The following is a 56,653-nucleotide window of genomic DNA, read 5'->3' on the forward strand; positions in this document are numbered from 1 at the left end:
CGATTGTCCTGCCCCCATCTCTGGCGCAACCGGCCACGGTCCGGCGCAGCGCCGTAACTGCGCGCTTGACGGCGGCCGCCCGGCTCGCCTCAATCGCGCTCAATAAACACGCGCCTGAAGCGCGGAGACTGAACACCCTGTTGGAGGAGACCCCACATGAAACGCCTATTGCTGACAGCCGCTTCCCTGGCGGCCCTTGGAACCGCCGCCTACGCGCAGGACGCCGATAGCGCCGCGGAAACGCCGACCGCCGAGGACGCGCAAGCCTTCATCGCCGACGCCGAGGCGCGGATGGAAGAGCAGAGCGAATACGCCAGCCGGATTTTCTGGATCCAGAGCAATTTCATCAATTACGATTCCAACTGGCTGGCCGCCAAAGTCGGCGCGGAGCTGACCAAGATGGGTGTCGAGCTGGCCAACGGCACCAAACAATTCGAAGGCATGGACCTGCCCGCCGACACGCGCCGCAAGATGGACGCGTTGCGCACCGGCCTCACCCTCCCCGCCCCGTCCACCGACGGCGCCGCCGAGGAGCTGGCTCAGATCACGACCGGCATGGAGGCCCGCTACGGCGAGGGCAAGATCGAGCTGGACGGCGAAATGGTGCCGGGCAACGACCTTGAAGCCATGATGGGCGAGGTTCGCGACCCGGCCAAACTGCAGGAAATCTGGACCAAGTGGCGGGAAATTTCCTACCCGATGAAGGACCAGTATGCCCGCATGGTCGAAATCGCCAATGAGGGCGCGGTCGAGCTGGGCTTCGACAATGTCGGCGAGATGTGGCTCTCCAATTACGACATGGAGCCCGAAGAGATGCGCGCCGAGGTGGAGCGCCTCTACGGCCAGGTCGCCCCGTTCTATGAAAAGCTCCACTGCTATGTACGGTCGGAGCTGAACGCCGAATATGGCGACGACGTACAGTCCCTCACCGGCCCGATCCGCGCCGACCTGCTGGGCAATATGTGGGCGCAGGAATGGGGTCCGATCTACGACATCGTCGCCCCGGAAGGCGAAGCGGACATCAGCTATGACCTGACCGAGCGCCTGAAAGCCAACGACTACGACGCCATCAAGATGGTGGAAACGGGCGAGGCTTTCTTCACATCCCTGGGCTTCGAGCCGCTGCCGGAGACCTTCTGGGAACGGTCGCTGTTCACCAAGCCGGAGGACCGCGAGGTCGTCTGCCACGCTTCCGCCTGGGACCTGGACGATCAGGACGACATCCGCATCAAGATGTGCATCAAGATCAACGCCACGGACTTCCAGACCGTGCACCATGAACTGGGCCACAATTTTTATCAGCGCGCCTACAAGGCGCAGGACCCCATCTACCGCACCGGCGCGCATGACGGCTTCCACGAAGCCATTGGCGACATGGTGGCCCTGTCGATCACGCCGCAATATCTCGTCGATATCGGCCTGATCGAAGAGTCGGAAATTCCCCCCGCGGAAGCCGATATCGGCCTTCTCCTCAATCAGGCGATGGACAAGATCGCCTTCCTGCCGTTCGGCTATCTGATCGATCAGTGGCGCTGGGATGTCTTCGCCGGAGAAATCAAGCCGGAGCAATATAATGACGCCTGGTGGGATTTGCGGGAGCAGTATCAGGGCATCGTTCCGCCGGGCGACCGGCCGGCCGAAGCGTTCGACCCGGGCGCGAAATACCACATCCCGGCGAACACGCCTTATCTGCGCTATTTCCTCGCCCGCATCCTGCAGTTCCAGTTCCACAAGGCCGCGTGTGAGAAAGCCGGCTGGGACGGGCCGCTGCATCGCTGCTCGGTCTACGGATCGGAAGAGGTCGGGCAGGCCTTCAACGCCATGCTGGAAGAAGGCGCCTCCCAGCCCTGGCCCGACACGCTGGAGCTTTTCACCGGCACGCGCCAGATGGACGCCTCGGCCATGGTGGAATATTTCCAGCCGCTCGAGGGATGGCTCGACGAGCAGAATGAAGGTCAGCAATGCGGCTGGTAAGCCTTTAAGCTGATTGGTGAAACCGTGAGCGGGCGCGTCTTGCAGGGCGCGCCCGTTTGCTATCTAAGCTGCGCCTATGCACGTCAGCGTCTTTGACCTTTTCAAGATCGGAATTGGCCCCTCCTCGTCCCATACGGTCGGGCCGATGGCCGCCGCGCAGGCTTACGGCCAGCGCCTGATATCCCACGGGATTCTGGAAAAGACCCATCGCGTCCAGGTCGAGCTGTTCGGCTCTCTCGCCTATACCGGGACCGGCCACGGCACCACGCCCGCCCTGTTGGTCGGGCTGGAGGGACAAAAGGCCGACGCCTTCGATCCGGAAACCCTGCCCGCGCGGCTGGAAACGATCCGCAATAATCGCCGCCTCAATCTGGCCGGCGAACGGCAGGTCGATTTCAACGAAGACGACGACATTCTATCCCGCCGCGGACAGCGCATGGATTATCACTCCAACGCCATGCGGTTTGCCGCGTTCAACGAGCATAACGCCGAGATCGATGCGGAAATCTACTATTCCGTCGGCGGCGGCTTCATCGTCACCGATGAAGAGGTGGAAGCCGGCCAGGCGGACGCGCCGAACGAACTGCCCGTCCCCTACCCGTTCGAAACCGGCGAAGACCTTCTGGAGATCGGACAACGCGAGAACCTGACCATCGCGGCCATCGCCCGCGCCAATGAACGCGCGATCCATTCAGAGGAAGAGCTGGAAAGCGGGCTCGCCGCGATCTGGAACGCGATGTCGGAGTGTATCGACCGGGGCGTGCGCGATGACGGAATCCTGCCGGGCGGCCTGAAGGTCAAACGCCGCGCGCCGGAGATCCACCGCAAGCTGGAAAACGCCCCGCCTTCCAACGCCGACCCGCTCGCCGCGATGGACTGGGTCAATGTCTGGGCGATGGCGGTGAACGAGGAAAACGCTGCCGGCGGGCGCGTCGTCACCGCGCCGACAAACGGGGCGGCGGGCATCATCCCGGCCGTCATCAAGTTCTTTGTGCGCTACTACCGCGATCCGGGCGACAAAGCCTCGATAGAGACCTTTCTGCTGACCGCGTCCGCCATCGGCGCGCTTTACAAGAAGAACGCCTCGATCTCCGGCGCCGAAGCCGGGTGCCAGGGCGAAGTGGGGACGGCGTGTTCCATGGCTGCGGCTGGCCTGGCGGCTGTTCTGGGCGGATCGAACGAACAGATCGAAAACGCCGCGGAAATCGCCATGGAGCACAATCTCGGCCTCACCTGCGACCCGGTGAAAGGGCTCGTTCAGATACCGTGTATAGAGCGCAACGCCATGGGCGCCATCAAGGCCATTGACGCCGCGCGCCTGGCGCTTCACGGCGACGGCACGCACCGCGTCTCGCTCGATCAGGTCATCAAGACGATGTGGGATACGGGCCGCGACATGATGGAAAAATACAAGGAAACGTCCGAAGGCGGCCTCGCCGTCAACGTGCCGGACTGCTAGCGCCGATTATTCAGAGTCGGCGTAATCCAGCGGCACCGCCGTGGTGGATTTGATTTCTTCCATGACAAAGCTGGCGCTGACATCGGACAGGTCCACGGCGCTGATCAGCTGTTTATAGACGCGGTCATAGCCGGTGATATCCGGCACCACGACCTTCAGCAGGTAATCCAGATCGCCGGACAGGCGGTGAAACTCGATCACTTCGGGAATCGCGTCCACGGCCTTGGCGAAATTGTTCAGCCAGTCATCGGTGTGGCGCGCGGCGCGAATGGTGACGAATACGGTCACCCCGGCCCCGACCTTGGCGCGGTTCAGCAGCGCCACGCGTTTCTCGATCACGCCTTCTTTTTCCAGCTTCTTGATCCGCCGCCAGCAAGGGGTGGCGGACATGCCTACCCGCTCGGCGATATCTGCGACCGAGCGGGAGGCGTCGTCCTGCAATTCAGCAAGAATCTTCTTGTCGAGCTCATCCATTCCCTGAATCTAACATATTCTGGAACGAATGCGCGCGTATTTCACGCAGATGGATGTGCAGCCGCAATAATCTTACGCGGCGTGCCGTTTCAGCTGGTCGGCGACGCTGTATTCGGCCTCGGTGTTCGCCTCGACCTCTTCCGGCGTCACGTCCGGCGCCAGCTCGACCAGGACCAGGCCCTTGTCGGTGACGTCGAACACGCCCAGCGTGGTGATGATGCGGTCGACAACGCCCGTGCCGGTCAGCGGCAGCGTGCATTCTTTCAGCAGCTTCGGATCGCCGGACTTGGACGTGTGGTCCATGATCACCACGACCTTCTGCACTCCGGCGACCAGGTCCATGGCGCCGCCCATGCCTTTCACCATCTTGCCCGGAATCATCCAGTTGGCGATATCGCCGTTCCCGGCCACTTCCATCGCGCCCAGGATGGACAGATTGATGTGCCCGCCCCGGATCATCCCGAAGGAGTCGGAGGACGAGAAATAGCTCGTCTTGTCCAGCTCGGTGATGGTCTGTTTGCCGGCATTGATCAGGTCGGCATCGACCTCGTCCTCATAGGGAAACGGCCCCATGCCCAGCATGCCGTTCTCGGACTGCAGGGTCACTTCCATGCCGTCCGGAATATAGTTCGCGACCAGCGTCGGAATGCCGATGCCGAGATTCACATAGAAGCCGTCTTCCAGCTCCTGCGCGGCCCGCTTGGCCATGTCTTCGCGTGTCCAGGCCATGATCAAGACTCCTTCTGACGCGTGGTGCGTTGTTCGATGCGTTTCTCGTGCTCGCCCTTGATGACGCGCTGCACGAAAATGCCCGGCGTGTGGATCAGGTCGGGATCCAGCTCGCCCGGCTCGACGATCTCCTCGACCTCGGCGACCGTCACCTTGCCGGCCGTCGCCATCATCGGATTGAAGTTCCGCGCGGTCTTCCGGTAGACCAGATTGCCTTCCGTATCCGCCTTCCAGGCCTTCACGACCGAAAGATCGGCCACCAGCCCGGTCTCGAGGATATAGGTTTCCCCGTTGAATTCCTTGTGCTCCTTGCCCTCGGCGATCATCGTTCCGACGCCGGTCTTGGTATAGAAGCCCGGAATGCCCGCGCCGCCGGCGCGGCAGCGTTCGGCCAGCGTGCCCTGCGGATTGAATTCCAGCTCCAGCTCGCCGCTCAGATACTGTTTCTCGAAGGTCTTGTTCTCCCCGACATAGGAGGAGATCATCTTCTTGATCTGGCGCGTCTGCAGCAGCAGGCCCAGCCCGAAATCGTCCACGCCTGCATTATTGGAAATGAAGGTCAGGTCCTTCACGCCGGAATCGCGCAGGGCCGTGATCAGGTTTTCGGGAATGCCGCACAGGCCGAAACCGCCGGCCATGATGGTCATGCCGTCGAACAGCACGCCATCCAGCGCCGCGGCGGCGTCGGGATAAACCTTTTTCATCAATCGCCTCTTGGAGTTGAAGTCTCAATCCGTCTCGTTGCGGTGCTTGTAACGCATCCGCGCGGCGCAATTCCAGCCGTCACGCGCATTGTTTCTAGTCCGCCGCAGCCCGTTCTGCCTGCGCCTGCAGCCGCGCTTCGCGTTCATTGATCTCGATTTCGGCCTCGGTCGCCAGCGCCGCGCCGAAGAAAACCGCGTAGGCCGCGACATAAATCCACATCAGGAACACCACGACCGCGCCGATGGAGCCGTAGGTCGCCCGGAAATCGGCCAGATCCGCCACGTAATAAGTAAAGCCCCGCGCCGCCAGCGCCCAGATAAGCGTCGCCGTGCCGGCCCCGATGACCGAGGCGCGCCAGCGCACCCGCCCTTCCCCCATCGCAAAGCGGTACAGCATGGCCAGCGACAGTCCCATGCCCCCGGTCGCCCACAGCTTCACATCGCCCAGAATGCCGCGCACCAGCTCCAGATCGACCGGCAGCGCCCCCAGGATGACCGGCAGGATCACGATCAGCACGCTGGCCATGAAGGCTGCGAAGATCGCCGCGACGGTCAGGCCCGCTGCCAGCAGGTTGAAGGATAGTATGCCCCGCACGTCTTCCGCCGTGCAGACACGGTTTAGCCCGGCCAGCAGGGCCTTCACCCCGCGCATGGCGCCGTATCCGGCAATGCCGAACGCCACCGCGCCCTGCACGGAGAGAACCCGCCGCGGGGCTTCCGCCAGGGAATGAAGCTGGTCAAGGAATAGCTGTTCGGCCTGCGGCGGCAGAACGATGGCCAGCCGCTCCACGGCCGTCGCCGCCTCGTCGGGCGAGGCAAACAGGCCGTATAGCGACACCGCCACGGCGATTCCGGGAAACACGGCCAGCAATCCGAAGAAGGAAACACCGCCGGCGAACAGCATCACGTCGCGGCCATTGAATCGCCGCCACGTGCGGCGGGCCACCCGCCACAGCGTCGCAATCCAGCTCAGTACGGGATCATCTTGAATCAGATCGGCCATTTCGCAGCCGACATTGCCCGAGCTTTGCGTAAAATGCGAGACGCCGGCCCAAGGGTTAACTTCGGGCCGGCGCCGTTTTCGCCGTCAAGCGACGAAGTCTTGGCGGGTAGCGAGGGACAGATGACACCCGCCTCAACTTCGATGATGACCCTAACGGAGCCCCGCTGAATGGCGCATGAATGGCTGCAAGCCCTTTTCTAAAAGGGAAATCGGGCGTTTAATGTAGCCATTACGGGGGATTTCTGAACGGCATGTCGAAGCTTGCGCGCATTCTTCTGGCCGGTGCCGATCAAAAGCGGCTGCTGCCGATCGCCAGCCGTCTGGAGGAAACCGGCCTGCCAACCGTGACCGCCGGCTCCGCGGCCGCCGCTGTTGCGGCGTGCGAGGATCTGCACCCGGCCGCCCTCATCATCGACGGTCAGGACATCACGGCCGACGACGCCACGCGCCTGTCCGCCGCGGTCCGCCGCCGCGCCGCGATTCCCGTCATAGTCCTGTGGCCCGCTGACGCGCCGCCGGCGCCGGAAACCGCCTTCGACGCGGTTCTGCGCCATCCGGTTCACCCGGCGCAGGCCGTCTCCCGCGTCCAGAACGCCCTGCGCCATGGCGTGATGAAGCAGGAAGCCGCCCTGCGTCAGCAAACGCTTTCCACGCTCGGCATACAGACCCCGGATATCGACGCCTCGGGACAAGGCGCGCTGAATGTCCTGTTCGTGGGCGAGGCCGACCCCGCCTTCATGGGCCTGCGCAATGCGCTGGGGGCTGCGCGCGTCAATGTCGTCGCCGCCTTCACCTCCTTCACCGCGTTCGATTACCTGCACGACCGGAATTTCCACGCCATCGTGCTCAACGCCCTCAAGAATAACGAGCCGGCCTTCACCATCTGCAGCGCCCTGCGGCGGAATTCCCGCCTGTTTCACGTACCCGCCCTGATCCTTCACGACCCGTCCCGCTTCGACGCCGCCGATGAAATCTTTGCGCGCGGGGCCAGCGACCTGCTGTCTGTGCAGGCGCCCGAGACCGAATCGGCGGACCGCATCGTGACGCTGGCGCGGGAGCGCGCGGAGGGCCTCGCCGTCCGCAACGCGTTTGAATGTATCCGGGAAGGCCGCGTGCTGGACGCCGGCACGGGCCTTTTCAACCGCGATATGTGCGCCGCCCACCTCAAGGCGATGGGCGAGGCCGCGGGACGGGAAGACCGTCCCCTCTCCTTCATCGCCGTCCGCGCCAACAGTTCCGCCCTGGAACACGCCCGCCCCGCGCCGGATCAACTGGCCCGCGCGCGGAACGAATTTGGCTCTATGCTTCGCTATCTGGTCCGCCCCGAAGATTTCGCCGCGCGGCTGGACAGCGGCGTTTTCCTGATCGCCATGCCCGGCGCGGTCGAAGGCGAAGCGGAAGAGGCCGCCAAGCGCATCTCCATGGTCTCGGACTGCAGCGCCTTTGCCGAGGATTCGCGGGGCGACACGGTGCGCCTGCGTATGCGCTGCGCGGTGGCCGAGCGTCAGCCCGGCGAAACGGGCATCCAGCTCCTCAACCGCGCGATTGGCGGTCTCGGCATAGCCTCGGTTACGCCGCGGCCCGGTGAATCTGTTCCGACAGGGCTCGCGTAACGAAGTCCGCGCCCTTCAGGCGTTCTTCCTCGGTCTCCCAGTCGCCGCGCACCACCAGCTTCATGTCCGGCCGAATCTTCCATGTCGGGTGCCGCTCGACCGCCGCGATCATGATCTGCGGGTCCGGCGCCTCGCCCTCGCGGAACGTCAGCACGCCGCCTTTCGGCCCGGCGTCGATCTTCTCCACGCCCAGACGCTTGCAGCGGCTCTTCAGCGTCATCACCCGCATCAGCGACTGCACCTCGTCCGGCAGCGGCCCGAACCGGTCGATCATCTCGGCGGCGAACGCTTCGCGGTCGTCATCGTCCTCAATCCGGGACAGGCGGCGATAGAGCTGCAGGCGCACATCCAGATCCGGCACGTAATCCTCCGGGATCAGCACCGCCGCGCCCAGATTGATTTGCGGCGACCACTCGGAATCGCGCGGCGCGTCCTCGTCTTTCAGGCTGGCGACCGCCTCTTCCAGCATTTGCTGGTACAGCTCCACCCCGACATCGCGGATATGCCCCGACTGCTCCTCGCCCAGCAGATTGCCGCCGCCGCGCAAATCCAGATCGTGACTGGCTAGGGTGAAACCCGCGCCCAGCGAATCCAGCGACTGCAGCACTTTCAGCCGCTTTTCCGCCCCCGCCGTCAGTCCCTGATTGGCCGGCGTCGTCATATAGGCGTAGGCGCGTTGCTTGGCCCGGCCCACCCGGCCGCGAAGCTGATAAAGCTGCGCCAGACCGAACCGGTCGGCGCGGTGGATGATCAGCGTGTTGGCGGTGGGAATATCCAGCCCGCTTTCCACAATCGTTGTGGACAGAAGCACGTCGTACCGGCCCTCATAAAAGGCCGTCATCTTCTCTTCCAGTTCGCTCGCGCTCATCTGGCCGTGCGCCGTCACCACGTTCACTTCCGGCACGCTGTCGCGGAAAAAGGCCTGAATTTCCTCCAGGTCCTGAATGCGCGGCACCACGAAGAAGCTCTGCCCGCCGCGATATTTCTCTCGCAGCAACGCTTCGCGGATCGCCACCGGGTCGAACGGGGCGACAAAGGTCCGCACGGCCAGACGGTCGACCGGCGGCGTGGCGATGATGCTCAGCTCCCGTATGCCAGTCAGCGATTGCTGCAGCGTCCGCGGAATGGGCGTCGCGGACAGGGTCAGGACATGGGTGTCGCCGCGCAGCTCTTTCAGCCGCTCCTTGTGACGCACGCCGAAGCGTTGCTCCTCGTCCACCACCAGCAGACCCAGATCATTGAACGAAACATGCTTGGACAGCAGCGCATGCGTGCCGATGACGATGTCGCACGCTCCGCTCTTGATCTCCTGACGCGTCTCCGCCGCTTCTCTGGAGGTCACCAGCCGGGACAACTGACGCACCTTCACCGGCCAGCCGCGGAAGCGCTCGGCGAAATTCTGGTAATGCTGCCGCGCCAGCAGGGTCGTCGGCGCAATCACCGCCACCTGCCGCCCGGTCATCGCCACCACGAAGGCCGCGCGCAACGCCACTTCCGTCTTGCCGAAGCCCACATCGCCGCAGATCAGCCGGTCCATCGGGCGCCCGGCGCCCAGATCCTCGAACACGTCCTCGATGGCGGACAGTTGATCGTCCGTCTCCGCATAGGGGAAGCGCGCCGTGAATTCGTCATAGCTGCCCTCGGACGGATTGATGGCGTCCGCCTTCCGCAGGGCGCGCTTGGCGGCGATCTTGATCAGTTCGTCCGCCATGTCGCGCAGGCGCTGCTTGGCCTTGGCCTTCCGCGCCTGCCAGCTCGCCCCGCCCAGCTTGTCCAGCGCCGCGTCCCCGGCGTCGGAGCCATAGCGCGACAACAGCTCGATATTCTCGACAGGCAGGAACAGCTTGTCCTGACCGGAATATTCCAGCTCCAGACAGTCATGCGGCGCGTCCTGCACGTCCAGCGTTTTCAGTCCGACATAGCGCGCAATACCGTGATCGACATGGACAACCAGATCGCCGGGCGACAGCGATGACGCCTCGGCGATGAAATCCTTGGCGCGGCGTTTTTTCTGACGGCGGGACAGCCGGTCGCCCAGAACGTCCTGTTCGGCCAGAACCGCCAGCTCTCCGGTCTCGAAACCGTGTTCCAGCGGAAGGATGGCCCGCCAGACCGTCCCCTTGCCTCCGGTCAGGGCCGTGGCGTCCGGGGCCAGATCAATGCCCTTCACTCCATGCTGGGCCAACACGTCCGCCAGACGTTCCGACGCGCCTTCGGTCCAGCTGGCGATCACGATGCGCCGGCCGGATTTCTTCAGCCCGTCGATATGTTCGCGCACGGCGTCGAACACGTTCACGCCGTCCTGGGCGCGCTCGGCCGCGAAGGTCCGCCCCTGTTTCCCGCCGGCGCTGATCGAGCCCTTTTCGTCAGGATCTGCAAAGGGTGAGAAAGCGCGCACATCCCCTTGATCCAGCGCGGATTTCCAGTCCCGTTCACTTAAGTATAGCGTCTCGGGCTCCAGCGCCCGGTAAGTGGACGCGCGCAGACCTTCCGGCGCATTGGCCGGCGGCCCTTCCTGCCGCGCTTCGAAATAGTCCTGGATCAGCGCATCGCGGTCCTCGCGCGCATCCTCGGCCTGAAAATCCAGCCCGATCAGCGCCGCGCCGCCCGCATAGGTGAACGGCGTTTCCAGCGTCTCATAGAACAGCGGCAGCCAGTGCTCCATGCCCTGGTGGCGGGCCGATGCGCTGACCGCTTCATAGACCGGGTCGCCGGACCCGCGTCCGAACGTCTTCAGATAGGACCGCCGGAACCGGGAGACCGTATCCTCGCTCAGCAGCACTTCGCTGGCGGGGAACAGCTCAAATTTCTTCAACTGGCGGATCGTGCGCTGGGTCTGGGCGTCAAAGGCGCGCAGGGATTCCACCTGATCGCCGAACAGATCGATCCGCACCGGATCGTCCGCCCCCGGCGGGAACAGGTCGATCACGCCGCCGCGCACGGCAAAATCGCCGGCCTCGACCACCGTGCCGGCGCGGGCATAGCCGTTGGATTCCAGGAACCCCGTCAGCTCCGTCAGGTCGATCATGCCGCCCGGTTTCGCCGCGAAGCTGGCCTCGCGCATCACTTCGCGCGGCGGCACGCGCTGGGCCATCGCGTTCACGGTCGACACAACGATCAGCGCCCCGTCGCCGTCCTTGCGGCGCGCCAGCCGGGACAGGGTCGCGGCGCGCTCGGCCGCGATATGGGGTGATGGCGAAACCCGGTCATAGGGAAGGCAGTCCCAGGCGGGCAGGCGCAGCACCGGAATATCAGGCGCAAAGAAAGCGCAGGCGGAATCGAACGCCGCCGCGCGGGAATCGTCGCGCGCAACAAAAACCGAAAGCCCGCCGCGCCGTCGCGCCAGCTCACAGAAAACCTGCGCGTCCACGCCTTCCGGCGCGCCGCCAATCGTCAGGCGGCCAGACGCCGCCGCAGCCTTGCGGAGATTCGCTTCATTCATGTGCGGACGGGCCGGGCCTCAAGCGCATAAGCGTTCAGCTTTCTCATCAGCGCCGTATCGTGTTCGGCCGGAACTGGACGATTGCCCAGAACCCAGCCATAAATGTCGTGGTCGTTCTGGTCGAGCAGCGACTCGAACGCATCTAGCTCCGCTTCGTTCAGCGTATCGATGCGGTCCCTGGCAAAGCCGCCGATCAGGATATCGGCCTCCTTGAACCCGCGATGGATCGCCCGGTAGAGAATGCGCTTGTGGCGTTTTTCGGTCTCGTCGCTCATGGCGCGGGGATATAGGCGTCTTGCCGCCCCCTGTCAGCGCGATATCTGCGCTTTTGGTCAGACGTGGGGAAATCGCGCCGGGTTTGCGGAGGAAATTCGCGCCTTTTGGACCCCGCCTTCGAGACGCCCTGCCGGGCTCCTCAGGCTAAGGTTTGGGGGTGTGAGATTCTTGTTTTCCCTACCCATTCTATCACCCTCCCCCTGAGGAGCCGCGCCTTCAGGCACGGCGTCTCGAAGGGCCGGAAAGCAGGGACAAACACGGAAATATCAGACCGGGTCCCCGCTTAAGCCATACTCCCTCCTGTTCGCCGCCGCGAGGGACCATGAGCTCGGGTCGCATGGGGCGGGGAACGGCGCCGGAGGTGTCGCGGGAGGAGACCTTGCCCGATGATCGCTCCGGCCTGTCGGAAGGGACTGCGAAGGAAAAACGGTCGCAAGGCCAACTTCAGGCAGGTTCAAACGTCAGCGGCGCGCAGCTTCGGTTCGCAAAGCAATCAAATAATAAATACGGCCAGCGTCCGAAACGCGCGCCGCCTCCCTTACCTTACCCAACATCTCCGAGGTCACAGGACCTGCGGAGCTTTCGGCGCATCCGCCAGAGGATGACAAAACCACCCCTCCCGGCGCATCTTTCAGATCATGCGGCCCGAGATTCTTTTCCCCCTGTTTGCCGACGCCGAGACCCTGCCCAAAGTCGGCGCGAAGACGGCCCGTCTGATCGAGCGCGCTTGCGGGGGAAGGCTGGTGCGCGACCTTCTGTTTCATGCCCCCGCCAGCCTGATCGACCGCCGCAAGCAGAACGCCGTGGCCGATGCCCCGGACGGGGAGATCGCCACGCTGGAAGTGCATATCGATCAGCATCTGGGCCGCGAAGGGCCGCGCCGCCCGTATCGGGTGCGCGCCTCCGACGATTCCGCTTTCCTGACGCTGGCCTGGTTTCACGCCAAGCCGGACTGGCTGCGCCGCATCGCGCCGGAGGGGGCGACCCGCATCGTCTCCGGCAAGGTCGAGCGTTTCGGCTCAGAAATCCAGATGCTTCACCCGGATCATATCGTGGCCCCCGGCGAAGCGGACCAGATTCCGGAAATCGAGCCGGTCTATCCCCTGACCGCCGACCTGTCGGGCAAGATGCTCCGCGCCGCTATCGCCCTGTCGGTGGAGCGCGCGCCGGACCTGCCCGAATGGCTGGATCAGCCGATGCGGGACCGCGAAGGCTGGCCCGGCTGGCTGGAGGCCGTCACGGCGATGCACGCCCCGCACGCCGTGGAAGACCTGAAACCCACGACGCCCGGCCGCATGCGTCTGGCCTATGACGAGATTCTCGCCCACCAGCTTGCGCTCAGCCTCACCCGCGCCCGGCGCAAGGCCTTGCCCGGCCGCGCCATATCCGGCGACGGCAAGATTGTCTCGGCCGTCCTGAAAGCCGCCCCGTTCAAGCCAACAGGCGCGCAGGAACGCGCCACCAAAGAAGTCTTCGCCGACCTCGCCCTGCCGCAGCGCATGACCCGCCTGCTTCATGGCGATGTCGGCTCCGGCAAGACCTTCGTCGCGGCGCTGGCCGCGGCGCGGGCCGCCGAGGCCGGCATGCAGACCGCCGTCATGGCGCCGACCGAAATCCTCGCACGTCAGCACGCCGCCAGCCTGAAAGCCTTTCTGGAGCCTGCCGGCCTCACCGTCGCCGCGCTCACGGGCCGCGACAAGGGCAAGGCGCGCGGCGAAATTCTTGAGCGCATGGCCGGCGGCGAGATTGATGTCGTCTGCGGCACCCACGCCCTGTTTCAGGAAGGCGTCGACTTCGCCGATCTTGGCCTCGCCGTCGTCGATGAGCAGCACCGTTTCGGCGTCTCCGACCGCATGAAGCTGGGCGCCAAGGGCATGCGGCCCGATACGCTCGTCATGACGGCCACGCCCATCCCCCGCACTCTGGCGCTTTCCATCTATGGCGATCTGGACGTGTCCCGGCTGGATGAGAAGCCGCCCGGCCGCACCCCCGTCACCACCAGCGCCGTGCCGATGGAGCGCCTGCCCGAGATCGTCGAGCGCGTCACCGCGGCGGTGAAGCGCGGCGAACGCGTCTACTGGGTCTGCCCGCTGGTCGAGGAATCGGACCGCAGCGACCTGTCCGCCGCGACGGACCGCAAGGCGCATCTGGAAACTGTCACAGGGCTGCGCATCGGCCTGGTCCACGGCCAGATGAAAGCGGCGGAGAAGGAACAGGCCGCCCTCGCCTTCCGCAATGGCGAGACGGATATTCTGGTCGCCACCACGGTGATCGAGGTGGGCGTCGATTCCCCGGACGCGACGGTAATGATCATCGAACACGCCGAGCGTTTTGGCCTCGCCCAGCTGCACCAATTGCGCGGACGGGTCGGCCGCAGCGACAAGAAATCCAGCTGCGTCCTCCTGTACCAGCACCCGCTGGGCGAGACCGCCAAGGCTCGCCTGGACGCCCTGCGGCGAACCGAGGACGGCTTTGAGATTGCGGAGGAGGACTGGAAACTGCGCGGTTCGGGCGACCTTCTCGGCGTCCGTCAGAGCGGCCTGCCCGATTTCAAACTCGTTACGCTTGAAGCTCACGGCAATCTGATGCGCATGGCCGCGGACGACGCCCGCTATGTCGTGGAAACCGATCCGGAACTGAAAGGAAAGCGCGGCGAGGCGCTGCGCGTCCTGCTCTACCTCTTCGGCAGGGATGACGGCGTGCGCCTGTTGCGGTCCGGGTGAGCCGCTTCCTGTTCCGCTTCCGCAAGGTCTTCCGGCGTCACCAGCCCGGCCGAGATGATCAGCTTGGCGCCCTCCTCAACCGACATGTCCAGGATTTTCAGGTTGGAGCGTTTCTCATAGAGCAGATAGCCGGAGGTCGGGTTCGGCGTGGTCGGGATGAACACGCCGACATAGTCATCGCCCAGCTTCTCGGCGACTTCGCCCTTGGCGGTCGCGGTCACGAAACAAAGCGCCCAGCTTCCCTCCTTGGGATACTCGATCAGCGCCACGTCCTGAAACGACCGCTCGCGCTGGCTGATGATGGTGTCGATGATCTGTTTGACCGCGCCATAGATGTTCCGGATCAGCGGCAGCCGCCCCAGAATCCGCTCGCCCCAGCCAATCGCGGTCCGGCCCAGAATATTGGCCGCGATGGCGCCCAGCATGGTCAGGAAGATCAGCGCGAAAACCAGTCCAAGGCCCGGAATCGCAAAGGGGAGATAGGTTTCCGGGTTATAGACCGAAGGCACCAGCGGCTTGAAAATCCGGTCGAACAGCGAAATCACCGTGATCACCAGCCACGCCGTGATCGTCAGCGGCGTCGCCACGGCGATGCCGGCCAGCAGGTAATTGCGCAGCGTCAGCCAGATGCTGCCGCCCCGGCCGTCTTCCGGCAGATGAGGAAATGGATCCTTGGGCATGAATAATCCGTCGCTGTCTGCTCAACACTTAGTCCGCGCATGGCCCGCGGAAAAGCCTGCGTCCCCGCCCTTGATGCGCCACGATCCACACGGATAATCCGCGCCCATGCACCCCGGTTCCTTCCTCAAGCGCCGCTGGCGCCTCGTCATGCTGATCGCCGCGGCGGTCTTTCTCTGTCTGCTGGTCGCGGCCGCGATCGGACTGCGGGACAATATTTTCCGCGCCATGAAGGACCCGGGCCAGCCCTTCCAGACCTATGAGCCGCCGCCGCAGCCCGATTACGCCGACGCGGCGAACTGGGCGTTGCGCCCGGCCTCCCGCGAGGGCGGCGAGCCGGCCTATGTCTTCTTCATACATCCTACGACCTATTGGGGCGGCAATCAGTGGAATGCGGCGACCGACAAGCCCAAGGCGAAAGAACGGCTGGAGCAGGTCATGCTGCCCAACCACGCCGCCCCGTTCAGCGGCGCCGGTGAAATCTACGCCCCGCGCTATCGTCAGGCCTCGCTCTACAGCTTCCTGACCAATCGCGACGACGCCCGCCGCGCCCGTCAGCTTGCCTATGGCGACGTGCAGCGCGCCTTCGCGCAATTCCTGGAGGAAGCGGGCGACGATTCGGCCATTGTGATCGCCGGCGTTGAACAGGGCGGGCTTCACGCCGTGCGCCTGTTGCAGGATGAAATCGGTCCCGATCCCGATCTCCGCGAACGCATGGCGGCGGCCTATATCATCGACTCGCCGCTGCCGCTCGATCTGTTCGACCGGCAGCTTTCAATGTTCGATGTCTGTGATGCGCCGGGCGAATATCGCTGCGTGGCGGCGTGGTCCTCCGCGCGGCCCGATGATCTGCGCACGATCCGCCATCTGACGGTCCGGCCGATGATCTGGACAGGCAATGGCGACATGACAACGGTCGAGGACCGCCCCCTGCTCTGCGTCAATCCGCTGCTCTGGAGCACGAAAGAAGACTTCGCCCCGGCCCGTCTCAATCAGGGCGCGGCGGCGGCCGAGGGCATGGAGCCCACAGCCTCGCCTTCCCTGACGCCGGGCGTTACCAGCGCGCAATGCGAAGATGGCGTGCTGTTGGTCGAGCGCCCGGATCAGAGCGAGTATCGCCGCCCCTTGAGCCTTGGCGGCCGATATAAGCCGGCGCCCTTCAATCTGTTTTACGGGGATATCCGCGCCAATGCGCGGCAGCGGGTTCAGGCCTTCTTGCCCGTGCTGGCGGAGGACCTGCGCATGGCTGACCCGATCGAGGAAACCGTCGACCTTCAGCGCAGCCCGATCAAGAAAGTGCCGGACTAGGCCGCCTTCGACAACGCGTCGAATTCCAGAAGACGGGAAACCAGGCCCTCGAATTGGTCCATCGGGACCATGTTCGGGCCGTCGGACGGCGCGTTGTCCGGATCGGGATGGGTCTCCATGAACACCGCGGCCACGCCGACGGACACCGCCGCGCGCGCCAGAACCGGCACGAAGCGCCGGTCGCCGCCGGAGGTTGCGCCCTGCCCGCCCGGCTGCTGCACCGAATGGGTGGCGTCGAAAACCACCGGACAGCCAATTTCTGCAAGCTGCGGCAGGGAACGCATGTCCGAGACCAGCGTATTATAGCCAAAGCTCGCCCCGCGCTCGCACGCCATGACGTTCGGATTGCCGCCCTCCACAACCTTGGCGATGACATTCTTCATGTCCCACGGGGCCAGAAACTGGCCCTTCTTCACATTGACCGGCTTCCCGGTCTGGGCGGCCGCGAGCAGAAGATCTGTCTGACGGCAGAGAAAGGCCGGGATTTGCAGCATGTCGACCGCCTGGGCGGCCATCGCACACTGATCGGGCAGATGAACGTCGGTCACAACCGGCAGGCCGGATTCCTTCCGGATATCCTCGAAAATCGGCAACGCATCTTCCAGCCCGACGCCGCGCGGGCTGTTCACGCTGGTGCGGTTCGCCTTGTCGAAAGAGGTCTTGTAGACCAGCCCCACGTCCAGACGGTCCGCGATCTGCGCCAGCCGGTCCGCGCACATCAGCGCATGATCCCGGGATTCCAGCGCACAGGGACCGGCCAGAAAGGCCAGTTTCCGGTCATTGCCGAATTCAATGGCTCCACCGCCGGGACGGTCGATCCGGATAACGGAATTGGGCTGGGACATGGAAAAGGCTCCGCAAATACTGTGACAGGCGCGGATATGGCCTCTCCGCGCGCAGGTTTAAAGCGTCAGGCGCTGCGCGCCGCCAATCCGATTGGCTACGCCGCACGTAAGAAGTGGGCAAATCAATTTAATCAATTGGCCCCATAATGACGATTGTAGATTTTCCCGCGCGCCGCCAGCCGCGCGCCAAAAAGAAAATTGCCGTGATCGGTTCCGGCGTCGCCGGGCTGGGCGCGGCATGGGCGCTGCGGGACACCGCTGATGTCACGCTGTTTGAAAAGCGCGACCGGCTGGGCGGACACAGCTGTACGGTAAATATCGACTATGACGGCAAGACGATCCCGGTGGATGTCGGCTTCATCGTTTTTACCCCGCGCCAATACCCCAATTTGACGGCCCTGTTCGACCATCTGGATGTCGAAACGCAGCCCACCAAGATGAGCTTCGGCTATTCGGAAGCCGGGGGCATCGAATGGTGCTCCAATCTGCTGGGGTTCGCCGCGCAGAAACGCAACATGTTCCGTCCCTCCCATCTGGGCATGATCGCCGACATGGTCCGGTTCTGCCTGACCGCCAAGCGCGACCTGGCCAGGGGACGCGCCCGGGGCATCCGTCTGTGCGATTACCTGGACCAGCGCGGATACGGAAAAGCCTTTCAGGACCGGTTCCTGCTGCCCATGGCGGGCGCCATCTGGTCGGCCAGCGCCGATGAGATGAAGGAACAGGAAGCCGAGGCTTTTCTGGAATTTTTCGCCGCCCACGGCCTGACCGATTTTGAACGGCCGGAGTGGCGGACCGTGGCCGGCGGTTCGCGCAATTATGTAAACCGTATCGCCCGGGCGCTGGAGGGCCGCATTGTCACCAATGCCGGCGTCAAAAGCGTGCGCCGCACGCCCTGCGGCGTGACGATCAACTTCACGGACGGGCCGGCCAGGAATTTTGATGACGTCATACTGGCCTGCCACGCCGATCAGGCCCGCGCGCTGTTGGCGGACGCCGATCAGAACGAGCTGGACTTTCTGAACGCCATCCCCTTCCGCAAGAACCGCGTCGTCCTGCACCGGGATCCGTCACTGGCGCCCGACCGCGATCTGGCCCTCGCATCATGGAATTCCCGGCGGGAGCATGATTCCGACGCCGCCTATGTCACCTATGACATGAACCAGCTTCAGCATATCGATCCCGACAAGCCGGTGTTCGTAACGTTGAATCCCACGCGCGACCCTGATCCGGCCTTGACCTTCGCGGAGTTCGAGTTCGACCATCCGGGAATGTCCAGCGCCTCCATCGCCGCGCGGCGGCGGTTCAACCAGGTCCAGGGCGTCCGCAATACCTGGTTTGCCGGCGCATGGCTGGGCTATGGTTTCCATGAAGACGGCCTGACTTCGGGCCTGCGGGCAGCGCTGCGTCTGGGCGGATCCGTGCCCTGGGACTTTACCGGCAGCGCGCTTGATGGCGGTCCGATCCCGGCCGCCGCTCAGGACGCCGATGCGGCGCGCATCGCCGCGCAGTGACTCCGGCGGCCGGCATATCCTTCTATCCGGGCCGCACGGATCACGAACGCCTGACACCGTTCCGGCACGCGTTCTCCTACCGCATTTTCCCGTTTCTGCTGGACATGGACCGGCTGGACGAGACGGCGTCCGCCCTGCGCTTCTTCAGCCACAACAGCCTCAATCTTTTCAGTCTGCACGATACCGATCACGGCGCTCGCGACGGGTCAGATCCGTGTATCTGGGCCCGAAAAACCTTTGCCGATGCGGGCGTGAGTCTGGATGGCGGCTCTTTGAGCCTGCTGTGTTTCCCGCGCGTCCTGAACTATGCCTTCAATCCCCTGTCAGTGTGGTTTGGCCGCGGCCCGTCCGGGGAATTGCGCGGGCTGATTTACGAGGTGCACAACACATTCGGCCATGCCCATTCCTATGTTGCGCCGGCGCTGCGGGAAGGTCCTCAACATCACCGGACGGAAAAGGTCTTCCATGTCTCCCCCTTCTTTCCGGTGGCGGGCGATTACGACTTTGACCTCAAGGGGCCGGATGACCGTTTCACGCTGGCCATTCGCAAAACGCTGGAAACCGGCCACAGCCTGACCGCCACCATGTCGCTGCGGCACCAGCCGGTCACGGATTCGCTGTTGCTGAGCCGGTTCGCCAGAACGCCCTTCATGACGATCGGCGTCATCACCGCCATTCACTGGCAGGCCCTGAAGCTGAAACTGAAGGGCGCACGCTATCACTCACCCCCAGAGCCGCCTTCAAAGCCGACCCTCGCAAACCCGCGCGGCTGATCTTCTAATTCCTGAATTCGACGACTAAGGTTGCAAGCATGACTTATGCTTCCGTGATCCCCGCCACCCGCGAGACAATTCACAGTCTCGACGAAACCCCTTTCTTCGCGCGCCGCGCGCTGGAGCTGTGTCTGCGCCTGGCTTATGGCGAACTGACCATGACCCTGCCCTCCGGCCAGCGTCTGCATTTCGACGCGCCGCAGGAAGGCGTGGCGGCGGAGATGGAAATTCATGACTGGCGCTGCCTGCGCAAGGTTCTGACGGGCGGCGCGCTGGGCTTTGCTGAAGGCTATATCGACGGTGACTGGACCACGCGCGACCTGCCGCGCCTGCTGCAGATGTTCTCGGCCAATTTCGAGAAATGGGAAGCGGGCCTGAACACCAACTGGCTGTTCAACATGCTGACGCGCCTGCAGCACATGGCGCGCTCCAACAGCAAGCGTCAGGCGGAGAAAAACATCCACGCGCATTACGATCTGGGCAACGCGTTCTATTCGCGCTGGCTGGACCCTTCGATGACTTATTCCTCAGCTCTTTACGAGCACGAAGGCCAGGATCTGGAAGCGGCGCAGCGTAACAAATACCGCGCGCTGGCCGACAGCATCGCGCTGAAAGAAGGCGACCACGTTCTGGAAATTGGCTGCGGCTGGGGCGGCTTTGCCGAATACGCGGCCAAGGAACGCGGGGCAAAGGTCACGGGCATCACGATTTCCAAAGAACAGCTGGCCTTCGCGCAGGAACGCATGCAGCGCTGCCAGCTGAACGACAAGGTGAATATCGAATATACCGATTACCGCGACGTTCAGGGCCGTTTCGACGCCGTCGCGTCCATCGAAATGTTCGAAGCCGTGGGTCAGGAATACTGGAATTCCTATTTCGGCAAGATCGCCGAGGTCCTGAAGCCCGGCGGCCGGGCCGGCCTTCAGATCATTACCATCAAGGACGAGATTTTCGACGGCTACCAGAAGAGCGTCGATTTCATCCAGAAATATATTTTCCCCGGCGGCATGCTGCCGAGCGTGGAGAAGCTGAAGGATGAATTTTCAAAGGCCGAGCTGTTTCTGGATAACACGCTGGAATTTGGCCACGACTATGCCGACACGCTCGCCGAATGGCGGATCCGGTTTGAGCGGGTCTGGGACGAAATCGCCCATGACCTGGATTTCGACGAACGCTTCCGGCGGCTCTGGAATTATTATCTCGCCTATTGCGAGGCCGGGTTCCGAACCGAGCGCATCAATGTCGGCCAGTTCTCGCTGATCCGCGCTTAGCGAACGCCGATAGATTTCAGGAAGCGGTCGGCGTCTTCGCGGATTTCGTTTCGGCGCTCGGCGCTGAATTTGCCAAGCGTATTGTACGGCATATTGAGGCGACGCAGGCCCTTCAGCCTGTCTTCATTCCGGTCCAGAAAATCCCAGTATAAATAATTGAATGGACATGCCTTTTCCCCGGTTTTGTCTTTCACGCTATATGCGCACCCTTTGCAGTAGTCGCTCATCTTGTTGATGTAGTTTCCGCCCGCGGCATAGGGCTTGGTGGCCACCACGCCGCCATCGGCGAACAGGGCCATGCCGTGCGTGTTCGGCAATTGTACCCATTCAAAAGCATCGGAATAGACGATCAGGTACCACTCATTGACCTCGGCCGGCTCCACGCCTGCCAGCAGGGCGAAATTCCCGGTGATCATCAGGCGCTGAATATGGTGTGAATAGGCGTGATCCCGGGTGTGGCGCACCGCTTCCGACACACAGGCCATATCGGTCTTGTCCGGATCCCAGTAGAAGTCCGGCAGCTTGCCGGATGCGTTCAGGTGGTTGGTCTTGGCGTAATCCGGTCCTTTGAGCCAATAGACGCCGCGAATATATTCCCGCCAGCCGATGATCTGGCGGATGAAACCCTCGACAGCGTTCAAGGGCGCCTCGCCGGCGCGATAGGCGGCCTCGGCCTTCTCGCAGACCTCCACGGGGCCCAGCAGGCCCGCATTGATATAGGCCGACAAAAGGGAGTGGTTGAGATAGGCCTCGCCGCCCAGCATCGCGTCCTGATAGTCGCCGAATTCCGGCAGCGCGCGCTCTATAAAGGCGTTCAGGGCGCGCAGGGCCTCGGCGCGGATGACGGCCATGTGGAACGGCTGAAGCGCCCCGAAATGGTCGCCATAACGCTCCGCGACGGTGGTCAGGACGCGGCTGGTGATGTCGTTGGGCTGAAAGTCGATCCGTTTGGGCGGCTCATAGCCTCCGGGCGCGGGCTTCCGGTTTTCCTTGTCGTAGTTCCAGCGGCCGCCCTCGGGCTCGTCCCCGTTCATCAGCAGACCGGTCTTCCGCCGCATCATGCGGTAGAAGGATTCCATCAGCAGGCCGTCTCGCCCCTCCGCCCATTCCTCGAATGTCTCGTGATCGCAGATGAACCGGTCATCGGCCACGACGCGCACGGGAACGCCCAGATCGCCCTCCCAGCGGCGTAAGTCCTCGGCCAGACGCCACTCGCCCGGCTCGGTTATGACGATCTCGTCGAAGCGGCCCTCCTCCAAAGCCTTGCGGGCCGCGGCGCGCAGGGTGTGGGGACCGTCTTCATCATCCTCGATGTGGAAGTAGCGAACCTGCCGCCCCTTCTCACGCAGCTCGGCGGCGAAGTGGCGCATGGCGGAAAATATGAAGGCGATCTTCTTTTGGTGGTGGCGGACATAGGTGGCTTCGTCGCGCACCTCCGCCATGACGACCAGATCATCGTCCGCCGCCCCGTCCAGCGCTGCAACATCGTGGGAAAGCTGGTCTCCCAGTATGACGCGCAGCGCGGGAATGGCCGGCTAGCCTTCTTCGAGCACGTACTCGATCGGCTGGTCGCGGGCGGTGAATTTCAGCTTCACCCACTTCTCGCCCTCATAGAACATGTAGAGGTCCAGCTCGCTGGACAGCAGGTATTCCTGCGCCTCGACGCTGGCCCCTGCGGCTTCCACGCTTCCCGCGCCTTCCTCGGTCACGGTAATATCCATGATCTCGCCGGTTTCGGTGTTCAGCATCTGGTCCTGTTCGACCAGCGCCTTGTTCCAGTAGGTCGAGGGGATAAGATCGCCCGGCGCCTCGCCCTGATAGGCGGCGCCGTCAATCATCAGCTTGTCGCCTTCACGCGTGACCGAAAGCTCCAGATTCTCGCCATCCTTCAGCGTCGTGCTTTCCAGCGATTGCAACTGGCCATCGCGCCAGCGTTCCGTCACCTGATGATCGTATTTGAAGGGCGTGAACGGGCCGACATTCACTTCCAGATGCGCATCGACTTTCACGATCTTGTCGCCGCCCTCTTCGGAGAAGGTCAGCGTGTGATGGCCGAACGGCTTCCCCTTCCGCAGGACCGTGTAATCCAGCACTTCACCGTAAGGCGCGAACAGGTCCGCCGTTTCGCCGTTTTCAGTGGTCTGGTCCGCGGTTTCCTCCGCCGGCTGATTGGCGGCGCTCGGCTCGCCATTCTCGCCTTCGGGCTGATCATTCGCAGGTCCCTGGCCGCAAGCCACAAGGGAAAGAAGAATCGCCGACAACAGCATTTCCATACGCATATATCTCAGCCTCCGGGTCGTAACCGCGTTGCGTTTTGAACTAGCCCGGGCGCCAGGCGAGACAAGGCGCGTCTTGCACCGCTGCTAGAGCGTTCCTAACGTCACTATGGTTCCGCCCCTTTCTGCAGAGAGTAATCCGCACAAATGACCGTAAATCCGTCCGTTATCGACCTGATCGGCGACACCCCGCTATTGCGCCTCAAGCGCGCCTCCGAAGAGACGGGGTGTGAGATCCTGGGCAAGTGCGAGTTCCTCAATCCCGGCCAGTCGATCAAGGATCGCGCCGCGCTGGGCATCATCCGGGATGCGGAGGCGAAAGGGTTGCTCAAGCCCGGCGGGACGATTGTCGAGGGCACCGCGGGCAATACCGGGATCGGGCTGGCGATGGTCGGAAACGCGCTGGGCTATCGCGTGGTGATCGTTTTCCCCAGGACCCAGAGCCAGGAGAAGAAGGACGCCATCCGCCTGCTGGGCGCGGAACTGATCGAGGTGGACGCCGTCCCCTACTCCAACCCGAACCACTATGCCCGCTATTCCGGCCGGCTGGCCGCGGAGCTGAACGAGAGCGAGCCCAACGGCGCCATCTGGGCCAACCAGTTCGACAATGTCGCCAATCGCGAGGCGCACCGCACCACAACGGGACCGGAAATCTACAAGGAGCTTCTGGGCAAGCTGGACGGTTTTATCTGCGCGGTGGGGTCCGGCGGCACGCTGGCCGGCGTCTCCATGGCGATGAAATCCCACAACCGGCAAATCCGCATTGGCATCGCCGATCCGGGCGGGGCGTCGCTCTATAACTATTACAAGCACGGCGAACTGAAATCGGAGGGGACTTCCATCACGGAAGGAATCGGCCAGGCCCGCATTACCGCCAATCTTGAAGGGATCGAGGTCGATCACGCCTACCGCATCGAGGATTCGGAGGCTCTGAAAATCCTCTTCAATCTGGTTGAGGAGGAAGGTCTGTGTCTGGGCGGCTCCTCCGGCGTGAATATCGCCGGGGCGATGGCGCTGGCGCGGGAGCTGGGGCCCGGCCACCGCATCGTGACCATCCTCTGCGATTACGGGCAACGCTATCAGTCCAAGCTCTACAACCCAGCTTTCCTGAAGGAAAAGGGCCTTCCGGTCCCGCCCTGGATGAGCGCGGAATAGATGGCCCGCAAGCCTGAAACCGACCTGATCGGCGCGGGACGGAAACCGCGCGCGGCGGTGAAATTGCCCAACCCGCCCGTGGAGCGCGCCTCGACCGTGCTGATAGAACGCGCGGAAGACCTCTATGACGGCGACCGGAAAGTCTATGGGCGCTTCGGGCTGGGCAGTCAGGACGCGCTCTGTGACGCGCTCTGCGCGCTTTATGAGGGGGCGTCCTGGTGCGGTCTGACGCCTTCGGGCCTGTCCGCCTGCACGCTCTCCATACAGGCGCTTTGCAAAACGGGCGATCACGTCCTGATGACCGATAGCGCCTATGGGCCGACGCGCAGCTTTGCGCTGGAGGAGTTGTCGCGGCAGGGCGTGGAGGTGGAGTTCTATGACCCGCGCATTTCAGACGGCATCGCCGAATTGATCCGGGACAACACCGCGCTGATCTATCTGGAATCCCCCGGCTCCCTGACGCTGGACGTGCAAGATGTTCCCGCTATCTGCGCCGCTGCAAAGGCGCGCGGCGTCGCAACGCTGATCGACGACACCTGGAGCGCGGGCCTGCTGTACGACGCGTTCGCGCTGGGCTGCGACGTGGCGATTCAGGCCGCTACCAAATACCCATCCGGTCATTCGGATGTCCTGTTGGGCGCGATCCTGACCATGGAGGCGGACCTGGGCGCGCGGATCGGCAACACCCTGCGCCGCTATGGCGTCACGGCGGACTCCGATTCCTGTTATCTGGCGCTGCGCGGGCTGAGAACCCTTCCCGCCCGGATGCGGCAGCACGAAGCCAGCGGTCTCGCCGCCGCGGAATTTCTGCAGAGACAGCCCGGCGTAACGCGCGTCATCCATCCGGGGCTGGCGGGCAACCGGGACCACGAAATCTGGAAACGCGACTTCAACGGGGCCAGCGGCCTGTTCGCCTTCGAGCTGGCGGGCGGACGGGATACCGCCAATCGTTTTCTGAACGCGCTGAACCTGTTCGGGCTTGGTTTTTCCTGGGGCGGGTTCGAGAGCCTGGCTATCGTCTGCAATCCGCAAATTCGCCGCGCCGTAACCCCCTGGGACGGGGATGGCCAGCTGATCCGCCTGTCGATCGGGCTGGAAAACGCCGGCGACCTGATTGCCGATCTGGAACAGGCCCTCGCGGCCGCAAAGGACACATGATGAACGCCCCGGTGACAGACAAGCGCACCCTCGCCCAGGCCGCGGTTCAGGCGCTCCGCAACGGCGCGCCGGAACAGGCGCGGGATTTCCTGCAGCGGGTAATCGATATGGGGCAGGCCGACAGCTCGATCTGGTACGGGCTGGCCTGCGCTCACCGCGATCTCGGCGAAGCTGACCGCATGGCGGCCGCGCTGGACAAGGCGCTGGAGCTGGAGCCCCGGAATCTGCGGGCGCTGATCCTGAAAGGCGACATGATCGCGGGCGAAGGCGACAAGCGGCGCGCCGCTACTTTTTACATGACCGCCCTGCGCATCGCCGAGCAAGCGCCGCAACTGCCCCCTGACGTCCAGCAGGACGTGGCGCGCATGGAAGACGCCATAGACAAGCACACGGCCGAGTTCGGCGCCTTCCTGCGCGAACGCGTGGAGACGCTTTCCGGCGCGCCCCTGAAACCGCAATCGCGCTTCGCGCAATCGCTGGAGATCATGACCGGCGCGAAGCAGCGCTATTTCCAGCAACCGCGCCGCTATTATTTCCCCGAACTGCCCCAGGTGCAGTTTTATGATCCGGCGCAATTTGAGTGGCGCGAAACGGTCGAGGCCGCCACGGACGCCATCCGCGGCGAATTGCAGGGCGTGATGGGCGATGAAGCCGCCTTCAATCCCTATGTCGAGGGCCGGGACGACCTGCCCCAGCACGACACGCACGGCATGCGCGGCAATACGGATTGGAGCGCCTTCTATCTCTGGAAGGACGGCGCGCGGCAGAATGAAAACGCTGACCGCTGCCCGGAAACCGAAAAGGCGCTGGACGCCGCGCCCGTCACCGATGTGAAGGGCCGCCTGCCCTCCATCCTGTTTTCAAAGCTGGCTCCGCGCTCGCGCATTCCAGCGCATAACGGCCTGGTCAATACGCGGCTGATCTGTCACCTGCCGCTGATCGTGCCGGACGGGTGCGGTTTCCGCGTCGGCAACGAGACGCGCGAATGGAAGGAAGGTCAGCTGATGATCTTCGACGATTCCATCGAGCACGAGGCCTGGAACGACAGCGCCGAAACGCGGGTCATCCTGTTGTTCGAAATCTGGCGTCCGGAATTGACCGAAGAAGAACGCGCGCAGGTCACCGCCATGCTGCAGGCGATTGATCAATTTGGCGGCGATTGATCCTGGAAACTGGCGACCCCGGCAGGACTTGAACCTGCAACCATCGGCTTAGAAGGCCGGCGCTCTATCCAGTTGAGCTACGGGGCCGGAATGGACCGCCTAATGGGTCCAGGGTCTCTTCCGGCCTGAGGCGAAATTGGAGCCGTAGGATTTGATGACGCGGCGCGGCTCGCGTGGTTCGACAACCCTGTGGGGGATCTTGTTCCGCTTGGCGAATTCGACGGCCGCCTCACGCGTGTTGAATTCCATGCGGACTTCCTCACGCATGTCGGAAAGGCGCGTCCAGCCCATCAGCGGGTCGATGGAGCGCGGCGCGGTTTCCGGCTCAAATTCCAGAACCCATTCCTTCGTGCCGGCGCGGCCGGACTGCATGGCGGTTTTCGCGGGGCGGTAGATTTTCGCGTACATGCCGTAAATCCTGCAAGTCTGTCTCAAACATGGTCGGGGAGACTGGATTCGAACCAGCGACCCTCTGCTCCCAAAGCAGATGCGCTACCAGGCTGCGCCACTCCCCGCCGTCGTATGACGAAGCGTCTTACGCGGTTTCTATGAAGCAATGACTTATGAAAGCAAGCATGCGGGCCACTATTGCGCGGCGTCGGTCGCGGGCTCTTCGCTATCGGCGTCATCCGCCGGAACGTCATTGTCATTGGCCGGGGCTGGCTGTTGCGCCGTTCCGAAGGCGGCGTGCTCCACGACATCGCCGGTCTGGATGCCCAGCGCCTCGGCCTGGCCGCCGCCGATTTCCAGAATGCCCTGAACCGGCGTTTCGGATGACAGGCTCTGCAGGGAGAACGGAACGGCCTGGCGCACGATCTTGGCGATGACGCCGTCGGACTTGATATAGATGACATCCAGCGGGATCTGCGTGTTCTTCATCCAGATGGAAACCACGCGGGGCGATCCGTAGAGGAACAGCATCCCCTCATTCTCGCCCACCGCATCGCGGTACATCATGCCGCGGGAGCGGGAACGCGGCTCGTCGGCGATCTCCACGGAAAACTCGACGCCGCTGTCGCCGGAACGAACGGTCAGCGGCTCCGGTCCGCCATATTCGACGACCGCCTCTTCCGCATCGGGCGGGAGCTGGGCCGGCGGCGCGGCCGCCTCGTCCTGAGCGATGGCGGAGGCGCTGAAAAGCGCGGCGGCGGCGAGGGAGAAGATCAAAGTGCGCATGGGCGGGACGCTAGCGGCAAGCGTTTGAAGCTGCAACGCTTCAAACCTGCTGTGACGGTCATTTCAAGGCGAATTCTTCTCTAAGCCGAGTGAGCCACTTGCTGTCTGCGCCGCTCCGCAATTGTTCGATTTTCGCGGAACGGCTGCTTGAACGAAGTTCGCCGTCCTCTTCGAAAACGAAAAAGGTCCGGCGCGCGCCCACCGGTTTTTCCTGAGTGCCGTGATGACCGATCACCAGAACGGTTGCATCCTTCTCTCCGTCACCGGACTTCACCCTGCCAGTTAGGGAAACCAGAGACCCCAGAGAGATGGTGTCCCCTGGCCCCAGAGGGCCCTGCAGAGAATCACATTCCTCGTTCGCGGGCCGTTCGGTTATCTCCGTCCAGTCAGCCTTTTCCGGCGAGGCAACCAGGACATTTGTCACGTAGAACCGGGCCGCGCTCATATTCGTTACAAGTATTGTCGCCTCCGCGCCGGAGCCTTGTGCGCGCGTGATGAAGAGGCTGGACCGGTTCTGTCGACGGTAATTGAAAAAGAAGAGCTGGAAATAGCCGATCCAGATCACCACCATCGCCACGTTCGCGAACATGGTGAGCACATTGCTGTTTTCGTTGAACCACGACAGCACGTTCAGCCAACTCCCGATCAGTCTAGCTAACGAGCCTCTAACGAGGTTGGCCGCCACGCGTTCCCTTTAGGGTGCAACGGCGGAAATCGACCATATGTGGGGAGAGAGAATTGGCAGGCCCTAGGGGAATTGAACCCCTGTTTCCAGGTTGAAAACCTGGCGTCCTAACCACTAGACGAAGGGCCCGCAATGAGCGCGCCGATATAGAGCGCCCTGATGAGGGACGCAAGCCGGTCATCGCATCTGCGCAGACATTTTTCAGCGCCAGGCGAGATCAACCACATGCGCGTCGACGCGGCGGCGGCCGTTCCACTCGTCCAGTTTCAGGCGCGCGGCCAGATTGACCCGGCGGTCGCCGGCGTTCAGCAGCGCCTCGCCCACCGGCGTATCGGCCACGCGGAATGCGATGGCATTCAGCCGCAACCCTGATGAATCCTCAAAAGCCGCGCGCACATGCGCGCCGCCGACCCGCTCGGCATAGGCCACGCGCAGGTTCGAAAATGCAAAGACCGGCTGTGGATTACCCGGACCGAAAGGCCCGGCGGCCTGCACCATTTCCACCAGCGCCAGATTCGCAGCGGATGGACTGATCAGGGCGTCCAGACGCAGGCTGGCGGTCGCCGTGGCGGCGGCGACCTCGTCCGCCAACCGCTCGGACAGCGCCGATTCGAAGGCCGGAATATTCTCTTTGCGAATCGAAACCCCCGCGGCCATGGCGTGCCCGCCGCCTGATTCCAGCAGGCCCTGTTTGCGAAGATCGGAAATCGCGCCGCCCAGATTGACGCCCTTGATCGACCTGCCCGAGCCGCGGCCCAGACCGCCCTCCTCAATACCGACAACCACCGCCGGACGGCCATAGCGCTCCACGAGGCGGGATGCGGCCAGGCCAACCACCCCCGGCGGCCACCCCTCGCCAGACGCGACAATCACGGCCGGTTCGGTGTCGGATACGACAGAGCGGTCCGCGGCCAGGCTGGCTTCGTCGACCACGGCGGTCTCAATGGCTTTGCGGTCAGCGTTGAGGCGTTCCAGCTCTCCGGCGATCTGCCGGGCTTCTTCGGCGTCGTCCGTCGAGAGGAGGCGCGCGCCAAGGCTCGAATCGCCGATGCGCCCTCCGGCATTGATTCGCGGGCCAAAAATGAATCCGGCGTGGTATTCGGCAAAGGGCGGCGAGGCGCCGGCGCTTTCGGCCAGGGCTTTCAGCCCGGCATTGCCCTGCGCGCTCATCACGCGCGCGCCCTGCGCCACGATGGCGCGGTTCACCCCGGTCAGAGGAACAATGTCGCAAACCGTGCCCAGCGCCGCGAGATCGAGAAAGGAAAGAATGTCCGGCTCGTCCCGGCCTTTGAAATAATCGCGGCGCCGCAACTCACGCGCCAGCGCGGCCAGGAAAATGAAAGTGACGCCGGCGGCGGCCAGATGCCCCTGCCCCGAGGCGCAATCAACCCGGTTCGGATTGATCATGGCGGCCGCGCGTGGCGGCTCGCCCTGCATCAGGTGATGGTCCAGAACCACAACGTCCAGACCGCCTTCTGCGGCGGCCTCCAGCGCCTCATAGGCCGCTGCGCCGCAATCGACCGTGATGACCGCGCCGCACCCTTTTGCCTTCAGGGAGAGCAAGGATTCGCCCGTGGGACCGTAACCTTCCTTCGCACGGTCGGGCACGTAAATCGGCGTTTCGATGCCCAGCGGCCGGAGATAGCGGATCAGCTGCGCGGCCGAGCTGGCCCCGTCGACGTCGTAGTCGGCAAAGATGCCAATCGGCCCGCCTTTTTCGATCTCGTCGGCGATGCGGGCCGCGCCCCGATCCATATCGGCAAAGCTCGACGGATCGGGAAACTCTCCCTTCAGCGTCGGCTTGAGAAAGCCTTGCGCAATGTCGGGGGTCACGCCGCGGGCCGAGAGGATTCGCCCCAACGCTTCCGGCGCGTCCAGCGCGCGGGCGATGGCCAGCGCATGGGCCTCGTCAGCCTCGCGCAGCCGCCATGATTTTCCGCTTATGGAGCGCTCGACGCCCAGAAAGGCGCCGCCGGTCTCAGATGCGGCCTCGGCGGTCACGCCGTCGCGGCGCGCCGCGTCCTGACCCGGCGCACCGTTCCCCGCGCGGAATCCATGACCAGCGATTCGGTTTCCACATCGCCGCCGCGCCAGCGCACGCCGTCCAGCATCTCGCCCCGCGTGACGCCCGACGCGACGAAGATCACGTCGTCAGAGGCCAGTTCCGTCAGGTCATAGATTTTGTCGAAATCGGTGACGCCCAGTCGCGTGGCGCGTTCGCGCTCGTCATCATTGCGGAAATACAGGCGCCCCTTCATCTGTCCGCCGACGCACCGCAAGGCGGAGGCCGCCAGCACCCCCTCGGGCGCGGCGCCGCGGCCGATATACATGTCGATGCCGATTTCCGGATTCGTCGTGTTGATGATGCCCGCAATATCGCCGTCCGGGATCAGGAAAACTTTTGCGCCCACGCTGCGGATGCCGGCGATCACCTCGTCATGGCGGTCGCGGTCCAGCACGCAGACCGTGATCTGGGCGGGATCGACGCCCTTGGCCTTGGCCAGCGCCTTTACGTTCGTGGCGGAATCCGCGTCCAGATCGACAACGCCATCGGGATAGCCCGGGCCGACCGCAATCTTGTTCATATAGGTGTCGGGCGCGTGCAGCAGTCCGCCGCGCGGGGCGATGGAGATCACCGAAAGCGCGCTGGGCCAGGCCTTGGCGCACAGCGTGGTGCCTTCCAGAGGGTCAAGGGCGATATCGGTCTCCGGCCCCTCTCCCGTGCCCACTTCCTCGCCAATATAGAGCATCGGCGCTTCGTCGCGTTCGCCTTCGCCGATCACGATGCGGCCGCGCATGGGTATTTCGTTCAACGCGGTGCGGATGGCGTCCACCGCCGCCTGGTCGGCGGCCATCTTGTCGCCGCCGCCGGTCAGTCTCGAAGCGGCGATGGCGCCGCGCTCGGCGGCCTCCAGTACGCCATTGGCGAGGGATGGGTTCAGTCGCACACGCTCGCTCATCGCTGCGTTGCCTCCGCAATGTGATCAATTGAATTCAAGGCCATTGTCTTGGGCGGATTTGCGCCGCAAGGCAAGATGAAGGTCAGCGCCGGCGCTGGCCGGGATTCGCTTTTTGCCGGGCCTCTTCGGCCGCGCTTTCGGCGTCCGGGGGCGGGCCGCTGGCGGCTGCCTCGGCGTTTGAGTCGAGCTGCTCTCGCGTGGCGATCATGGCGTCGACGCGCTGGTTCCATTCCCGATCGCTCGGCACGCCCTCGGGCTCCGCCGGCAGATCGCCAAAGCGCGGATAGGTCTTTGATTCCGGCGCGCCGTCATTGAAATCGGCGAACGCGGTGGAACAACCCGCCGCGCCCAGCGTGAGACAAATCAGGGCGGCCCCTGTGACAATGGCGTTGCTTCGCGTCATGGTTCATATGCCTTATCCAATTCCCGGCGATGACGCCAGACGTAAGAGCGGACTTTTGAGACATGAGCGACAAGACTTCAAAAGGCGGCAAGTCCAAAGGCGCAACGCCCGGCATGAACCCGTGGGAGGGCATGAGCGCGCCGGACCTGGAATCGCTCGACGCGCTGTCCCGCAACATGTTGGATGCCGCGGTGCGCGGAAATCAGGCTCTTGGCCGCATGCTTCAGACCCAGATGTCCAAGACCCCGCCTTCCACTCAGGATCCGTTCGGGCTGGGCGACACGATGTCCGAAGCCTGGCAGAGCGCCATGGCGCATCCCGAAAAGGTGATGGCCGCGCAGATGAACATGATGAGCGGCTTCGCCGATCTCTGGTCTTCCGCCGCCCGCCGCGCGGCGGGCGAGGACGTCGAGCCGGTGATCGAGGCCCAGCCGGGCGACAAGCGGTTCCGCGCCGAAGCGTGGAGCGGCAACCCCTATTTCGATACGATCAAGCAGGCGTATCTGCTGAACGCGCGATTCATGCACGACCTTATAGATGCGGCGGAAGATCTTGATCCAAAAGAAAAACACAAGATCGAATTTTATACGCAACAATTCGTGGACGCCCTGTCGCCGACAAATTTCGCCCTGACCAATCCGGACGTTCTGGACGAGATCCAGAGGACCAAGGGCGAGAATCTGGTGAAGGGCATGGTCAATCTTGTACAGGATCTGGAAGCGGGCGACGGCAAGCTGGTCCTGCGCCAGAGCGACACCGAAGGCTTCAAGGTGGGCGAGGATCTCGCCGCCGCGCCCGGCGAGGTGGTGTTCAGGAACGAGCTGATCGAGCTGATCCAGTACGCCCCCGCCACGGACGAGACCTATTCCACCCCGCTGCTGATCTTCCCGCCCTGGATCAACAAATTCTACATCCTCGACATGCGGGAGGGGAATTCGATGATCCGCTGGCTCGTGGATCAGGGCTTCACCGTTTTCCTGGTCTCCTGGGTGAACCCGGACTCGTCGCTCGCCGGCAAGACCATCGAGGATTACATCGAAGACGGCGTATTCGCGGCGCTGGAGGCGGTGAAGGACGCAACGGGCGAGGAGAAGGTCAACGCGGTCGGTTACTGTATCGGCGGCACGCTGCTGGCGACCACGCTGGCGCTGATGGCCAAGCGCGGCGACGACCGCATCCAGTCCGCCACCTTCTTTGCCGCCCAGACCGATTTCAGCGACGCCGGCGATTTGCAGATGTTCACCGAGGAGCCGTGGCTGGAGGAGATCGAACGCATCATCGACGCGCAGGGCGGCGTGCTGGACGGCCGATCCATGGCCGACACCTTCAACATGCTGCGCGCCAACGACCTGATCTGGTCATTCTACGTGAACAACTACCTGCTGGGACGGGAGCCGAAAGCCTTCGACCTCCTCTACTGGAACGCCGACCAGACGCGCATGCCCAAGGCGCTGCACATGGTCTATCTGCGGGAATATTACCAGAAGAACGCGCTTTCCGAGGGCAAGCTGGAGCTGATGGGCGAGACGCTGTCCCTCAAGGACATCAAGACGCCCGCCTATATCCAGTCATCGGAAACCGATCACATCGCCCCCTACCCGTCCGTCTATCGCGGCGCGAAGCAATTTGGCGGCAAGACGCGTTTCATGCTGGCGGGGTCGGGCCATATTGCGGGCGTCATCAACCCGCCGGCGGCCAATAAGTACCATTACTGGGTCAACAAGAACCTGCCCAAGGACGAGGAAGCCTGGCTGGAAGGCGCGGAGCGGCAGGACGGCTCCTGGTGGCCGGACTGGAAACAATGGCTCAGCTACCGCTCCGGCAAGAAAATGCCGGCGCGCAAACCGGGCGACGGTAAGCTGAAACCGCTTTACCCGGCGCCGGGTAAGAACGTGCTGGTGAAAAGCTAGGCGCTCGCGGCGGGCTTCAGGTCGAACGAAACGCAGATCCGGTCTTCGTCCGCCGCGAACGGAATCGTGCGATGGAACAGCGAGGACGGGAACAGGACGATATCGCCGAGGCCCACCGGCATGATGGTTTCGGGAAAATCATCGCGCAGCTTCGGGTATCCCCCGCCCTGCACGCTGAAGCCGATATTGCCTTCATCGCCCGAGCGCGCCTGCGGCATGGCCAGATAGACCACGCCGCTTAGCCAGCCGCCCTCGTGAATGTGGGCCTCCAGATGCCCGCCCTGTTTCATCTTCACGTACCAGGCGCCGGTGAACTCGATCTTTTCGGGAAAACGCTGGATATAAACACAATCGGCGCCCGCGAATGTCTGCCGGTAGCGCTCGATCTCGTCCCGGATCAGCGCGGCCAGATCGGCGAAGGATTGCTCGGGCCGTTGGAACAGATGCCCGGAAGACTGCACGCCCTGATGCAGCAGTTTCTGTTTCCGGTCTTCGATCTCCGCCGCCTCAATATCCCTGAGAAGCGCTGCGCGAAGCCCGGAGCCGTCCCGGGTGAGCGCGCTCACATGCCCCTTATGGATGAAGCCCGCCGGCTGCGGACAGAAACGATAGGCGTCTTCCGTCTGAAAATTGCGCGCATGATGGGCGGACAGCGACGCGGTAAGCGGCGAAACATGCGCGCCCTCGCTCAAGGCCGCCAGCCGCGTCCGGAACGTGTCGAACTGACGGGTCTTGTAATAGCAGAGGGCCGCGCGTTCGCCGGCATCCCTGATATTGGCCGCCTCGTAGGCGCCGGCCGCCTCTTCCAGACGATTATCGGCCTGCAGAGTGAGGCCCAGATTATAATGTGCCTCGGGCATGTCCGGGTTCAGGGCCAGCGCGCGACGATATTCCGCCGCCGCTTCATCCAGCCGCCCCTGCGCCTTCAGGATGGAGCCGAGATTATTGAATGCGGCTGCATAATCAGGCTTCAGCTCCGCCGCCTTGCGGCAGCATTCCGCGGCGTTTTCCAGCTTTCCTTGCGTGCGCAGCACCCCGCCAAGGCCGTTATAGGCTTCGGCAAAGCCCAGATCCGCCTCGATCGCCCTCCGGTAAGCCGTTTCCGCCTCGCCGGGCTGATTGAGGGTTTCCAGCGCGGACCCCAGATTTTTCCACGCCGCCGCGTGGTCGGGCTTGGCCTTGACCGCCAGGCGATAGTGTCTGGCGGCTTCCTCGACCTCGCCATGTCGGTGAACCAGCGCGCCAAGGCTCTGATGCGCCTCCGCGAGCGAGGGGTCCAGCGCCACGGCCCGGCGCAGAGCCTGTTCCGCCCCGGCTTCGTCGCCCAGCTGCATCAGCGCTAGGCCAAGATTGTTTTGCGCCCCCGCATGGGATGAATCGATATCCAGGACGTCACGATAGCATTTCACCGCTTCATCAAGCCGCCCCTGCCCAGCCAGACAGGCACCCAGCAGATTGTGCAGCCGGCTAACCCGCGGATGCGCCTTGAGAAGCTTGCGGGTTTGCGCTTCGGCCGCATCCAGCCGCCCGGCGCTGTAGAGCTTTATGATGGCATGAATGTCCGCCTGCGCGGGTTCGGTATTGTCCGGTGAAGCGGTCAAGAATGCGCTCTCTGATAAAAGTTTTGCGCCATTTGTAGCCGACGCGAGACGTAAAAAAAGGGCGCCCCGTATCCGGGACGCCCCTTTCCAACAGTCGAGACCGGCTCGATTAACGCTTGGAGAACTGGAAGCTCTTCCGCGCTTTCTTGCGGCCGTACTTCTTGCGTTCCACCGCGCGGCTGTCCCGCGTCATGAAGCTTCCCGGCTTCAGGACCGCGCGCAGCGCCGGTTCGTAATTGACCATCGCCCGGGCAATGCCGTGACGCACCGCGCCCGCCTGTCCGGACAGGCCGGAGCCGCGAACCGTGGCGATCACGTCGAATTCGTCATTGCGCTCGGCGGCCAGCAGCGGCTGACGAAGCAGCATGCGCAGGACCGGACGGGCGAAATAGTCTTCTTCCGATTTGCCGTTGATCGTGATGCGGCCCGAACCCGGCTTGACCCAAACGCGGGCAATCGCCTTTTTCCGGCGGCCGGTGCCATAGGCGCGGCCATGCTCGTCGATCTTCGGCTCCGGCAGGGCTTCCTCGTCGATGGACGGGACGCCGCCTTCGGTGGCTTCCTCAACGCTGTCAGCGTCGGAAAGCGCCTCTTTCAGGTCTTCGAGAGAGCGAACCTGATCGGCCATTATTTGATCCTCACATTCTTGGCGTTCAGCGCCTTGAAATCGATGGTTTTGGGCTTCTGAGCCTCATGCGGATGCTCGGCGCCGGTGTAAACGCGCAGATTGGACATCTGCTGGCGGGCCAGCGGGCTTTCCTTGGGAAGCATGCGCTCGACAGCCTTCTTGACGACGCGCTCGGCATGATCACCGCCCAGCACTTCGGCCGGGGTGGTCGACTTGATGCCGCCCGGGTGGCCGGTGTGACGGTAATAGCGCTTGTCGGTCAGCTTGTTGCCCGTAAAGACAACCTGATCGGCGTTGACGATGACGACATTGTCGCCGCAATCGACATGCGGAGTGTAATCGGGACGGTGCTTGCCGCGCAGACGCGACGCCACGAAGGCGGCCAGACGGCCAACCACGGCGCCCTTGGCGTCTACGACGATCCAGTCCTTTTCGATCTCCGCGGGTTTGGCGGAAAAGGTCTTCATAATCTTCGATACCTGATAACGGGTGACGCGCCCCGCACTCAAACGGGCCGCTGTTCGGCGCGCGGTGTACGGCGCTGTGCAACCGATGTCAATTCAAACACGGAAAAATACCGCTATAAAACATGATTTTATGCATGCGGTATTATTTTACCGGATTGCCGAACGGCGCATGCTTGCTATCTCCCCAGACAATTATGCGATAGTGACGCAAACACGAATTCGATCGGAGATACTTGATGCCGGTTTCCCAGATTATACGCCGCCGCAGCGCCCTTTTCAGCATGGCGGCCGCAGCCGCCCTGCTCGCCGCTTGCGGTCAGGACGCCGCAGAAACCGACACCGCGGAAACACAGGATGGCGAACAGGCGCAGAGCCAGGCGACCGATCTTGTCGTCACCGCGTCCAGCGATGAACTGGAAAGCCCCCTGACGGCGGTCCACGCCCTGCCCAATGCCGATATTGTCTATAACGGAGTGATCGCCGGCGCGCCGGAAAGCGGCGGCCTGACGATCTTCAATGTCGATGGCGGCGTTGTGGCTGAACAGGCCGGTCCGGCATACGGCTCGCTGGCGGCCTCCTCTGGTTTCCAGTTGCGGGGATCGGCCTTGCCGCTGATCGCAGCCGCCAATCTGGAAACCGGAACCGTCGATTTCATCGGGTTCAGCGCAGAGCAAAGCGCGCTGCTGGAAGTGCCGGTCTCCGGGCTCGACACCGAAATCGAAATCCGGGCCGTGTGCACGGCCGACTCCGACCAAAGCCGGCTCGACTTCTTCGCGCTCGGCGCGGACGGGCAGGTTGAACGCTGGCGCGTTCGCGATACCGGGGCGGAGCAGCTAAGCGCGGAACGTCTGACCGGGTTTGACGCCCCCTTCAGCGCGCGGCGCTGCGCTTATGATCCGGCGGGCGGCGCTCTCTACGTCTCCTCCCCTCTCAGCCAGTTGGCCCGCATAGACGCAAACGGCGAGGCGACGGCGCAACGGGACCTGAATGTCTCCGGCATGGGCTTCGCCGTCCTGTCCGGGCAGGGAAGCCTGGCCGCCGCCACCGGCGACAGCGTTCAATTGCTGGATCCAAATTCGCTGGAGACCAGTCAGACCCTCACTTTCGGGCCGGGCCTGACCGTCCCCGCGCTGGTCAATCCCGGCGCGCTGGATGTCAGCGGGGAAACTTATGGCGGGGCCTATCCGGACGGTTTCCTCGCCGTCTCTGACGGCTCTGACCGGATGCTGAAATTCATTGATTACGGTTATGTGGAGCGCTCGCTCTCCGAACCGGAAAACCGTTTCGCGCCAAAACCGCCGCGTGAATCGTGAGCGAAGCCGAGGGCTGACATCAGCAGCAGGACCGCGCCGGTCTGGTGGGCGACCCCCAGCGGCAGCGCCGTGACGCTCAGCAGCGTCGCCACGCCCAACGCGGCCTGCAGCCACGCCACCGCCATCAGCGTATTCAGCCAGACCCTGGCGCGCCCATATGCGCCGCCGCGCACGAACAGCCAGGCGGCTGTGACGCCGAGCAGCACCAGATAGGCGCCGATACGGTGATTGAACTGGGTAACGCCGCGATCCTCGAAAATATCTTTCCAGACAAAATCGCCGGCTTGCAGGTGGGCGGGCATGAACCCGCCATCCATTGATGGCCAGGTGTTGTAGATCATGCCGGCGTCCAGCCCGGCGACAAAGGCGCCGCTTATGATCTGCACGAAGATCAGGACAACCAGCGCCGTTGAAACACGAATGGCCGCGGGCTCTCCCTTTGGCGTCAGGCGCGGAGGCGCGCATTCCAGTATCGTCCAGAACAGCGCGGCCAGAATGACCAGCGCCAGGCCCAGATGCGTCGCCAGCCGGTACTGGCTGACATCAAGACGGTCGACCAGTCCGCTGGATACCATCCACCAGCCAACCGCGCCCTGCAGCCCGCCCAGCAGCAATATCGCCAGCAGGCGGCGCGCCAGCGGCCAGGAAATTCGCCGCATGACAAGAAAAACCAGAAATGGAATGGCAAAGGCCAGTCCGATCAGCCTCCCCAGAAAGCGGTGCCCCCATTCCCACCAGTAGATGGCCTTGAACTCGGCCATGCTCATGCCGTGGTTCTGCAGCTGGTATTCCGGGATCTGGCGGTATTTTTCCAGCTCGGCCTGCCAGGCGGCGTCGCTCAGCGGCGGCACGGCGCCCGTCACGGGTTTCCATTCAGTGATGGACAGGCCGGAATCGGTCAGCCGGGTCAGTCCGCCAATCAGGATCATGGCGACGACCAGCGCGCACAACACGCCCAGCCAGACCACGATCGCGGTGCTGGAGTTTTGCCGTGGCTTGAGGTCGAGTTGCGCCGAATAAATGTCGGTCATAACGAAAAATTCCCGCGATGGTCGGAGCGGCCGGATTCGAACCGGCGACCCCCAGTCCCCCAGACTGGTGCGCTAACCGGGCTGCGCCACGCTCCGTATCAAGATCGCGGGAAACCGGCTTATAGGGTGCACGGCGCAGCGCCGCAACGCTTCCGTCAGTGCCGCTTGGCGAGGGCCTCGTCCAGACGGCTTTTCGCCGCACTCAGGTCGCGGGCGACTTCGCCAAGGCGGCGGGCCAGTTGCGGGGAACCGGCGGGCATGGCGGGGGCGCCCCCCTCGCCTTCAATGACGGCGGCGACGCCATTGTCCTTGAGGACTTTCTGCACGCCCTTGATCGTCATGCCCTCATCATAGAGCAGCGTCTTGATGCGCGCGATCAGGGCAAGGTCCTGCGGCCGGTAAAAGCGCCGGCCGCCAGTGCGTTTCAGGGGTTTGATCTGATGAAACTTGGTTTCCCAGAAACGCAGGACATGCGCGGGGATATCCAGTTCCTTGGACGCTTCGCCGATAGTGCGGTAGGCGCGGTCGGATTTTCCGTGCGGCATGGGATTATTTCGAAAGCTTGCCGTCGATCCGGTCCTTGAGCACTTGTGACGGTTTGAACACCAGCACGCGCCGCGGTTCGATCGGCACCTCTTCGCCGGTTTTCGGGTTGCGTCCGATCCGGCCGTTCTTGTCGCGAACATTGAAAGCGCCGAAGGAGGACAGCTTGACGGACTGTCCCTGCGCCAACCTGCTGCTGATTGTGTCCAGCAGGGATTCAACCAGTTCCGTGGAATCCTGCCGGGAAAGGCCGATTTCTTCGTAAACCGCTTCGGCCAGATCAGCGCGGGTCAGCGTTTTGCTCATTGTCTCAAGTTTCTCCCCACGGCGGAGCGGACAAGCTATGGACCCCGCGCGGCCCCGTCAACGTCAAGTTTTGGTTAGAACTTTATGAGGGCGGCGCCCCAGGTGAAGCCGCCGCCAAGCGCCTCGATCAGCACATTGTCGCCCGGCTGGATGCGCCCATCCTCGAAAGCTTCGCTCATCGCCAGCGGAATCGACGCCGCCGAGGTATTCCCGTGACGCGCGACAGTGGAAACCACCCGCCCCTCCGGAATTTTCAGTTTCTTGGCGACACTGTCGAGAATTCTCTGGTTTGCCTGATGCGGAACGAACCAATCGATATCGTCCGCCGTCAGACCGGCGTCCTGCATCACGTGTTCGATCGATTCCGAAATCTTGCCGACCGCATGCCGGAATACCTGATTGCCAGACATGCGCAGATGCCCGACCGTCTTGGTGGTCGAAGGCCCGCCATCGACATAAAGCAGATCACGATAGCGGCCGTCAGACCGGATATAGGTCTGCATGACCCCGCGTTCGCTCTGCGGCTCTTCCGCCGTCATGACCAGCGCCCCGGCGCCGTCGCCGAACAGCACGCAGGTCGAGCGGTCCTCCCAGTCCAGAATGCGCGAGAATGTCTCCGAACCGATGACCAGCGCGGTCTTTGCCTGCCCCCGGGCCAGGAAATTGTCCGCGGTCGCCAGCGCATAGACGAAACCGCTGCATACCGCGTGCACGTCGAACGCTGCGCCCTGCCGCACGCCCAAACGTTCCTGAACAATCGTGGCGGTGGCGGGAAAGGTGTAATCGGGCGTCGCCGTGGCCAGGACGATCAGATCGATTTCCCCGGCGTCCAGCCCGGCGTTTTTCAGGGCGTGTTCGGCCGCCTTTACCGCCATGTCGGCGGTGGTTTCGCCTTCCGCGGCGATATGGCGCTCCTGAATGCCCGTGCGTTCGCGTATCCACTCATCGCTGGTCTCGACCATGGAGGCCAGCTCGGTATTGGTCAGGACCTTTTCGGGCAAATAGCCCCCGACCCCGCGGACGACAGACCGGCGTTCAGCGGTCAACTGACTGTCTCCGGCGCGGCCAGCGCGTCCTCGACATCGACCCGTTCCAGCCGGGCCAGATTTTTCTCGATCTCAGACAAGTAAGAACTCTTCGCCATATCCAACGCCACGTTCAAAGCCTGTGCGAACCCCTGCCCGTCCGTTCCGCCATGGCTTTTCACCACGATTCCATTCAGACCCAGAAACACCCCGCCATTCACGTTCCGCGGATCCATTCTCTGGCGCACCACGTTCAGGCCGCCGCGCGCCATCAGGGCGCCCAGCTTGGACAGCGCCGAACTGGTCAGCCCTTCACGGATGAACCCGGCGACCAGCTTTGCGGTTCCTTCCGCCGTCTTCAGCGCGACATTGCCGGTGAACCCGTCGGTCACCACCACGTCCACCACTCCGGCGCTAATGTCGTTGCCTTCGACATAGCCGTAATAATCAAGGTCCAGATGCGCTTCCTGCAGCAGCTTGGCCGCCCCCTGGACGATGGAATTGCCCTTCATTTCCTCGGCGCCGACATTCAGCAGCCCGACGCTAGGCCGTGTCACGCCGTGCACGGCCCGGCAGAACGCCTCGCCCATGATGGCAAATTCGACCAGCTGGGTTTCCTCGACCTCGATATTCGCGCCAACGTCCAGCACCACGCTGTACCCTTTCGGATTGGGCCAGCTGGCGGCGATGGCCGGGCGGTGAACGCCCTTTTTCATGCGCAGAACGATCTTGGAAATCGCCATCAGCGCGCCGGTATTGCCGGCGGAGATCGCGACATTGGCCTCGCCATGCTTCACGCTCTCGACCGCGTTCCACATGCTGGACCCGCGCGCCCGGCGCAGCGCTTCTGATGGCTTGTCGGTCATGGTGACCCAGGTATCGGAATGCCGGATTTCAGAGACCTTCGCCGCGTCCGGGTGCTTTTCCAGCAGCGGAGCAATTTCGGACTCGCAGCCATGCAGCAGATAGTGCGCGCCGTTGCCGCGGCGCGCAGCGCGGGCCACGCCGTCAACGATCGCCGCAGGCGCGTCGTCGCCGCCCATCGCATCTATGGATATTGTAAGAGCGGCGGACATCGTCCCTCGCAGGAAGCGCCGTGAATTCGGCTGGAGGAGCGCGGACGATAGCCGAACACCGCGATGATGCAACGTCAGGCGGTCAGGCTTTGACACACGCGCCGGCGGCGTCCGGCCAGGGCAGGCCGGCGCTGGAAAACGCCTCTATCGGCGCGGCGCCGATCTCACGGTCCGCCGCCAGGGCGTAGCGCGGAAAGCCGTCCAGGCCCGCCGCGCCGATCACATCGCTGCCATTGCGGGTCAGCACCGCGCGCACCGCCTCTTCATCCGCATCGCCCAGCGCGGCGCCATAGGCCTGAATGCGCCCATAGAGCGATTGCACGATATGCTTCATCTTTTTCCCGAAGCGCGCATCGCCCACGCCCAGCTCGCGCAGATTCACGTCCATGTCTTTCACGAAGGCGTCGAAAAAGGCCTGCGCGAACGCTTCGTCCAGCGCGTTCAGACGCCGATAGGCAATCGCCATGTGAAGCGCCAGAATCTCGAACCGGCCATCCACGGTGTCATCGGCGCCGCCTTCGTCATAGAAGGCCGGATTGCGCGCGGCGGACAGCACCGACTCGTAAAGACGCTGCTCCGGGCGCGGTTTGCGGGGTTTGAAAAGTCCAAAAATCGCCATGCCGGGCAGGAATAGACTGAACCAGAGCGCTTGCAAGGCGCGAAGGCTGGCTTTACGCAATCAACCGACAGTTTTTACGACTTTGCAGCAAGGAACGCATTATGCGCCTCGCCCTCTTAGCCGCCGCGTCCGCCCTGGTGGTTTCGGCCTGTAACCCCGTCATGCGCTCGCATGGCTATGTGCCGAACGAAAACCTGCCCCAGGACATCGAGGCGGGCACGGACGACAAGGCCAGCGTCATGGAGCGTCTGGGCAACCCGTCCACGACCGGCGTCTTCGAAACCGACACCTGGTATTACATCTCCTCCACGCGGGAGGAGCTGGCCTATTTCAAGCCGAAAACGCGTTCCCGCCGTATCGTGGCGATCGAATTCGATGACGGCGGCACGGTGAGCAATGTCGAAGAATATGATCTCGCCGACGGCCGCAATGTGAATCTGGTGGGACGCGAAACGCCGACCCGGGGCCGCGAGCTGACGATTCTCGAACAGCTCTTTGGCAATATCGGGCGCCTGCCGACCGAACAGCTGGGCGGTGACCGCAACCTGCCCGGCGGCGCCGGCGGCCCGCGGCCCGACGGTTCCTGAGCCAGACCCTGCAAACCTTACAATCCGCATAAAAAAACGCCCCGGCCGAAACCGGGGCGTTTTCTTTTGTGATCGTATCGAGGCTTGCTAGTGCGCCAGAACGGCCAGCATCAGCAGCGCGACGATATTGGTGATCTTGATCATCGGGTTCACGGCCGGACCGGCGGTGTCCTTGTAGGGATCACCCACCGTGTCGCCCGTCACCGCGGCCTTGTGGGCTTCGGAGCCCTTGCCGCCGTGATTGCCGTCCTCGATGTACTTCTTGGCGTTGTCCCAGGCGCCGCCGCCCGCCGTCATGGAGATGGCGACGAACAGGCCCGTGACGATCACGCCCAACAGCATGGCGCCGACTGAGGACAGCGCGTCCGACTTGCCGGCGTCATCCAGCCCAAGGCTGGCGCCGCCGAAGAACCAGATCGCGAAGAACAGCACTACCGGGGACAGGACGGGCAGCAGCGACGGCACGATCATCTCGCGAATCGCGGCCTTGGTCAGCAGGTCGACGGCGCGGCCATAATCGGGACGCTCCGTGCCCTGCATGATGCCCGGCTTCTCCTTGAACTGACGGCGCACTTCCTCGACAACCGCGGTCGCGGCGCGGCCGACGGCCATCATGCTCATCCCGCCGAACAGGTAAGGCAGCAAGCCGCCGAACAGCAGGCCGACCACGACATACGGGTTGGAGAGCGAGAAGTTGATGTCGATGCCCGCGAAGAACGGATACGCGTCCGGATTCGCCGCAAAGAACGCCAGATCCTGCGTATAGGCCGCGAACAGAACCAGGGCGCCAAGCCCCGCGGAGCCGATGGCGTAGCCCTTGGTCACCGCCTTGGTGGTGTTGCCCACAGCGTCCAGCGCATCCGTGGTGTCGCGGACATTGCCTTCAAGATCGGCCATCTCGGCAATGCCGCCGGCATTGTCCGTGACCGGACCGAACGCATCCAGCGCCACGATCATGCCGGCCAGCGCCAGCATGGTGGTCACCGCAATGGCGATGCCAAACAGGCCGGCAATCTGGAACGTCGCGATGATGCCTACAATGATGATCAGCGCCGGAACCGCCGTGGATTCCAGCGAAACCGCCAGGCCCTGAATCACGTTCGTGCCGTGACCGCTTTCAGAGGCCGCCGCGATGCTGCGAACGGGCCGGTAGGCGGTGCCGGTATAGTACTCGGTGATCCAGACAATCGCGCCCGTGATGGCAAGACCCAGCACGCCGCAGATGAACAGGCTGGTCGCCGTAAAGGTCTGACCGCCCGTGACTTCAAATGCCGTGGCGAAGCCTTCCGGGAACACCAGCTGCGTCACGACGGCAATACCGACCAGCGAGAACACGCCGGTCGCCGCCAAGCCCTTGTATAGCGCGCCCATGACGGACGTCGAACCCTTGGACAGACGCACGAAAAACGTGCCCAGGATCGAGGCGATGATGCAGACGCCGCCAATGGCCAGCGGATACAGCATCATGGTCGCCGCGGAGGCCGAGGCGAAGATGATGGAGGCCAGCACCATGGTGGCGACCACGGTCACTGCATAGGTCTCAAACAGATCGGCCGCCATGCCGGCGCAGTCGCCGACATTGTCGCCCACATTGTCAGCGATGGTCGCCGCGTTGCGAGGATCGTCTTCCGGAATACCGGCTTCGACCTTGCCCACCATGTCGCCGCCAACATCGGCGCCCTTGGTGAAGATGCCGCCGCCTAGGCGCGCGAAGATAGAGATGAGCGAAGCGCCGAAGCCCAGCGCAACCAGCGCGTCAACAACGTCCCGGCTGGCGGATTCAAAGCCGAACGGCCCGATCAGCAGCGCGTAATAGACCGTCACGCCCAGCAGCGCGAGGCCGGCCACGAGCATGCCCGTGATCGCGCCTGCGCGGAACGCCATGGAAAGGCCTTGCGCCAGGCCCTGGCGGGCCGCTTCGGTCGTGCGCACGTTGGCGCGGACGGAAACAAGCATCCCGATGAAGCCGGCCGCGCCCGACAGGATCGCCCCGATGGCGAACCCGATAGCGGGCAGATAGCCCAGCAGCAGGAATACGATGACGAAGATCACCGCGCCGACAATGGCGACGCTGATATATTGACGGCGCAGATAAGCGTTCGCGCCTTCCTGAATCGCCTTCGCGATCTCCTGCATACGCTCATTGCCCGCGCTTGCATTCAGCACGGAGCGGATTTGTGCGGCGCCATAAATGAGCGCCAGAAGACCGGCGGCGATTACCAACCAGAGTGCAAGTGACATTTTTTGATTACCCGTTAAAGACAGCCCATAGGGCCTTTTTTACGGCGCGGAACGCGCCGCCCTACCCATTCCAACTTGATGTTCCGGTTATGCCTAATGCGCAAGCGCGGCGCAACATCGCCGCCGGAACCCGTTATAAATAATGGGGTGTCAGGACCTAGCTGCGAGAGTCCACGGTCAGGAAGTGGATGCCGGTGATTGATTCTCCGCCAAGCGTCTCGTTCGCCGTGGCCATCCAGACCTTTGCCGCCTTTTCACGGTCCAGCGCGCGGCCGTTGCCGTCCGCGCCCAGAGACTGCTTGTGGGCGGCCCGGATCATCGCATCGCGGACATAATGGGTCCGCCCGCGCACCTTCCAGGGATCAACGCCGTCCGCGACCTGCAGGCGAACCGACACGAAGACGTAATTCAGAAGGCGGCCATCCTCGAAAACCGGGACGACAAGGGTGGGAATCTCCACGCCGCGGCCGTTATCTTCCGGCGGTTCGGCTTCTTCTTCCGGAGATTCCAGGGTGAAACCGGCCTGATAGCGGTTCCCATGCGCTTCGCTCTTGCCCGATTTCTCGGGCGCCGCGGCAAACGCGGGAAGCGTGAAGAGCACAAAGCCAAGGATCAGGAGCGCCTGTTTCATGGCGCGAGATATACGGCAAAGCCGTCAAAAATGGGTGAATCCCGCTCGAACGGCCGAAACCGGCCCGTTGCGGCCGGTGGCGTTCACCCCCTCGCCTTCACTCACCCTGCCAATGCGGGTGATGCCAATGCCCGTCTGATCGGCGGCATACGCAATCGCATCCTCCGCGAAAGGCGGCGCGGCGAACAGGATCTGATAATCGTCCCCGCCCGTCGCCAGATCCAGCAGCCGGTCATCGGGGGCGTCGTCAGCGTCAATCCAGCGCCGCGCCTGTTCGCTGACCGGCATGAGGGAGAGGTCCACCTCCAGACGCTTCCCGGATTGCCGGGCGATATGACCCGCATCCGCCAGCAGCCCGTCTGAAATATCCAGCGCCGCCGACGCCAGCCCCGATAGATAGGCCGCAAGCGCAACGGGAGGTTCTGGCTGACGGTATGCGGCCTTCTGACCGGCCCATTTTCCCTGTATCCGGCCCTGCAAGGCCTGTAGGCCAAGCCAGGCTTCCCCGATCCGGCCGGTCACATAAAGGCGGTCGCCGGCGTGCGCCCCGTTGCGGCGCACCATGCCCTTGTCGGGCCGATTGCCCAGCGCAGTGATCGAGAGGGTCAGCGGCCCGTTTGTCGCTGTCGTATCGCCGCCCAGCAGCTTCACGCCGTAGCGGGTCTGGTCCTCGGCCAGTCCAGAGGCCAGCGCCGCCATGTCAGCTTCTGAAAAGTCGTCGGGCAGCGCGAGAGACAGCATGTAATGGACCGGCTCCGCGCCCTTGGAGGCAAGGTCCGACAGATTGGCCCTCAATGCTTTTTGCGCGATGCTCTCCAGCGGATCATTTGCGAGGAAATGCCGCCCGGCGATCATCATGTCGGACGTAACGACCCAGCCCTCGCCCGCAATCAACTCGGCGGCGTCATCGGTCAGGGCAAATCCGCCCTCGCTCGAAAGCGGCGCCAGATAGCGCCGTATGAATTCGAATTCCCCGGGGCGTTCGCCGCTAGCCATTCAGGGCCAGCTCGCCGCCCCGCACGTCGCGGGCGACGGCGTCCAGAACGCCATTGATAAATTTCGGCGAGTCGTCCTCGAAGAAATCGCGGGCGATCTCGACATATTCATTGATGATCGTCTTCACCGGCACGTCGGAGCGTTGCGTCAGCTCATAGACCCCGGCCCGCAGCGCGGCCCGCAAGGTCGAGTCGATGCGGTCCAGACGCCAGCCCGTGGCCAGACGTTTGGAAACGATGGAATCGATATCGTCCTGACGCCCGACAACGCCCATGACCAGATCCTCGAAAAAATCCTCATCCGCCTCGATATAATCGGGAACCTCGTGCTCCCCGCCGAAACGATAATTGCGGAACTCCAGAACCACGGCCTTGGCCCCGCGGCCGGAGACTTCCATCTGATAGAGCGCCTGAACGGCGGAAAAGCGCGCGGCGGCCCGCAGGCGCGCGCGGTTCTCTGAAGGGTTCTCACTCATCTTCGAATTTCGCCTTCAGCTCGATCATGCGTAGGGCGGCGTTCGCCGCGTCCGCGCCTTTATTCTTCCGGTCGGGCATGGCCCGCTCCATGGCCTGGCTCATGCTTTCCACGGTCAGGATTCCATTGCCCAACGGAACGCCGATCAGCGAAAGATCCATCAGCGCCCGCGCGGTCTCCTGACAGATATAGTCATAATGGCTCGTCTCGCCCCGGATCACGCAGCCCAGCGCCACGAACCCGTCATAGCGGTCGCTGTCGGCGGCTGCGGCGATCACGCCCGGAATTTCGAAGGCGCCCGGCACGTCGATCCGCTCATGCGATGCGCCGGCCTTGTCCAGCGCCGCCGCGGCGCCGTCATAGAGCGCGTCCGCGACCTCGCCATAAAAGCGCGCCTCCACGATCAGCAGGCGGGGTTCAGCCATGATTATGTTCCTTGCCGTCGAAAGTGCGCCAGCCGGAAACGGTCAGTCCGTAACCCTCAAGACCCACAAGCTTCTGCGGCGTATCGGTCAGAAGCGTCATTTTTTCAACGCCCAGGTCCCGTAGAATCTGCGATCCGGTGCCGATCTCGCGATAGCGCTTGATCTCCGCATCCTCGTCTTCCGCCGGCGAATCCCCGAAACGGCGGGACAGCGCGCCGGCGTCCGTGTCGCGGATCAGCACCACCACGCCGCCTTGCGGCGCGTCGGCGACAATCTCCATGGCGCGGGAGATCAGGTCCGTGCGTCCGCGCTCCAGACCCAGCAGATCGGCGCCGAAATCCACCTTGTGAACCCGCACCAGCGTCGGTTGGCCGGCGTCGATCTCTCCGGAGACCAGCGCCGCGTGTTCCGACCCGTCGACCGTGTTGCGATAGGCCATCATGCGGAATTTCCCGCCATGCTGACTGTCGATCTCGGTTTCCAGCAGGCGTTCGACCACATTGTCGTGCCGGCGGCGATAGGCGATCAGATCCGCAATCGTGCCAATCTTCAGGCCGTGCTCCTGCGCGAACTCGATCAGGTCCGGCAGCCGCGCCATGGTGCCGTCATCCTTCATCACTTCGCAGATCACCCCGGCCGGGAACAGCCCCGCCATGCGGGAGATGTCGACCGCCGCCTCGGTATGCCCGGCGCGCACCAGAACCCCGCCATCCTTCGCGACCAGCGGGAAGACATGGCCGGGCGATACAATGTCGTTGGCGCGTTTGTCGGGATCGATGGCGACGGCGATCGTATGCGCCCGGTCATGGGCGGAAATCCCGGTCGTAATCCCCTCTCGCGCTTCGATTGAAACGGTGAAGGCGGTACGATTGCGCGCCTGGTTCTCGCGGGACATCGGCTCCAGGCCCAGCGTCCCGGCGCGCGCCTGCGTCATCGGCAGGCAGATCAGGCCGCGGCCGAACTTGGCCATGAAGTTCACCGCTTCAGGCGTGGCGAACTGGGCGGGGATAATCAAGTCGCCCTCATTCTCCCGGTCCTCGGCGTCGACAAGGATATACATCCGCCCGTTGCGGGCGTCCTCGATGATGTCCTCGATGGGAGAGATCCGGCTTTGATCGGTCATGTCGCCCTTATCCGCGCGCTTCCAGGAGACGGGCGAGATAGCGAGCCACGGTGTCGATTTCCAGATTGACGCGCGCGCCAACCTGCAGCGATCCGAGGTTAGTCACATCAGCCGTATGCGGAATGAGGTTCACGCCAAACCGCGCGCCCTCCACCTCGTTCACCGTCAGGGAGACGCCGTTGATGGTGATAGAGCCCTTGGGCGCGATCATTGGCGACAGCGCCTCCGGCGCCTCGAAGACCAGCCGCAGGGAGCGCGCATCCTCGCTGCGCTCGACCAGCTCGCCAACGCCATCGACATGGCCGGTCACCAGATGCCCGCCAATTTCGTCGCCGAACCGCGCGGCCCGCTCCAGATTGACCGTCGAACCTTCCCGCCAGCCGCCCAGCGTTGTCCTGGACAGCGTCTCGTTCGACACGTCGCAGGCATGAATTGCGCCCTCGCCCTCGGGCTCCGCGCTGACGATGGTCAGGCAGGCGCCGTCATGGGCGACCGAGGCGCCAATCACGAACTCGGCCGCCAGGATTTCGCTCTGTACGAAAATGCGGACATCGCCGCCCTGGCGCTCCAGCCGCCGGACCGCGCCCTGATGAGTGATAATTCCAGTAAACATGGCTACTCCCTGACCGGGACGTAGCGATCCCAGACGTCGCCGCCAAGATCTGTAGAGTCCTGGAGCCTGAAGCGCGGAGCCGCGCCCGGCGCGTCCATGTCCAGATCCCCTATCCCGGCCACGCCGTCGCCGCCCAGCACGACCGGCGCGCGAAACCATTCCAGCGCATCCACCAGCCCGGCCTTGATGAAGGACGCCGCCACCTGCCCGCCGCCTTCGACGAACACCGATTTCACGCCGTCTTCCGCCAGCCCGGCCAGCACGGCCTCGGGGCAGACCCCGCCATCCGCCGGCCTGATCTTCTTCACCGTCACGCCCTTGGCGGCCAGCACGCTGGCATTGATGCCCGGCGCGCGTTCGCTGCAAAAGACAATGACCGGAATTTCCTTGGCGGTGGTCGCCAGTTCGCTGTCCGGATGCAGCCGCAGCCGCGTGTCCAGCACCACCCGGACCGGTTGCTCGCCGTCGAAATCGTCCAGCCGCACGGTCAGGGAGGGATTGTCCGCCCGCGCCGTGCCTATGCCGATCAGGATGGCGTCATGCTCTGCGCGCAGCCGGTGAGACTGTTCCCGCGCCGCCTCTCCGGTGATCCACCGGGACTTGCCGCTGGCCGTTGCGATGCGGCCGTCGAGAGAGGTCGCGAGCTTGAGCGTGACGCGCGGGCGCGCAGCGGTCATTCGTCGTCCCTGGACAATTGCTCGTCCTCGATGAATTCCTTGAAGTCCGCGACTTCGTGAAACGCCTTGTAGACCGAGGCGTAGCGGACATAGGCGACCTGATCGAGTTCCTTGAGAGCCTCCATCACATATTCGCCGATCTCAACGGAGGGAATATCGGTCTCTCCGCTGGATTCGATCCGCCGCACGATGCCGCTGACCATCTGTTCGATGCGTTCGGGCTCCACATTGCGCTTCTGCATGGCCAGCATGATCGAGCGCATCAGCTTGTCTCGGTCGAACATGGAGCGTTCGCCGTCCCGCTTCACGATGGTCAGCGCACGCAGGGACACCCGCTCGAACGTGGTGAAACGCTGCCCGCACTTGGCGCATTGCCGGCGGCGGCGAATGGCGTTCCCGTCCTCGGCGGGACGGGAATCCTTCACCTGCGTATCGGGGTCACCGCAATAGGGGCAGCGCATCGCGTATTTTCCTTATGCGTCAGGATAGATCGGGAAGCGGCCGGTCAGGCCGGTCACTTTCGCCTTCACCGCCGCTTCGACCGCCGGATCAGCCTCGCCCTTCGCGGCCATGGCGTCCAGCACTTCGGCGATCCACTCGCCAACCTGGCGGAACTCCGCCGCGCCAAATCCGCGCGTCGTGCCCACCGGGCTGCCCAGACGCAGGCCGGACGTCACCATCGGCTTTTCCGGGTCGAACGGCACGCCGTTCTTGTTGCAGGTCATATAGGCGCGCTCCAGCGTTTCCTCGCCGGTATTGCCCTTCAGATTTTTCGGCCGCAGGTCCAGCAGCACCAGATGCGTGTCCGTGCCGCCGGAAACGATGTCATATCCGGCGTCTTTCAGCGTGTCGCCCAGCGCCTTGGCGTTCTCGATCACGTTGCGCGCATAGATCTTGAAGTCCGGGGTCAGCGCCTCGCCGAACGCCACCGCCTTGGCGGCGACGGCGTGCATCAGCGGCCCGCCCTGCATGCCCGGGAACACCGCCGAATTGATCTTCTTGGCGATATCCTCGTCATTGGTCAGCACCATGCCGCCGCGCGGACCGCGCAGCGTCTTGTGCGTCGTGGTCGTGGCGACATGCGCGTGGTCCAGCGGATTGGGATGCGCCCCGCCCGCGACCAGCCCCGCGAAGTGCGCCATGTCGACCATCAGATAGGCGTCCACGGCATCGGCGATTTCACGGAAACGCTTGAAGTCGATCGTGCGCGGATAGGCGGAGCCGCCGGCAATGATAATCCGCGGCTTGTGCTCATGCGCCAGGCGCTCGACCTCGTCATAGTCGATCAGGTGGTCGTCCTTGCGCACGCCGTAATGATGCGCCTGAAACCACTTGCCTGAGACATTGGGCGGCGCGCCATGGGTCAGGTGGCCGCCCGCGGCCAGCGAAAGACCCAGAATGGAATCGCCCGGCTTGGCCAGCGCCAGGAACACCGCCTGATTGGCCTGACTGCCGGAGCTGGGCTGCACATTGGCGAAGCCGCAATTGAACAGGCGCTTGGCGCGGTCGCGGGCCAGGTTCTCCGCCTCGTCCACGAATTCGCAACCGCCATAATAGCGGCGCCCCGGATAGCCTTCGGCGTATTTATTGGTCAGCACCGACCCTTGAGCCTGCAGCACGGCCTTGGACACGATGTTTTCTGAGGCAATCAGCTCGATCTGGTCCTGCTGGCGCTTACGCTCGCGCTCCATCGCGCCAAAGATGTCGGGATCCTTGTCGGCGAGGTCCTGAGTGAAAAACGTCTCGGCGAGCGAGCCGGTTTCAAGCGCGTCGGCCATGGAAAACTTCTCCGTCTGCGGAACTACAAAATCCAGTGCATAGGCGGCTCCGCGCACACAATCAATCGCTGCGCCCGAGCCCCTTCTTCTTCATTACATAGTCAAGCTTGCGCCGGGCCAAAGTCTTCAGATCAGCCTGCGAGGCGCTGACCGGCCCGATGATCCACGCTTCGACGCCCGTGGCTTCGTCCACGGCGGCGACGCGCACGATGTTTCCGCGCCTGACAAATTCGAAAATGACGCCCCGGCCGGGCATCGCCTTTCCCGCGCCTGCGGGTCAGGCCGCCGCTGGACGGCGCGCCACGTTACACTGCGTCCACAGCGCATCCATGGACGAGACAAGCTTGTCCAGCATGGGGTCGTCGTGCATCGGCGACGGCGTAAAGCGGAGCCGCTCCGTGCCGCGCGGCACGGTGGGATAATTGATCGGCTGCACATAAAGGTCGTGATCGGCCAGCAGCAGATCGGAAACCGCCTTGGTGTGGCGCGGGTCGCCCACGAACACCGGCACGATATGGCTTTCGGACTGCATCACGGGCAGGCCGGCGTCCGCGAAACGCTGTTTCAGCTCCGCCGCCTTGGCCTGATGCGCGGCCCGCAATTGTTGCCCTTCCGCGCCTTGCAGGATTTCCACGCTTTTCAGCGCGCCCGCGGCCAGAACGGGCGAAAGCGCCGTTGTGAAAATGAAGCCCGGCGCCCAGGAGCGCACTGCATCGACGATCGTCGCGTCGGCCGCGATATAGCCGCCCATTACGCCGAACGCCTTGCCCAGCGTGCCCTCGATAATATCGACCCGGTCCATGACGCCGTCGCGCTCGGCAACGCCGCCGCCATGTTCGCCATAAAGGCCCACGGCGTGAACCTCATCCAGATAGGTCATCGCGCCGTACTTGTCGGCCAGGTCGCAAATCGCGCCGATGGGCGCGATATCGCCGTCCATCGAATAAACGGATTCAAATGCGATAACCTTGGGCGCGTCCGCCGGCGCTTCGGCCAGCAGGCTTTCCAGGTGCTCGACATCGTTGTGGCGGAAAATCCGCTTCTCACAGCCCCCGAACCGAACGCCTTCGATCATCGAGGCGTGGTTCATCTGATCGGAGAAAATGATCAGGCCCGGCAGGATCTTCGCCAGCGTCGAAAGCGTCGCCGAATTGGCGATATAGCCGGAGGTGAACAGAAGCGCGCCGCTCTTTCCGTGCAGGCCCGCCAGCCGGTCTTCCAGATCGACATGGAAACGCGTGGTGCCTGCGATATTACGCGTTCCGCCGGCGCCGGCGCCGGTTTCGTCCAGCGCGCCGTGCATGGCGTCCAGCACGTCCTTGTGCTGCCCCATGCCCAGATAGTCGTTGGAGCACCAGACGGTGATTTCGCGAATCTGGCCGTCATTGCCGCGCAGACGGGCGCGCGGGAACTGGCCGCGCAGGCGTTTGAGGTCCGCAAAGACCCGGTACCGGCCTTCCGCCTTGACCGTGTCCACGGCCTCTTCGAATGCTTTCCGGTAGTCCATTGCCCGTCCTGCAAATCAGGTTTTACAGGACCCTATGCCCCAAAGGAGCGCGCGGCGCCAACTTTTGTCGGCGCCGCAAAAGGTCACAGGCGATACTTTATGTGATCTTCCCAATAGCGTTCAAGACGCATCAGGGCCGTGTTCATGCTGTCCAGATCGTCCTGATCGACATTGGCGACCGGCTGGAGCGACTTCAACTGACGGTCGAACAACGTCTTCAATTGTTCGCGCACGTCCGAACCGGCCTGCGTCAGACTGACCCGGACCGCCCGGCGGTCGGAGTCGCAACGCTCGTGACGGATATAGTCCGCCTCGACCAGCTTCTTGAGGTTATAGGAGACGTTGGAGCCCAGATAATGCCCGCGGCTCCGCAGTTCGCCCGCCGTCAGTTCCTGGTCGCCGATATTGAACAGCAGCAGCGCCTGGACGCTGTTGATGTCGTTCCGGCCATGTCGCTCCAGATCATCCTTGATGACATCCAGAAGCTGGCGGTGCAGCCGCTCGACCAGGGTCAGCGTCTGCAGATAGCTCTTCTGAAAGTCAGGCTCTTGCTCGTCCGTACGGCTGGTTTCAGCCGCCGCATTCTGCATGCCCATAATCCCACCTTCTTCCCGGGTTTCACCCATGTTTCAGGTCGGATTAAAATCGAAAATGTCTAAAAGACGTTTAATTCGCTGGAGATAGATTTAACGGAGCGCCTAACGGGTCCATCCCGATTCGCTCAGGGACCCGTCCAGCAGCTTCATGATGCCGGAAAAATCCTTGTTCCCCGCGCCCAGCGCATCGAACATCGCGTAAAGCGCCTCGGCCTGCGCGCCCATCGGGGTGGAGGCGCCGTTGGCCGACGCCGCTTCCTGCGCCAGTTTCAGATCCTTCAGCATCATCGCCACGGCGAACCCGGGATTATAGTCGCGATTGGACGGCGCGGCCGGAACCGGCCCCGGCTCCGGGCAATAGGCGGTCAGCGACCAGCACTGGCCCGAGGCCTGTGACGCGATATCGAAGAAATTCTGCGGGTCCAGCCCCAGCTTCTTGGCCAGCGCAATTGCCTCGCACGTGCCGATCATCGAAATGCCCAGCAGCATGTTGTTGCAGATCTTGGCCGCTTGCCCCGCCCCGGACTCGCCCGCGCGGATAACCGCCTTGCCCATGATGTCCAGGATCGGCTCGGCCTTGCCGAACGCCTCTTCCGGCCCGCCGACCATGAAGGTCAGCGTCCCGCCGTCCGCCGCCGCGACGCCGCCGGAAACCGGCGCGTCGACCATCAGGAATCCGGCCTTGGCCGCCGCTTCGCCGACAGCGCGCGCGGACTGCACATCAATGGTGGAGCAATCGATCAGCAACGTGCCCTCGCCCGCCAGTTCGATCACGCCGCCTTCATTTTCATAGACCGACCGCACATGCTTGCCGGCCGGCAGCATGGAGACCACGACCTCGGCGCCGCTGATCGCGTCTTCCATCCGGTCGACCGGATTGCAGCCCTGCTCGCCGGCCTTCTTGCGGGCGGCTTCGGACAGATCGAAGGCGCGGACATCATGGCCCGCCTTGGCCAGGTTCGCGGCCATGCCCCCGCCCATGTTTCCCAGTCCGATAAATGCGATGGCGGTCATGGTCAGTTGTCCTTCGTGTCGTCGATGAATGTCAGCTCGCGGTCATTGTCCAGCGGCGCAAAATATTGCTCCAGCTCCGCATCGCCCACGCGCTCAAGATCGGAGGGATCCCATTTCGGATCGCGGTCCTTATCGATAATCTGGGCGCGTACGCCCTCATAGAAATCGTGCCCCTTCAGGCAATGCGCGGACAGGCGCAGCTCCCGCCGCATCGTGTCCTCGAATTCTGTCTGCGCGCCCATCTGGATGGCGCGGTGCGTCAGCTTCAGCGATGTCGGGGATTTGGTCCGCATCGTCTTGGCCTGCTCGATCGCCCAGTCGGAGCGGTCATTGTCCAGCGAGGCCAGAATCGCCTCGACCATCGGCGCGGCGAAGTGCGTCTCGATATCTTCCTGGCGCTTCTTCACCTCGCTCTCGCCCGCCTCTTCGGCAAAGGCGGCCAGCGTGTCCTCGATCCCCTCCGGGCCGTTTTCCAGCGCCTCGATCAATGCCGGGCGTTTGTCGCTGGGCGTGTAGGAGGTCGCGATGCCCATGGCCATGGCGTCCGCCGTTTTCAGGCGCGCGCCCGTCAGGCCCATCCACATGCCCGTCTTGCCCGGCAGCCGAGGCAGGAAATAGGTGCCGCCGACATCGGGATAAAAACCGATGCCCGTCTCCGGCATGGCCAGCATCGTGCTGTCCCCGGCCACCCGGTAATCGCCATGCACGGAAACGCCGACGCCGCCGCCCATCACAATGCCGTCGATCATTGCGACATAAGGCTTGGAGTAACGCTTGATAAGCTGGTTGAGACGATATTCGTCGCGCCAGAATTCATAGGCGCGCTCGTCCCCGGCCTTGCCGCTTTCATAAAGCAGGCGGATATCGCCCCCCGCGCAGAAGCCGCGATCCCCGGCGCCGTCCACCACGACCACCTTCACGTCCGGGTCGTTGCGCCACTCCAGCAGCGCCTTGGTCATGTCCAGGCACATCTGGCGGGTCAGGGCGTTCAGCGCCTTCGGGCGGTTCAGCGTGATCCGTCCGGCCCGGCCTTTCTTCTCGATAATCGTTTCGGACTCTTCCGACATTGAAAATTCCTTCCGGCCGAGCGCCGCTCAGCCCTTCATTTCGTGGCGGGCGATGATTACCCGCATGATCTCGTTCGTGCCTTCCAGGATCTGGTGGACGCGCAAATCGCGCACGATCCGCTCCACCGGATAATCCTTCAGGTATCCGTAGCCGCCGTGCAGTTGCAGCGCCTGGTTGGCGATGTCGAAGCAGGCGTCCGTGGCGAACCGCTTGGCCATGGCGCAGAGCTTGGGCGTCGCCGGGTCCGCGGCGTCAAGCGCGGCCGCGGCGCGGTAGAGCATCAGGCGGGACGCCTCCAGGTCCGTGGCCATGTCCGCCAGCTTGAACTGCGTCGCCTGGAAATCAGCGATGGATTTTCCGAATTGCTTCCGGTCGCCGACATATTCCTTGGCGACCTCATAAGCCTCCGTCGCGCCGCCCAGCGAACAGGCGCCGATATTGATGCGGCCGCCGTTCAGCCCGCTCATGGCGATCTTGAAGCCGATCCCCTCCTCGCCCAGACGATTCGCGGCCGGCACGCGGCAATCCTCGAAGATCACCGCCGAGGTCGGCTGGGAATTCCAGCCCATCTTCTTTTCCTGCGCGCCGAACGAGAGGCCCGGCGTGTCCTTTTCCACCACGAAGGTGGAAATCCCGCCCGGC

Annotated in this window: 55 protein-coding genes and 4 tRNA genes (1 of these 59 cut by a window edge); 14 read left to right on the forward strand and 45 right to left on the reverse strand. The window is 63.6% G+C overall.

What is annotated here, in order from left to right; translation table 11 throughout:
• Positions 1–156: 156 nt before the first annotated feature.
• Together L338_RS08685 and L338_RS08690 are read left to right on the forward strand one after the other, a co-directional pair.
• On the forward strand, positions 157–1,974 hold the full coding sequence (locus L338_RS08685; RefSeq protein ID WP_022697987.1) for a M2 family metallopeptidase: 1,818 nt from the start codon (positions 157–159) through the stop codon (positions 1,972–1,974).
• A gap of 76 nt (positions 1,975–2,050) precedes the next feature.
• On the forward strand, positions 2,051–3,433 hold the full coding sequence (locus L338_RS08690) for an L-serine ammonia-lyase (protein ID WP_022697988.1): 1,383 nt from the start codon (positions 2,051–2,053) through the stop codon (positions 3,431–3,433).
• Positions 3,434–3,439: 6 nt separating this feature from the next.
• On the opposite strand, the gene L338_RS08695 is transcribed toward L338_RS08690, so the two are convergent.
• The 4 genes from L338_RS08695 to L338_RS08710 form a co-directional block, all read right to left on the reverse strand.
• Positions 3,440–3,907 carry an Lrp/AsnC family transcriptional regulator gene (locus L338_RS08695; RefSeq protein WP_022697989.1) on the reverse strand — a complete coding sequence of 156 codons (468 nt, stop codon included), beginning with the start codon at positions 3,905–3,907 and terminating at the stop codon, positions 3,440–3,442.
• A 72-nt stretch (positions 3,908–3,979) separates the two neighbouring features.
• The gene (locus L338_RS08700) at positions 3,980–4,636 is read right to left on the reverse strand and encodes a CoA transferase subunit B (RefSeq protein ID WP_022697990.1); all 657 of its coding nucleotides are present in this window, start codon (positions 4,634–4,636) and stop codon (positions 3,980–3,982) included.
• 2 nt (positions 4,637–4,638) lie between these two features.
• Positions 4,639–5,340 carry a CoA transferase subunit A gene (locus tag L338_RS08705; protein ID WP_022697991.1) on the reverse strand — a complete coding sequence of 234 codons (702 nt, stop codon included), beginning with the start codon at positions 5,338–5,340 and terminating at the stop codon, positions 4,639–4,641.
• Between the two features lie 94 nt (positions 5,341–5,434).
• Complete coding sequence (locus L338_RS08710; protein WP_022697992.1) at positions 5,435–6,343, reverse strand: YihY/virulence factor BrkB family protein; 909 nt, start codon at positions 6,341–6,343, stop codon at positions 5,435–5,437.
• 251 nt (positions 6,344–6,594) lie between these two features.
• Between L338_RS08710 and L338_RS08715 the strand changes: the two genes are divergently transcribed.
• A complete protein-coding gene (locus tag L338_RS08715) occupies positions 6,595–7,956 on the forward strand; it encodes a PleD family two-component system response regulator (protein ID WP_022697993.1) in 1,362 nt (453 codons plus the stop codon).
• Here L338_RS08715 and mfd read toward each other — a convergent pair.
• On the reverse strand, positions 7,913–11,398 hold the full coding sequence (gene mfd, locus L338_RS08720; RefSeq protein WP_022697994.1) for a transcription-repair coupling factor: 3,486 nt from the start codon (positions 11,396–11,398) through the stop codon (positions 7,913–7,915). The genes L338_RS08715 and mfd overlap by 44 nt on opposite strands.
• Positions 11,395–11,673, reverse strand: coding sequence for a succinate dehydrogenase assembly factor 2 (locus L338_RS08725; protein ID WP_022697995.1), 279 nt, complete (start codon positions 11,671–11,673; stop codon positions 11,395–11,397). The genes mfd and L338_RS08725 overlap by 4 nt, the downstream gene beginning before the upstream one ends.
• 639 nt (positions 11,674–12,312) lie before the next feature.
• On the opposite strand from L338_RS08725, the gene recG reads away from it, so the two are divergent.
• Complete coding sequence (recG, locus tag L338_RS08730) at positions 12,313–14,397, forward strand: ATP-dependent DNA helicase RecG (RefSeq protein ID WP_022697996.1); 2,085 nt, start codon at positions 12,313–12,315, stop codon at positions 14,395–14,397.
• Here the strand turns inward: recG and L338_RS08735 are convergent.
• A complete protein-coding gene (locus L338_RS08735) occupies positions 14,349–15,077 on the reverse strand; it encodes a DUF502 domain-containing protein (protein ID WP_022697997.1) in 729 nt (242 codons plus the stop codon). The two genes, recG and L338_RS08735, sit on opposite strands and share 49 nt — an antisense overlap.
• 106 nt (positions 15,078–15,183) lie before the next feature.
• Here L338_RS08735 and L338_RS08740 point away from each other — a divergent pair, with 106 nt between their 5' ends.
• Positions 15,184–16,383 carry a DUF3089 domain-containing protein gene (locus L338_RS08740; protein ID WP_022697998.1) on the forward strand — a complete coding sequence of 400 codons (1,200 nt, stop codon included), beginning with the start codon at positions 15,184–15,186 and terminating at the stop codon, positions 16,381–16,383.
• Here the strand turns inward: L338_RS08740 and kdsA are convergent.
• A complete protein-coding gene (gene kdsA / locus L338_RS08745) occupies positions 16,380–17,228 on the reverse strand; it encodes a 3-deoxy-8-phosphooctulonate synthase (protein WP_022697999.1) in 849 nt (282 codons plus the stop codon). The two genes, L338_RS08740 and kdsA, sit on opposite strands and share 4 nt — an antisense overlap.
• A gap of 203 nt (positions 17,229–17,431) precedes the next feature.
• Between kdsA and L338_RS08750 the strand changes: the two genes are divergently transcribed.
• From L338_RS08750 to L338_RS08760, 3 genes are read left to right on the forward strand one after another with little or no spacing between them, the layout of a single operon-like run.
• Complete coding sequence (locus L338_RS08750) at positions 17,432–18,742, forward strand: NAD(P)/FAD-dependent oxidoreductase (protein WP_241762248.1); 1,311 nt, start codon at positions 17,432–17,434, stop codon at positions 18,740–18,742.
• Positions 18,739–19,515, forward strand: coding sequence for a DUF1365 domain-containing protein (locus tag L338_RS08755; RefSeq protein ID WP_022698001.1), 777 nt, complete (start codon positions 18,739–18,741; stop codon positions 19,513–19,515). The genes L338_RS08750 and L338_RS08755 overlap by 4 nt, the downstream gene beginning before the upstream one ends.
• 38 nt (positions 19,516–19,553) lie before the next feature.
• Positions 19,554–20,786, forward strand: a complete 1,233-nt coding sequence (locus tag L338_RS08760; RefSeq protein ID WP_022698002.1) for an SAM-dependent methyltransferase — start codon at positions 19,554–19,556, stop codon at positions 20,784–20,786.
• Here L338_RS08760 and L338_RS08765 read toward each other — a convergent pair.
• Positions 20,783–22,315: a cryptochrome/photolyase family protein gene (locus tag L338_RS08765; protein WP_027068402.1), complete on the reverse strand. Its 1,533-nt coding sequence runs from the start codon at positions 22,313–22,315 to the stop codon at positions 20,783–20,785. The genes L338_RS08760 and L338_RS08765 overlap by 4 nt on opposite strands.
• A 6-nt stretch (positions 22,316–22,321) precedes the next feature.
• Entirely contained in the window at positions 22,322–23,065 is a 744-nt protein-coding gene (locus L338_RS08770; protein ID WP_152485860.1) for a DUF6134 family protein, read from the reverse strand.
• A 144-nt stretch (positions 23,066–23,209) separates the two neighbouring features.
• On the opposite strand from L338_RS08770, the gene L338_RS08775 reads away from it, so the two are divergent.
• The 3 genes from L338_RS08775 to L338_RS08785 are packed head-to-tail and all read left to right on the forward strand — an operon-like array spanning position 23,210 to position 26,538.
• Positions 23,210–24,217: a cysteine synthase A gene (locus L338_RS08775; protein ID WP_022698005.1), complete on the forward strand. Its 1,008-nt coding sequence runs from the start codon at positions 23,210–23,212 to the stop codon at positions 24,215–24,217.
• Positions 24,218–25,375 carry a cystathionine beta-lyase gene (gene metC / locus L338_RS08780; RefSeq protein WP_022698006.1) on the forward strand — a complete coding sequence of 386 codons (1,158 nt, stop codon included), beginning with the start codon at positions 24,218–24,220 and terminating at the stop codon, positions 25,373–25,375.
• Positions 25,372–26,538, forward strand: a complete 1,167-nt coding sequence (locus L338_RS08785) for an aspartyl/asparaginyl beta-hydroxylase domain-containing protein (protein ID WP_081639548.1) — start codon at positions 25,372–25,374, stop codon at positions 26,536–26,538. Before metC ends, L338_RS08785 begins: the two co-directional genes overlap by 4 nt.
• A 10-nt stretch (positions 26,539–26,548) precedes the next feature.
• Here L338_RS08785 and L338_RS08790 read toward each other — a convergent pair.
• The 9 genes from L338_RS08790 to L338_RS08830 all read right to left on the reverse strand — a co-directional run bounded on the left by L338_RS08790 (position 26,549) and on the right by L338_RS08830 (position 31,762).
• Positions 26,549–26,625 (reverse strand) — tRNA-Arg (locus L338_RS08790).
• 12 nt (positions 26,626–26,637) lie between these two features.
• Entirely contained in the window at positions 26,638–26,946 is a 309-nt protein-coding gene (locus tag L338_RS08795) for an ETC complex I subunit (protein WP_022698008.1), read from the reverse strand.
• Positions 26,947–26,976: 30 nt separating this feature from the next.
• Positions 26,977–27,053: transfer RNA gene (locus tag L338_RS08800), tRNA-Pro, on the reverse strand.
• Positions 27,054–27,123: 70 nt separating this feature from the next.
• Positions 27,124–27,714 (reverse strand): DUF192 domain-containing protein, encoded by a 591-nt coding sequence (locus tag L338_RS08805; RefSeq protein WP_022698009.1) that lies wholly within the window; start codon positions 27,712–27,714, stop codon positions 27,124–27,126.
• Positions 27,715–27,772: 58 nt separating this feature from the next.
• The gene (locus tag L338_RS08810; RefSeq protein ID WP_152485861.1) at positions 27,773–28,399 is read right to left on the reverse strand and encodes a hypothetical protein; all 627 of its coding nucleotides are present in this window, start codon (positions 28,397–28,399) and stop codon (positions 27,773–27,775) included.
• Positions 28,400–28,453: 54 nt separating this feature from the next.
• Positions 28,454–28,528 (reverse strand) — tRNA-Glu (locus L338_RS08815).
• 72 nt (positions 28,529–28,600) lie between these two features.
• Positions 28,601–30,400 (reverse strand): single-stranded-DNA-specific exonuclease RecJ, encoded by a 1,800-nt coding sequence (gene recJ / locus L338_RS08820; RefSeq protein ID WP_022698011.1) that lies wholly within the window; start codon positions 30,398–30,400, stop codon positions 28,601–28,603.
• Positions 30,397–31,359, reverse strand: a complete 963-nt coding sequence (gene glpX / locus L338_RS08825; protein WP_022698012.1) for a class II fructose-bisphosphatase — start codon at positions 31,357–31,359, stop codon at positions 30,397–30,399. Before glpX ends, recJ begins: the two co-directional genes overlap by 4 nt.
• Positions 31,360–31,441: 82 nt before the next feature.
• On the reverse strand, positions 31,442–31,762 hold the full coding sequence (locus tag L338_RS08830) for a 3-hydroxybutyrate dehydrogenase (protein ID WP_022698013.1): 321 nt from the start codon (positions 31,760–31,762) through the stop codon (positions 31,442–31,444).
• A gap of 62 nt (positions 31,763–31,824) precedes the next feature.
• Between L338_RS08830 and phaC the strand changes: the two genes are divergently transcribed.
• A complete protein-coding gene (phaC, locus tag L338_RS08835; protein WP_022698014.1) occupies positions 31,825–33,672 on the forward strand; it encodes a class I poly(R)-hydroxyalkanoic acid synthase in 1,848 nt (615 codons plus the stop codon).
• Here phaC and L338_RS08840 read toward each other — a convergent pair.
• The 3 genes from L338_RS08840 to rplM form a co-directional block, all read right to left on the reverse strand.
• Positions 33,669–35,273: a tetratricopeptide repeat protein gene (locus L338_RS08840; protein ID WP_022698015.1), complete on the reverse strand. Its 1,605-nt coding sequence runs from the start codon at positions 35,271–35,273 to the stop codon at positions 33,669–33,671. The two genes, phaC and L338_RS08840, sit on opposite strands and share 4 nt — an antisense overlap.
• A gap of 109 nt (positions 35,274–35,382) precedes the next feature.
• On the reverse strand, positions 35,383–35,901 hold the full coding sequence (rpsI, locus tag L338_RS08845) for a 30S ribosomal protein S9 (RefSeq protein ID WP_022698016.1): 519 nt from the start codon (positions 35,899–35,901) through the stop codon (positions 35,383–35,385).
• Positions 35,901–36,368 (reverse strand): 50S ribosomal protein L13, encoded by a 468-nt coding sequence (gene rplM / locus L338_RS08850; protein ID WP_022698017.1) that lies wholly within the window; start codon positions 36,366–36,368, stop codon positions 35,901–35,903. Before rplM ends, rpsI begins: the two co-directional genes overlap by 1 nt.
• A gap of 236 nt (positions 36,369–36,604) precedes the next feature.
• Between rplM and L338_RS08855 the strand changes: the two genes are divergently transcribed.
• On the forward strand, positions 36,605–37,681 hold the full coding sequence (locus L338_RS08855) for a phytase (protein WP_022698018.1): 1,077 nt from the start codon (positions 36,605–36,607) through the stop codon (positions 37,679–37,681).
• On the opposite strand, the gene L338_RS08860 is transcribed toward L338_RS08855, so the two are convergent.
• From L338_RS08860 to L338_RS08890, 7 genes are all read right to left on the reverse strand, one after another.
• Complete coding sequence (locus tag L338_RS08860; RefSeq protein WP_051122745.1) at positions 37,615–38,712, reverse strand: COX15/CtaA family protein; 1,098 nt, start codon at positions 38,710–38,712, stop codon at positions 37,615–37,617. The genes L338_RS08855 and L338_RS08860 overlap by 67 nt on opposite strands.
• A gap of 18 nt (positions 38,713–38,730) precedes the next feature.
• A tRNA-Pro gene (locus L338_RS08865) sits at positions 38,731–38,808 on the reverse strand.
• A 59-nt stretch (positions 38,809–38,867) separates the two neighbouring features.
• On the reverse strand, positions 38,868–39,257 hold the full coding sequence (locus tag L338_RS08870) for a MerR family transcriptional regulator (RefSeq protein ID WP_027068405.1): 390 nt from the start codon (positions 39,255–39,257) through the stop codon (positions 38,868–38,870).
• 4 nt (positions 39,258–39,261) lie between these two features.
• Positions 39,262–39,561: an integration host factor subunit alpha gene (locus L338_RS08875; protein WP_022698019.1), complete on the reverse strand. Its 300-nt coding sequence runs from the start codon at positions 39,559–39,561 to the stop codon at positions 39,262–39,264.
• A gap of 74 nt (positions 39,562–39,635) precedes the next feature.
• Complete coding sequence (locus L338_RS08880; protein WP_022698020.1) at positions 39,636–40,607, reverse strand: beta-ketoacyl-ACP synthase III; 972 nt, start codon at positions 40,605–40,607, stop codon at positions 39,636–39,638.
• Complete coding sequence (gene plsX / locus L338_RS08885) at positions 40,604–41,662, reverse strand: phosphate acyltransferase PlsX (protein ID WP_027068406.1); 1,059 nt, start codon at positions 41,660–41,662, stop codon at positions 40,604–40,606. The genes L338_RS08880 and plsX overlap by 4 nt, the downstream gene beginning before the upstream one ends.
• A gap of 82 nt (positions 41,663–41,744) precedes the next feature.
• On the reverse strand, positions 41,745–42,341 hold the full coding sequence (locus tag L338_RS08890) for a ubiquinol-cytochrome C chaperone family protein (RefSeq protein WP_152485862.1): 597 nt from the start codon (positions 42,339–42,341) through the stop codon (positions 41,745–41,747).
• 41 nt (positions 42,342–42,382) lie between these two features.
• On the opposite strand from L338_RS08890, the gene L338_RS08895 reads away from it, so the two are divergent.
• Positions 42,383–42,868, forward strand: a complete 486-nt coding sequence (locus L338_RS08895) for an outer membrane protein assembly factor BamE (RefSeq protein ID WP_022698023.1) — start codon at positions 42,383–42,385, stop codon at positions 42,866–42,868.
• Positions 42,869–42,955: 87 nt separating this feature from the next.
• Here L338_RS08895 and L338_RS08900 read toward each other — a convergent pair whose 3' ends face one another.
• The 16 genes from L338_RS08900 to L338_RS08975 form a co-directional block, all read right to left on the reverse strand.
• On the reverse strand, positions 42,956–45,109 hold the full coding sequence (locus tag L338_RS08900) for a sodium-translocating pyrophosphatase (protein WP_022698024.1): 2,154 nt from the start codon (positions 45,107–45,109) through the stop codon (positions 42,956–42,958).
• Between the two features lie 157 nt (positions 45,110–45,266).
• Complete coding sequence (locus L338_RS08905; protein WP_022698025.1) at positions 45,267–45,740, reverse strand: hypothetical protein; 474 nt, start codon at positions 45,738–45,740, stop codon at positions 45,267–45,269.
• Between the two features lie 24 nt (positions 45,741–45,764).
• Positions 45,765–46,736: a thiamine-phosphate kinase gene (gene thiL, locus L338_RS08910; RefSeq protein ID WP_022698026.1), complete on the reverse strand. Its 972-nt coding sequence runs from the start codon at positions 46,734–46,736 to the stop codon at positions 45,765–45,767.
• Positions 46,729–47,211, reverse strand: a complete 483-nt coding sequence (gene nusB / locus L338_RS08915) for a transcription antitermination factor NusB (RefSeq protein ID WP_022698027.1) — start codon at positions 47,209–47,211, stop codon at positions 46,729–46,731. The genes thiL and nusB overlap by 8 nt, the downstream gene beginning before the upstream one ends.
• Entirely contained in the window at positions 47,204–47,635 is a 432-nt protein-coding gene (locus L338_RS08920; RefSeq protein ID WP_022698028.1) for a 6,7-dimethyl-8-ribityllumazine synthase, read from the reverse strand. Before L338_RS08920 ends, nusB begins: the two co-directional genes overlap by 8 nt.
• Positions 47,628–48,758, reverse strand: a complete 1,131-nt coding sequence (gene ribB, locus L338_RS08925) for a 3,4-dihydroxy-2-butanone-4-phosphate synthase (RefSeq protein WP_022698029.1) — start codon at positions 48,756–48,758, stop codon at positions 47,628–47,630. Before ribB ends, L338_RS08920 begins: the two co-directional genes overlap by 8 nt.
• Before the next feature lie 7 nt (positions 48,759–48,765).
• A complete protein-coding gene (locus L338_RS08930) occupies positions 48,766–49,371 on the reverse strand; it encodes a riboflavin synthase (protein ID WP_022698030.1) in 606 nt (201 codons plus the stop codon).
• Between the two features lie 2 nt (positions 49,372–49,373).
• On the reverse strand, positions 49,374–50,048 hold the full coding sequence (locus tag L338_RS08935) for a RibD family protein (RefSeq protein WP_022698031.1): 675 nt from the start codon (positions 50,046–50,048) through the stop codon (positions 49,374–49,376).
• Positions 50,045–50,509 carry a transcriptional regulator NrdR gene (nrdR, locus tag L338_RS08940; RefSeq protein WP_022698032.1) on the reverse strand — a complete coding sequence of 155 codons (465 nt, stop codon included), beginning with the start codon at positions 50,507–50,509 and terminating at the stop codon, positions 50,045–50,047. The genes L338_RS08935 and nrdR overlap by 4 nt, the downstream gene beginning before the upstream one ends.
• A 12-nt stretch (positions 50,510–50,521) precedes the next feature.
• Positions 50,522–51,826, reverse strand: a complete 1,305-nt coding sequence (gene glyA, locus L338_RS08945) for a serine hydroxymethyltransferase (RefSeq protein ID WP_022698033.1) — start codon at positions 51,824–51,826, stop codon at positions 50,522–50,524.
• Between the two features lie 61 nt (positions 51,827–51,887).
• On the reverse strand, positions 51,888–52,082 hold the full coding sequence (locus L338_RS08950) for a DUF6898 family protein (protein ID WP_022698034.1): 195 nt from the start codon (positions 52,080–52,082) through the stop codon (positions 51,888–51,890).
• 21 nt (positions 52,083–52,103) lie between these two features.
• On the reverse strand, positions 52,104–53,333 hold the full coding sequence (gene hemA / locus L338_RS08955; RefSeq protein ID WP_022698035.1) for a 5-aminolevulinate synthase: 1,230 nt from the start codon (positions 53,331–53,333) through the stop codon (positions 52,104–52,106).
• A gap of 83 nt (positions 53,334–53,416) precedes the next feature.
• Entirely contained in the window at positions 53,417–53,923 is a 507-nt protein-coding gene (ldtR, locus tag L338_RS08960) for a transcriptional regulator LdtR (RefSeq protein WP_027068409.1), read from the reverse strand.
• A gap of 108 nt (positions 53,924–54,031) precedes the next feature.
• Positions 54,032–54,943: a 3-hydroxyisobutyrate dehydrogenase gene (gene mmsB, locus L338_RS08965; protein WP_022698037.1), complete on the reverse strand. Its 912-nt coding sequence runs from the start codon at positions 54,941–54,943 to the stop codon at positions 54,032–54,034.
• Between the two features lie 2 nt (positions 54,944–54,945).
• Positions 54,946–56,010, reverse strand: a complete 1,065-nt coding sequence (locus L338_RS08970) for an enoyl-CoA hydratase/isomerase family protein (RefSeq protein ID WP_022698038.1) — start codon at positions 56,008–56,010, stop codon at positions 54,946–54,948.
• Between the two features lie 27 nt (positions 56,011–56,037).
• Positions 56,038–56,653 carry the 3' portion of an isobutyryl-CoA dehydrogenase gene (locus L338_RS08975; RefSeq protein ID WP_022698039.1) on the reverse strand. The gene runs 524 nt beyond the window's last position, so 616 of the gene's 1,140 nt are visible here — the last part of the coding sequence; the start codon falls outside the window, past its right edge; the stop codon is at positions 56,038–56,040.

This window comes from Euryhalocaulis caribicus (genome assembly GCF_000412185.1).
Taxonomy (GTDB): Bacteria; Pseudomonadota; Alphaproteobacteria; order Caulobacterales; family Maricaulaceae; genus Euryhalocaulis; species Euryhalocaulis caribicus.

Coding starts and splice junctions, on each gene's coding strand:
- hemA (WP_022698035.1), bottom strand. CDS start 53,333: ATGGACTACCGGAAAGCATTCGAAGAGGCCGTGGACACGGTCAAGGCG.
- L338_RS08715 (WP_022697993.1), top strand. CDS start 6,595: ATGTCGAAGCTTGCGCGCATTCTTCTGGCCGGTGCCGATCAAAAGCGG.
- L338_RS08690 (WP_022697988.1), top strand. CDS start 2,051: ATGCACGTCAGCGTCTTTGACCTTTTCAAGATCGGAATTGGCCCCTCC.
- thiL (WP_022698026.1), bottom strand. CDS start 46,736: ATGGCTAGCGGCGAACGCCCCGGGGAATTCGAATTCATACGGCGCTAT.
- rpsI (WP_022698016.1), bottom strand. CDS start 35,901: ATGGCCGATCAGGTTCGCTCTCTCGAAGACCTGAAAGAGGCGCTTTCC.
- L338_RS08970 (WP_022698038.1), bottom strand. CDS start 56,010: ATGTCGGAAGAGTCCGAAACGATTATCGAGAAGAAAGGCCGGGCCGGA.
- L338_RS08830 (WP_022698013.1), bottom strand. CDS start 31,762: ATGACGCGAAGCAACGCCATTGTCACAGGGGCCGCCCTGATTTGTCTC.
- L338_RS08805 (WP_022698009.1), bottom strand. CDS start 27,714: ATGCGCACTTTGATCTTCTCCCTCGCCGCCGCCGCGCTTTTCAGCGCC.
- L338_RS08770 (WP_152485860.1), bottom strand. CDS start 23,065: ATGCGTATGGAAATGCTGTTGTCGGCGATTCTTCTTTCCCTTGTGGCT.
- L338_RS08900 (WP_022698024.1), bottom strand. CDS start 45,109: ATGTCACTTGCACTCTGGTTGGTAATCGCCGCCGGTCTTCTGGCGCTC.
- L338_RS08935 (WP_022698031.1), bottom strand. CDS start 50,048: ATGACCGCTGCGCGCCCGCGCGTCACGCTCAAGCTCGCGACCTCTCTC.
- L338_RS08950 (WP_022698034.1), bottom strand. CDS start 52,082: ATGCCCGGCCGGGGCGTCATTTTCGAATTTGTCAGGCGCGGAAACATC.
- L338_RS08785 (WP_081639548.1), top strand. CDS start 25,372: ATGATGAACGCCCCGGTGACAGACAAGCGCACCCTCGCCCAGGCCGCG.
- L338_RS08920 (WP_022698028.1), bottom strand. CDS start 47,635: ATGGCTGAACCCCGCCTGCTGATCGTGGAGGCGCGCTTTTATGGCGAG.
- L338_RS08895 (WP_022698023.1), top strand. CDS start 42,383: ATGCGCCTCGCCCTCTTAGCCGCCGCGTCCGCCCTGGTGGTTTCGGCC.
- L338_RS08760 (WP_022698002.1), top strand. CDS start 19,554: ATGACTTATGCTTCCGTGATCCCCGCCACCCGCGAGACAATTCACAGT.
- glyA (WP_022698033.1), bottom strand. CDS start 51,826: ATGGCCGACGCGCTTGAAACCGGCTCGCTCGCCGAGACGTTTTTCACT.
- L338_RS08860 (WP_051122745.1), bottom strand. CDS start 38,712: ATGACCGACATTTATTCGGCGCAACTCGACCTCAAGCCACGGCAAAAC.
- plsX (WP_027068406.1), bottom strand. CDS start 41,662: ATGTCCGCCGCTCTTACAATATCCATAGATGCGATGGGCGGCGACGAC.
- mmsB (WP_022698037.1), bottom strand. CDS start 54,943: ATGACCGCCATCGCATTTATCGGACTGGGAAACATGGGCGGGGGCATG.
- mfd (WP_022697994.1), bottom strand. CDS start 11,398: ATGAATGAAGCGAATCTCCGCAAGGCTGCGGCGGCGTCTGGCCGCCTG.
- phaC (WP_022698014.1), top strand. CDS start 31,825: ATGAGCGACAAGACTTCAAAAGGCGGCAAGTCCAAAGGCGCAACGCCC.
- L338_RS08695 (WP_022697989.1), bottom strand. CDS start 3,907: ATGGATGAGCTCGACAAGAAGATTCTTGCTGAATTGCAGGACGACGCC.
- L338_RS08775 (WP_022698005.1), top strand. CDS start 23,210: ATGACCGTAAATCCGTCCGTTATCGACCTGATCGGCGACACCCCGCTA.
- L338_RS08685 (WP_022697987.1), top strand. CDS start 157: ATGAAACGCCTATTGCTGACAGCCGCTTCCCTGGCGGCCCTTGGAACC.
- L338_RS08855 (WP_022698018.1), top strand. CDS start 36,605: ATGCCGGTTTCCCAGATTATACGCCGCCGCAGCGCCCTTTTCAGCATG.
- kdsA (WP_022697999.1), bottom strand. CDS start 17,228: ATGTCCCAGCCCAATTCCGTTATCCGGATCGACCGTCCCGGCGGTGGA.
- L338_RS08735 (WP_022697997.1), bottom strand. CDS start 15,077: ATGCCCAAGGATCCATTTCCTCATCTGCCGGAAGACGGCCGGGGCGGC.
- nrdR (WP_022698032.1), bottom strand. CDS start 50,509: ATGCGCTGCCCCTATTGCGGTGACCCCGATACGCAGGTGAAGGATTCC.
- L338_RS08710 (WP_022697992.1), bottom strand. CDS start 6,343: ATGGCCGATCTGATTCAAGATGATCCCGTACTGAGCTGGATTGCGACG.
- L338_RS08870 (WP_027068405.1), bottom strand. CDS start 39,257: ATGCCGCACGGAAAATCCGACCGCGCCTACCGCACTATCGGCGAAGCG.
- recG (WP_022697996.1), top strand. CDS start 12,313: ATGCGGCCCGAGATTCTTTTCCCCCTGTTTGCCGACGCCGAGACCCTG.
- L338_RS08700 (WP_022697990.1), bottom strand. CDS start 4,636: ATGGCCTGGACACGCGAAGACATGGCCAAGCGGGCCGCGCAGGAGCTG.
- L338_RS08875 (WP_022698019.1), bottom strand. CDS start 39,561: ATGAGCAAAACGCTGACCCGCGCTGATCTGGCCGAAGCGGTTTACGAA.
- rplM (WP_022698017.1), bottom strand. CDS start 36,368: ATGAAGACCTTTTCCGCCAAACCCGCGGAGATCGAAAAGGACTGGATC.
- metC (WP_022698006.1), top strand. CDS start 24,218: ATGGCCCGCAAGCCTGAAACCGACCTGATCGGCGCGGGACGGAAACCG.
- L338_RS08725 (WP_022697995.1), bottom strand. CDS start 11,673: ATGAGCGACGAGACCGAAAAACGCCACAAGCGCATTCTCTACCGGGCG.
- ldtR (WP_027068409.1), bottom strand. CDS start 53,923: ATGCAGAATGCGGCGGCTGAAACCAGCCGTACGGACGAGCAAGAGCCT.
- L338_RS08930 (WP_022698030.1), bottom strand. CDS start 49,371: ATGTTTACTGGAATTATCACTCATCAGGGCGCGGTCCGGCGGCTGGAG.
- ribB (WP_022698029.1), bottom strand. CDS start 48,758: ATGACCGATCAAAGCCGGATCTCTCCCATCGAGGACATCATCGAGGAC.
- L338_RS08705 (WP_022697991.1), bottom strand. CDS start 5,340: ATGAAAAAGGTTTATCCCGACGCCGCCGCGGCGCTGGATGGCGTGCTG.
- nusB (WP_022698027.1), bottom strand. CDS start 47,211: ATGAGTGAGAACCCTTCAGAGAACCGCGCGCGCCTGCGGGCCGCCGCG.
- glpX (WP_022698012.1), bottom strand. CDS start 31,359: ATGAGCGAGCGTGTGCGACTGAACCCATCCCTCGCCAATGGCGTACTG.
- L338_RS08740 (WP_022697998.1), top strand. CDS start 15,184: ATGCACCCCGGTTCCTTCCTCAAGCGCCGCTGGCGCCTCGTCATGCTG.
- L338_RS08905 (WP_022698025.1), bottom strand. CDS start 45,740: ATGAAACAGGCGCTCCTGATCCTTGGCTTTGTGCTCTTCACGCTTCCC.
- L338_RS08795 (WP_022698008.1), bottom strand. CDS start 26,946: ATGTACGCGAAAATCTACCGCCCCGCGAAAACCGCCATGCAGTCCGGC.